This window comes from Rhizobium sp. WSM4643 (assembly GCF_025152745.1).
Lineage (GTDB): Bacteria > Pseudomonadota > Alphaproteobacteria > Rhizobiales > Rhizobiaceae > Rhizobium > Rhizobium leguminosarum_I.
Window position 1 is genome coordinate 4,708,224 of sequence record NZ_CP104040.1, and the last position, 55,226, is coordinate 4,763,449.

Consider the following 55,226-nt stretch of genomic DNA (forward strand, 5'->3'; position numbering starts at 1 on the left):
TTTGCGCCGACGCCGGAAAGCGGCGACCGCTTTCGGCGGAAGACGATGTGCATCAAGGACCATCGGTCCGATCGGCCACCAGAAAGCGCGGGTGACCGCCGCCGACTGAGCTGGTAAATGGGATGGACGACCATCGGCAAGCGCAGGCGCCCCGCGGCGCCCCTGATGTTCGTTCAATCCAAAAGAGAGGTTTCCGATGTCTTCTGCGGGCATTTTCATCAGCATCATGGCAGCCTTGGCCGTCGGCGCGATGAGCCCCGGCCCGAGCTTCGTCGTCGTCTCCAGGATCGCCATCTCGCGCTCGAGGCTGGATGGCCTTGCGGCCGCACTCGGCATGGGCGTCGGCGGTGTCGTTTTTGCCGTGCTGGCGCTTGCCGGGCTGACGGCGCTGCTGTCTCAGTTCGAATGGCTCTATGTCCTGCTGAAGGTCGCAGGCGGCGCCTATCTCGTCTATATCGCCGTCAATATCTGGAGGAACGCCGGTCAGCCGCTCGAGGTCTCCGACACCGTCGACGTCAATCCTGCGCCGAGGCTGAGCTTCATGACCGCGCTGCTGACCCAACTCAGCAACCCGAAGACCATCATCGTCTATGCCAGCATCTTTGCCGCACTTTTACCGAGGACGGTGCCGCTCAGTCTCATCGTCGCGCTGCCGCTCGGCGTCTTCGTCTTGGAGGCGGGGTGGTATTCGATCGTGGCCTTCGCTTTTTCGGCCCGCCACCCGCGGCGGCTCTATCTTGCAGCCAAGAGCTGGATCGACCGCAGCGCGGGTGTCGTCATGGCCGGCCTCGGGCTCCGGCTCATTCTCGCGGGCGTAAGTGATCGATAGGCTGTCGCATGTGACTTCGGACGCTCTCAAGCGCAGAAGAAGTCCGGTCAGTTGGTATTGCTGCCGTCCGCTGCGCCCGGCGTCTTGTCCTTGGCGGCGAGTTTCTGCCAGGAATTTGGCTGTGAGAGCATGCCTCTGAGATAGGCGACATTGGCATCGGCCTGTTGCGGCGAAAGTTCGCGCCGCGCGATCTGCTCGGCTTCCGGGAAACGTCCTTGCAGACCGACGACGAGGGCAAGGTTCTGCCTGATGCGGCTGTCGGCCGTCGGCTGGCTGGCGGCGGAGCGCAGATAGGTTTCGGCCGTGCGCAGATCGCCGGTCAGCACGTAGGACATGCCGAGGTTGGAAAGGATGGAGGGCTCGTTCGGCTGGATATCGAGCGCGTCGCGGTAGCGCTGCCGGGCCTCGCTTGCCCGGCCCATCTGGTCGAGGATCGCGCCTTGGGCCGAGACCAGCTTCCAGTCCGGACGATCCGGTGTCTGGGCGCGGCCGATCGTGTCGAGCGCCTGCTGGAACTGGCCGGCCGCCGCCTGCGCCTTGCCGTAGGCGGCGAGCACGTTGCGGTCGCCGGGATTGGCGATCGCCACCTGCTGCATGACGGCGAGCGCCTGCGTGTCACGGCCGTTCATGCGCAGCAGATTGGCATAATTGACGCCGGTGACGGGATCGCGCGGGTTCTTTTCATAGGCCTGGCCGAGCCGATCCGTCGCCGAGCGCAGCTCGGTCGCGTCCATCTCGTCAACCGGCTTGCTGAGTTTCGGCACCGAGCCCGTTGTCATCCGGTCCTTGGTCGTCGAGCAGCCGGCAAGCGCCAGGACGAGCAGCGAGGCCGCAGCGCCCTGCAGGATACGATTCGTGAATATGGTGGTGAGCGAGGCAGGCATGGCGCGTTCCTGGATTCCGAAATCGGCGCCTGACCTCGAAGCGGAACAGGGAAAGGTTTGACGCGTAATCTTCGCTCCAGCAATAGTCTGTTAACCCTAACAGACCGTTAAGGAACGATTCCTTACGACCGCCGAAGGACAATCATGGCCCCCTATCAGTTCATCGAGAGACCGACTCCTTTCAACACGAAGGGCGGTTCGACGCTGCCGATCTTTGCCGTCACGCCTGCCCATATCGAGACCGGTACGATCGATCCGATCGCCCTCGATTGGGCGCAGAGGGCAGGCTACAAGGCCGAAAGCGGGTCGCTGCTGCTGATCCCGACGGCTGAAGGCCATCTCGGCGGCGCGCTTTACGGCCTCGGCACCAATCCATCCGAGCAGCCTTACATCACCGGCAGGCTCGCCCGCGCGCTGCCGGCCGGCGACTGGCACATCGAGACCGCGCCGCTGACGGCAAATCGCCTGGCGCTCGGCTTCGGGCTCGGCAGCTACCGTTTCGACCGTTACAAATCCGAAAAATCGGCGGCGGCGACGCTGATGATCCCCCGCGATGCCGACGCCGCCGACATCAAGCGCCAGCTTGCCGGCGTCTTTCTTGCCCGTGACCTGATTAATACGCCGACGAATGACATGGGCCCGAACCAACTCGAGGCCGTTTTCCGTGGCCTGGCCGAACATTACAAGGCGGAGATATCGGTGATTACGGGCGACGACCTGCTCACACAAAACTTCCCGCTGGTCCATACCGTCGGCCGCGCCAGCGCCGATGCGCCGCGCCTTCTCGAACTGCGCTGGGGCAAGAAGGGCCATCGCAAGGTGACGCTCGTCGGCAAGGGCGTCTGCTTCGACACCGGCGGTCTCGACATCAAGCCTGCCGCCTCCATGTTGCTGATGAAGAAAGACATGGGCGGCGCGGCGAATGTCATGGGGCTTGCCCTGATGATCATGGACGCCAAGCTGAAGGTCGACCTACGTGTTATCGTGCCGGTCGTCGAAAACGCGATCTCGTCCAACGCTTTTCGGCCCGGCGACATCTACCGCAGCCGCAAAGGCCTGACCGTCCAGATCGACAATACCGACGCCGAAGGCCGTCTGATCCTTGCCGATGCGCTTGCCTACGCCGATGAGGAAGAGCCCGAGCTCTTGATCGACATGGCGACGCTGACCGGCGCCGCCCGCGTTGCTCTCGGTCCGGACCTCCCGCCCTTCTTCACCGATGACGCCAATCTGGCGCATGACCTGACCGAAGCGAGCCTGGAAACCGACGATCCGCTCTGGCGCCTGCCGCTCTATTCCGGCTACGAAAAGGACATCCGCACCAAGTTCGCCGACCTTACCAACGCACCCGCCGGCGGTATGGCCGGTGCGATCACTGCGGCCCTCTTCCTCAAGCGTTTCGTCAGCAAGGCGAAGAGCTGGGTGCATTTCGATATCTTCGGCTGGGCTCCGTCCGAACGGCCGCATTCGCCGGGCGGCGGCGAGGCACAAGCGATCCGCGCGCTCTTTCACCATATCCGCGAAAGCCTGCGCTGAGCCCATACGCAAAAAAGCGTTGAGGCGCGCCGCGTGTTCGCGCGTTGCGCCTCGCTGTCGATCGTTAAAATTTTATTCACCCTGCCGGGCGGCAATTCCCAGCGCCCCTTGCATGTGCATGGCAACTACCGGAAAATGAAACGTTAGCGTAACGATCTTCCGGAGGGGCCGTGCCGATCGAACTGACCGCCTCGCAGGCGCTGGGGCTCTGGCATGGCGCGGCGCTCGATCAGGTCCGCCACGATGACCGCGATTTGACGTTGCGCCAGATGGCGATCCTGCTGCATATTTATCTGGTGCCGCCGCCGCACACCGTGCGCGGGCTTGCCGCCACGCTTGAAGTCACCAAGCCGGTCATTACCCGCGCCTTGGATACGATGGGCGAGATGGGCCTGGTCGATCGTGTGCGTGACGATGCCGACCGGCGCAACGTGATCATCAAGCGTACCGTCGGCGGCGCGCTCTACCTGGAAAAGCTCGGCGATCTCATCCGAGATCAGGCCCGCCGACTGCCGATCTGAAAGGAATGCGAATGACGATGCTCGACCGCCGCCTGCATGCCTATAGACCAGATCTCGCGGAAGCGAGGCTTGAGGGCAAGGTCGAGGCGTTGCGCTTTGTGGAAGGCGCGCCGGCCCGTGTTGCCGTTCCCGTCGTGGGTTTGCGCCCTGAACCGAATCTTGCGCGCGGCATCGATACGGAGCTGCTTCTCGGCGAGGACGTGACGGTTTTCGATCGCGCCGACGGCTGGTGCTGGGTGAAAGCCGCCTCTGACGGCTATGTCGGTTATGTCGCGGCAGATGCGCTCTTGGAAGGCAAGCCGGCGCCGACCCATATCGTCACCGTGCAACGCAGCTTCGTCTATCCGGAACCGGAACTGCGCAAGCCCTACCAGGCCATCGTGTCGATGGGAAGCCGCGTTCATGTCGCCGGCGAGGCGGAAGCGCGGGGCAATCGCTATGTCGTGCTCGATGACGGAACGGCAATCTTCGCCAAGCACGTCCAGCCGATCGGTGCCCTCGATGGCGCCGATTACGTGGAGATCGCAGCCCGTTTCCTGGAAACGCCCTATCTCTGGGGCGGGCGTTCCGGCCTCGGCATCGATTGCTCCGGCCTCGTCCAGCTGGCGATGCTGATGACGGGCAGAGCTGCGCCGCGCGATGCCGACCTGCAGGCGGCAGGCCTCGGCCAGCCGATCGACCGATCCGAAATCCGCCGTGGCGACCTGGTATTCTGGAAGGGCCATGTCGCCGTCTTCGAGGATCCGGAAACCATCCTCCATGCCAACGGCCACAGCATGACGGTGGCGCGCGAGAATTTCGAGGCCGCGGTCGAGCGCATCGGCTGGCTCTACCAGCAACCGACCGGCTATCGTCGCCCGATCAGCTGATCGGAGGCCGCGGCCAAGACCTTACCCCGCCCGTCCAGTCCTCGAAGGCTTTCGATAGCCTCAGCACCTGCAGATCGTCGAAACGCGGCCCGACGATCTGCAGGCCGATCGGCATGCCCGATCGGGAGAAACCGCAATTGATCGAAGCAGCCGGCTGCTCAGACATGTTCCATGGCACCGTGAAACCGATGTGCTCGAACGGCAGGGCCGGATCGTTGGTCGGCGATGCCCATTCGGCCGGATAGGAGATGATCGGATTGGTCGGCGAAAGCACGGCGTCGACCTCGGTGAACAGCCGTCCGCAGCTCTTGCGCATCTCGATCGTCTGATTGAAGCCCTTGACCGCATCGACACCGCTGATATCGGCGCCGCCCATCGCCCAATCCCTGATATAAGGCAGGATGCTGTCGCGCCGTTCTTCGTCGAGGTCCGCGATATCGCCCCAGAACCGGGACCGCCAGAAATTGTCGAGGCCATCCAGCATCGCGCGCGTCAGCACCGGCTGCACTGATACAATGGTGGCGCCGGCCTTCTCGAAATGTTGCGCCGCCGCTTCGACCGCGACCCTGATCTCGTCGTCCACCGCAAGCCCGCAGCCGGCATCGAGCATCAGCCCGATCTTCAAGCCCGACACGTCGATGTCGAGATCCATCCAGTTGAAATCGTTCGGCGGCAGGCTGGTGCCGTCGCGCCAGTCCGGGCGCGACAGCGTCGCCATCGAAAAGGCCGCATCCTCGACCGTGCGCGCCATCGGCCCGACGCAGCGCCCGACATAATAGGGATCGGCTGGAATGCGCCCGTGGCTCGGCTTGAAACCGAAGATGCCGGTCCAACCGGCGGGAAGGCGCACCGAGCCGCCGATATCGGTGCCGATATGCAGCGGTCCGTAGCCGGCGGCCGCCGCTGCGGAAGCCCCGGCGCTCGATCCGCCGGGATTTTGCGTGGTGTTCCAGGGATTGCGGCTGAGAGGATGAAAGCTCGAAAGGCCGGAGGAAAGCATGCCGTAATCGGGGCAGGTGGTCTTGGCGAAGATCACCGCGCCGTCTTCCCGCAGTCGGGCCGCGGCCGGTGCGTCGGCCTCTGCCGGCTTCAGTTCCACTGCCCTCGTGCCGAGCGGAACCGGCTGGCCCTTCGTGGCGATCAGCTCTTTCAGCGTTACCGGGATGCCGTCCAGGGCGCCAAGCGTTTCTCCCTTCGCCCAGCGCTCCGTCGACGCTTTCGCCTGGGCGCGCGCCGATTCCGGATCGTAGAGGTAGAGTGCCGAAATCGAAGGCTCCCAGGCCGCGATATGGTCTTCGAGGGAAAGCCAGTATTCGAGGGGGGAGAGGCTTTTATCGGCGAAGTGCTGACTGAGTTCGCGAATGGTAAGGTCGGTTTCGGTCATGGCATGGTCTTTCGGGCTTTTCGTCTTGGGAGGACATCAGCGGCTCGCCTCGCGCGGATCGAGCAGATCGCGCAAACCGTCGCCGAGCATGTTGAAGCCGAAGACGGTGAGCGCGATGGCAAGACCGGGCAGGATCGCCAGCCAGGGGGCGAGCGCCAGATAGGTTTGCGCATCGGCAAGCATCCGGCCCCAGGTCGGCGCCGGCGGCGCTATGCCAAGCCCGAGGAAGCTGAGACCCGCTTCGGTGAGGATTGCCAGCCCCAGCTGGATCGCGCCATGCACGATGATCTGGCTCATGATATTCGGCAGCACATGGCGCAGCGAAATGGTCAGTCGCGTATTGCCGATCGCGCGCGCCGCCGTCACATAGTCGCGGCTCCAGGCCTGCAGCGAGGTCGCAAGCGTCACCCGGGCAAAGACCGGGATCATGAAGACGGCAATCGCGGTGATCGCGGTGAACCGCCCTGGCCCGAGAAAGGCGCCGAGCACCATGGCCGACAGGATCGGCGGAAGCGCGAAGATGACGTCGCAGATGCGCATCAGCAGCGCTTCGAAGGGACCGCGGATTGCCGCCGCCGAAATGCCGGCGATCGAGCCCAGCGTCCCGCCGATCATGACCGCGGTGATGGCGATCGACAGCGAATTCCAGCAGCCCGCCATCAGCATCGAAAGCACATCGCGGCCGAACTGGTCGGTACCGAGCAGGCCGAAGGCAAGCGGCGGCTGCAGCTTGTGGATGATCTGCATTTTCGCCGGCGGCAGTGGCGTCCAGACGAGTGACAGCAGCGCAACGGCGACCAGCAGCCCGATGATGACAGCCCCAGCAATCAAGTTCATTCGCCGGCTAAGTCTAAAGACTCGATGGCGGCCGGCGATCGCGGGGGATGCAATCGGTACCATGGTTCAGGCCGCCTTTCTCATCCTGGGATCGATCGCCAGATAGGAGAGATCGACAATGAAGTTCATCACGATGACCAGGCCTGCGAAGAACAGCACGACATCCTGCATGACGATGACGTCGCGCTGGGAGAGCGCCTGTAGCGCGAGCCGCCCGAGGCCGGGCAGGTTGAAGACGTTTTCAACCAGCACCGCGCCGGCGACGAGAAAGGTGAATTGCAGCCCGATCATTGTCAGGATCGGGATCAGTGCGTTCGGCACGATATGGCGCCACAGCACTGCACTGCGTGACAGCCCCTTGGCCACCGCGGTGCGGGCAAAATCCTCATGCATCGTGTCGAGCACCGCCGAGCGCGCCACCCGGGTCAACACGCCCGCCTGCGGCATCGCCAACGCGACAGCGGGCATAACCAGCGCCTGCAATGCCGGCAGCGGGCCGGCACTCCAGCCCGGGAAGCCGCCAGCCGGCATCAGCCCGAGCATCGTCGAAAACAGAATGATCAACAGCAGCGCCACCCAGAAGGCGGGCACCGCAATGCTGATCTGCGAAAACAGCGTTGCGATGAGGTCGAAGATGCCGCCGCGGCGCGAGGCGGCCAACACGCCGAGCGGCAAGGCAATCGCCACCGAGAGCATAATCGCCATCAGCGCCAGCGGCAGCGTCACCGTCAACCGCTCGACGATCAATCCTGCGACCGGTACGCCATAGGTGAGCGAATTGCCGAGATTGCCGGATAGCACGCCGGTCAACCATTGCCCGTAACGCAGCAGCAGCGGTTGATCGAGCCCGAGATCGTGGCGCAGCGCGGCAAGCGTTTCCGGTGTCGCCGAGGTGCCGAGCAGGATCGAGGCGGGATCGCCGGGCAGAAGGTTCATGACGGTGAAGATCAGAAGCGAGACGACGACGAGCGTGACCAGGAGACCGGTGAAGCGGCGGGCGAGGATTGGGATCATGCGCGCCACACTTTCGATGTGGAACGGCGGATCCCCCTCTCTCCCTCATTCCTGTGCTCGTCACAGGAATCCAGCCACGGCGCGTCTGCGCCGTGAATGACTCTCATCCAGGTACGGAAGTCTCCCGCGCCCAAGGACTTGGGCGCACTGGATTCCTGTGACATCGCTCGGGCGAAGCCCTGAGGGCACAGGAATGAGGGAGCGAGAGGTTCGCGTGAGTCGACCATATCCGACTGTCCTGCTTCCGGCACCAAGGCCATCACCTCATCGCATCCCGTCCGAACCCGCCACTCACTCGTCCCAGGAAACACCGGAGAGCACGTTGGAAGGGATCGGCTCGTTTTCCCACAGGCCCTTCAGCTTTTTGTCCCAGACGCCGAGTTTCGGCATGACGAAGAGGTAGAGCGCCGGCACGTCCTCGGCGAGAATCTTCTGCGCTTCGCCGTAGATCGTATTCTGCGCGACCGGATCGGTCGTCTCCTGGACCTTCTTCATCAGCGCGTTGAAAGCGGGGTTCTTGTAGTTGAAATAATAGGGATCGCGCCCATAGATGTCGATGTCGAGCGGTTCGGCATGGGCAACGATCGTCATGTCGAAGTTGCGGTCCTTCATGATGTCCTGGACCCACTTCGCCGGAAATTCGGTCGGCTCGATATTCATCGTCACGCCGATTTCGTCAAACATCGCCTGCATCACCTGGGCGCTGCGCGGCGCATAGGCCATTTGCGGCGATTTGATCGTAAAGGTGAAGCCGTTGGGGTAGCCGGCCTCAGTGAGCAGCGCCTTCGCCTTTTCGACGTCATAGGGCAGCACATTGGTCATGTCCTGATAGCCCGGATCGTTCGGCGTGTAGTGGCTGCCGATCGGTGTGCCGAGGCCGGACCAGGCGCCGTCGATCACCATCTTGCGGTCGATCGCCATCATCAACGCCTGGCGGACGCGCTTGTCGTCGAACGGCTTCTTGGCAGTGTTCATGCCGGCAACGACCTTGAGCTCGGTATTGCCGATCCTGGTGACGAGCCTCGCATCGCCGTCGAAGGAACTCATCAGCTCTGGCGCGGCAAATTCCGGAAAGGCATCGAGATCGCCGGATTTCAGCGCAGCCGCCTGCGCTTGCGGATCGGCAATGAAGCGGAAGGTCACCCTGTCGAGCTTGGCGGCCGCATCCTTGTTCCAATAGTCGGCATTCCTGGTGAGTTCGACCTTGTCGCCCTTCGCCCAGCTGGCGAATTTGAACGGACCGGTGCCCACTGGCGTCGTCTTGTCGTCGGCAGCGGTCGTCGGCGCGACCATCACCGAGGCCGGCCAGCCGAGCCAGTAGATCAGGCTGCCGGTCGGTGCCGAGAGATGCAGCACCAGCGTTTCAGTATCAGGCGTGTCGATCGAGGCGATCGAGGCGAAGAAGCGTTTCTGCGGATTGACCGAATCGGCGCCGCGGGCGCGGTCCAGCGAAAACTTGGCGCTCGCGGCATCGAAGGCCTCGCCGTCATGGAATTTGACGCCGGTCTGCAGCTTGAATGTATAGGTCAGGCCATCGGGCGAGATTTCCCAGCTTTTCGCCAACTGAGGCTGGATCTTGCCGGCCTGGTCGATCGTCACCAGCCCTTCGAACACGTTTTGCCAGGTCACTTGGCCGATCGCCACCGGTGCTGCGATCGTCGGGTCGAGACCGGCCGGCTCAACGCTCATGCCGAGATTAAGGGTAGTCTTTGCCGCCTCGGCCGGCGTCATCGCCGTCATCACCAGGCCGGCCGAAAGTGCGGCACCGAGCGAAAGCCGCCTGAAGAAACGGGCTGAAGGCGCAAACGAAAGCTTGATCATCATGTTCCCTTATCTGGCCGCGCGTCGATGACGAAGACCTTTTGCGAGGAGAGTGACACTATGCCGGTGCACACACAATGACGAATTTGTGTGCTCAGTGTAGCCGAAAAAGCTACACCGCAATTCCGCGGCCAATGCAAGCTCGAAGCCTCAGTCTCTCGTCTCGGCGCCATGGCTCGTGCGCGCGCGCATGAACCTCTCGATGAAGTCGAGGAGTTTCGTCGCCGCGAAGGACAGCTGCCGGTCCGGCGCCACGCAAAGATCGACATGGGTGCGGATGCCGGTCTTGCCAGCGAGCGGAATGGCAAGGAGCTGACGCGCTTCAATCTCACGGCGAACAGTCAGCGCCGGCAGCAGCGTGGCCGCAGCCCCGCTGAGCACGAGTTCCTTCAGCATTTCGAGCGAGCTGGTGACGAAGACAGGATCGAGGCTCAGCCCCTCCTTCTCGAACAGGGCGTCGAAGGCCTGGCGAAAGCCGAAGGATTGATCCGGCAGCGCCAAGGCGTAGTCGGCGAGCGTCCTCAGCGGGATCTCGGCATGCGCAGCGGCCGGATGCTGCGGCGTGGCGATGAGATCATAGGCGATCTCGGAGCGCAGCCGTACCTTGGTGCCGGACATAGGAGGCGCAAACAGCGTCACCGCAATATCCGCCTCGGCGCTGTTGACGGCGTCGACCGCCTGCCGCGCGCTGGTGATCGTCACGGCAAAGCGCAGCTTCGGATATTTCAGGCTGAATTCGGCGAGCGCCGGCGCCAGCAGATTGGCGACGGTCGCGCCATTGGCATAGATGCTGACGCGACCGCGCTGCAGGCCCTTCAGGTCTTCGATTAGCTGCTGTACGTGATCGAGCTCGCGCAGCGTGCGGCCGGCGCGGGCGGCAAGCAGTTCGCCGGCGGCCGTCAGCTTTACGCCGCGGGCGCTGCGTTCGACGAGCGGCGCACCGAAATGATATTCGAGGTTCTCGATCTGCCGGCTGATCGCCGTTGGCGCGACATTGAGATTCTCGGCCGCCTGGCGCATCGAATTGGTCCTGACCAACTCGTCGAAATACATCAGCGCCCGGATCTGCATTCACGTCTCTCCGCGATTCGGCATATTGGATCTGTAGAGAGTCTGACCCTATTCAATCAGCCGCTGCTCGCATAGCGGTCGCGCCAGGCCTTTTGCGCGCCTTCCACCGGCAGCGCGGTCGCAGCGTAGACCCCACGGGCGATCGCCCGCGCCATGATGATAGTCGCGAGATGGCAAAGCTCCATCAGGCTCGCCATGTCGTCTCTTCGATGCTTGGCCGTCGAAGCGGCAAAGACGGTGTCGCCGTCGAGCGGCAGGTGCGCCGGCAGCAGTGCCCGGGCGAGGCCGTCATGGCCGGCGAGCGAAAGCCGATGCGCTTCGGCCTTCGTCAGCTGCGCATCGGTCACGACAGCGCCGATCGTCGTCGCCGGGGTGTTCATGCCCTTGAGCCGCATCCGGTGGTCGGTCACATCAGGCATGCCGAGCCCGCCAAATTCCGCGTCTTTCTCGAAAGGCGCCGCCCAGAAATGTGGCCCGTCGCCGATCGTCGCCGAGCCGAGCGCATTGACGGCGACGATTGCCGCGACGCGGTGCCCGGCGCTGCTGACGGCGCTGGCTGAGCCAAGCCCGCCCTTGACGGTGGCCGTCGTCGCCCCTGTGCCGGCACCTGTCGTGCCCAGCGCGAATGTACCCTTAGTGGCCGCCTTCAACGCCGCATAGCCCATGTCGCGATAAGGCGAGTGAAGGCCCCAATCCTTGTCGCCGCCGTTCAGCAGGTCCATCAGGATTGCCTGCGGCACAATCGGAATACGCACCGACCCGACTGCAAAGCCGCGGCCGAGTTCGCGCAGGCCCGCCTGCACGCCGCCGGCGGCATCCAGCCCGAAGGCAGAGCCGCCGGAGAGCACGAAGGCATCCACGGCATTGACGGTCATCGACGGATCGAGCAGGGCCGTGTCGCGCCCGCCGGGCGCGCCGCCGAGCACGGTGCCGGATGCGACGGCCGGTTCGTCGAAGACGATGACCGTGACACCGGAACCGAACGCAAGGTCGGTCGCATGGCCGACGGAAACGCCTTCGATGTCGGTAATGAGGTTCAGAAGATCGGGCAAGGGCGGATCCTTATCACGGAAAGGCGGCCGGTAGGACTGTACTGCATAATTCCTTAAATCGGAATCGATTTAAGGATAAAATTATGCAGAAATTCAAAGCGTTACAACGTCCCTTGCGCGTCTGATAAAGACGCGCGGCGCTGTAATGCCCTCAAAAAACAAGACCGGCCCCATTTGGCGGGACCGGTCGGACATTACGAAAAGCCGTGAATGTTAATTGCGGCCTCATGCCCTCAGGCATGAAGCGGCTTCGGATGACGGCGGGTCATCAGGTCATGGATAGCCAGCCGCACCTCGTCCGGCGAGCCGAAGCGCTGCTCGTCGAGGTCGTGGACATGAAATTTCACGGCGATGAACTTCAGCCGATCTTCATCGGGAATGACGATCCCGACGGGAACGCCTGCGTATTCGATAACTTGCTTCTTCATAGATAGAACTCCTGCCGCGCAACATGCGCAGCCATGGCGAATTGACTTGTCTGGTACCGTTGAAAGGAGGACGAACGTCACATTCGACAGTTCGGGCGGGAGAGGGCGCCCGGACGGTCATTGCCAAGCACAGATCGCCCAAGGAGATCGGCGAGAATATCGATGTCTATCATGCTCGTTCCTTATGTTGGCGTTGCACTTGAGAGGTCCCGGGTAGAGCCCGGGATCGGCGAAGGCTGTCTTCGATAATCCACTAACTTGGTAGAGATTACCCGATAGCCTGTCAGAAACATATTCCGAAACGTGTCAAAATATCGACGATCCGAAAAAATTCATTCCGTCGCAGTCCGAACTTACAGAAAGAAACATATCAGTCTTTCGTTAAATTCACATGACAGAATCGGAAGTTCGATCGATCACCGCGGCAGACATAGGAAGCCTTGCCGTAACAGGCAATGGCCTATTTCATTAAAAATCGACATGCCGCGAAATGACCAATTTGGTTAATGCCGGAAGCCCTGTGTCACCAGCCCTCTTCGAGTACCTTCTCCAGCATGTCCGCGAAGAAATCCGCGCTGTCGATGCTGATGCAGAGCGGTGGTTTGATCTTCAGTACATTCTGATGATCGCCGGTCGGCTGCATGATGACGCCGAGTTCGAGAAGCCGGTCGCAGATGGCAGCCGTCTCTTCGGTCGCCGGCTCCAGCGTCTTTCTGTCGCGGACGAATTCGAGGCCGAGATAGAGGCCCATGCCGTGCACGGCGCCCGCAATCGGATGGCGGTCGATCAGCGCGGCGAGCCGCGCCTTCAGATGATCGCCGACCGTCCGGGCATTTTCCTGCAGCTTTTCCTCGGCCATGAGGTCGAGCACTGTCATGCCGGCGATGCAGCTGACCGGGCTGCCGCCGGTGGAGGAAAAGAAAGTGCCCTCCTTCTCCAGCGATTGCGCAATCTCCCGCGTGGTGATGACGGCGCCGAGCGGATGGCCGTTGCCCATGCCTTTGGCGACTGTGATGATATCAGGCACGACCCCTTGCTGCTCGAAGCCCCAGAAATAATGCCCGAGCCTGGCATAGCCGACCTGCACCTCATCGGCGATGCAGAGGCCGTCGCGAGCGCGGACCTGCGCATAGATTTCCCTGAGGTAACCGTCCGGCAGCGGGATGCCACCGGCATTGCCGTAGACCGATTCGCAGATGAAGCCCGCAAGGCCTTCGCCCGCAGCATCAATTGCCTCCAGCACCGGCGTCGCCATGCCGAGATAATCCGCCGTCGTATCGGGACCACGGAAGTCGCCGCGATAGGTGTTCGGCGAAACGACGGTATGCACCCAGTCCGGCCGGGTGGTCGGTGCCTGCGGATTGTCGGCGATCGAGGTGGAGACGGCGTCGCTTGCCGCCGACCAGCCATGATAGGCTTCGAGCAGGCAGAGCATGTTGCGCGCGCCGCTATGGGCTTGCGCCAGCCGAAGCGCCAGATCGTTCGCCTCCGAGCCGCTGTTGACCAGGAAGACCGCGTCGAGCCCGTCCGGCGAAAGGGCGGCGAGGCGTTCGGAAAATTCCGTGATCGCGGCATAGTGGAAGCGCGAATTCGTGTTGAGCCGCAGCCATTGGGCGTGGATTGCTGCCGCGAACCTGGGATGGCCATGGCCGAGAATGGTGACGTTGTTGACCATGTCGAGATAGGCGCGGCCTTCGACATCGAACAAATGCTCCTTCCAGCCGCGCTCGATCTGCGGCGCCGACGCGTAATAGTTCTTCTGCGGCCTTGCGAGATGCGCCCGCCGCCTGGCGAAGAGCGCGGCGGTATCAGGTTGCGGCGCATCCGCTTGCGGGCTGAGAAGCAGCGAGGGTGAAGGGCAGAGCACCGACCAGGCCGCCGCCGCGCGGGGTGTGGAAAAGAGCGGTGGTTCAAGACCCGCGACGTTGCAAAGCTGGACACGCAGCCCGCCGAGCGACGAAGCCTCTCCGGTAACCGTGCCAAGCGGATCGCCGGCGGCAATCTGGGCTCCATCCTCAACCGACAGGTCGAGCCCATCGAGATGCAGGGTCATGCCGCCGCTGGCGAGCGTCAGATGCTGGTCCTTCCAGCCGATACGGCCGGCAAAGGGCGCTGCAATCGCGCTGCCTGCGGCAAGGCATATGTCGACATGCAGGGCGCAGGTCGCCTGTCCCTTCGCGGTTCCCGCACGGGAAAGCCGATATTCGCCGTAGCGCGTCGCTGCCGTGCCGTTTTCGGTTGCCACACGGGCAAGCAGCCGCCAGTCCATGTCGGCATTTAGCCAGTTGCCGGCGGAAAAATGCGGGCTCCGCACCCCAAGATCGACATAGGCGATCCCGGCGGGATCGATGTCCGGCAGCAACGGCAGCCAACCCGATGCTTCCGGGGCGGCGACATTTGCGCCGGCCGCCCTGAGGATCGCGGCTTCCATGAGTTCGAAGGGAACGGACATCGCCGTATCGAAGATCGCCCGCTCGTGCTCGAGATTGCCGCGGACATAGTCATTATCTGGATCGACCGAAATCTGCTGCTCGCTGCTGGCAACCAGAATGACCGCGCGTGCGACGGTCAACGGCCAGAGCGCCTTCAGCTCCTCGCCGGTCAGCGGATAGATCGCCTGATAGGCGGTGACGGCTGGCAGGATATGAAAAGGGTCGCCATCCGCCTGATGCAGCAGCGAAGCGCATGTGACGGCGAGGTCGCCGACCAGCCAGCCGCGCATCATATCGCCGAAATCGATCACCCCGTCGGGAATGGTATGGCCACGGGCGTCGCGGTGGCCGACGACATTATCGCCGGTGACGTCATGATGCACGGCCTGCAGCCGAAGCGATGGGGCCAACGGCTGGATGCGGCGAATGGCCATAACCATGGTCTTGGCGATCCGGTCGCGCGCCGCACTATCGGTGATCGCGGACAGCAGCTGCACTGCGACCGGCCCGGCGCGCCTGAGATCCCATTGCAGGCTGCGGTCGAGACCGGGATGGTCGAAATCGGCAAGCGCCTGCGCCAGCCTGGCGCAGAGCGCGCCGAGGGCCGCAACGGAAGCCGGCGCCAGATAGGTCAGCTCCGTCAGCCCCTGGCCTTCCAGATATTCCAGCAGCCGGACCTGATAGCCCTGCCCACGCACGGTAAGGACGACGATCTCCCGCCCTTCATTGCTGCGGATCACCTGCGGAACGCGCGGCGCATCTTGCCTGCTTTTGAGGTGATGGATCGCCGCATTCTGCGCTTCGAGCTCGCGGACCTCGTAGGCTGCATGGCAGATCTTCAGGACGTAGCGGCCACGATCGCTATCGACGCGATAGTTTCGATCCTGCTGGCTGCCGAGTTCGGTAAGCGTGCCGGAGAGGCTGTAATGAGCAAGGAGGATCTCTTCCGCGTCGCTGGCGGTGACGTCGGGACGCGGCAGCGCCATGCGATCAACAAGCGCCTCGTCGGTCATGACACCCCTCCGCTGCATGATTCGATTACCTATTGAAGGAGATAATCGAGTACTTGCCGCTGGCAGGCAACGGAAGATTGTCGTTCGCCAGCAAAAGAGATGCAGGGTCTAGGCGACGCTCAACCCATGCGTTCGGAGGCGTAACCGCCGGGGCTTGCCGGGAAGACCACGGTACGGTTGCCGTTCAGGAAGGTGCGGTGATGGATATGGGCATGGATGGCGCGCGCCAGCACCTGGCTTTCGACGTCGCGGCCGATCGAGACATAGTCGTCGGGCGACTGCGCATGGGTGATGCGCGCCGTGTCCTGCTCGATGATCGGGCCTTCGTCGAGATCGGCGGTGACGTAATGCGCCGTCGCGCCGATCAGCTTCACGCCGCGTTGATAGGCCTGCTTGTAAGGGTTGGCGCCCTTGAAGCTCGGCAGGAAGGAATGATGGATATTGATGATCCGGCCAGACATCTTTTGGCACATCGCATCCGAAAGCACCTGCATATAGCGCGCCAGTACGATCAGCTCCGTGCCGGTCTGTTCGACGATATCCATGATCTGGCCTTCGGCCTGCAGCTTGTTCTCCTTCGTCACCTTGATGTGGTGGAAGGGGATGTCGTGGTTGACCACGACCTTCTGGTAATCGAAATGGTTGGAGACGACGCCGACGATGTCGATCGGCAGGGCGCCGATCTTCCAGCGATAGAGCAGGTCGTTGAGGCAATGGCCGAAGCGCGACACCATCAGCAGCACCTTCATGCGGGCGTTGCCGTCGTGGATCTCGGCATCCATGGCAAACCGCTTGCAGATCGGCTCGAAGCCTTCCTTGAGTTCGGCAAGCGGCACGCCTTCCTCGGAGATGAAGCTCACCCGTGTGAAAAACCTGCCGGTATCGAGATCGTCGAACTGCGAGCTGTCGACGATGTTGCAGCCCTTGTCGGCCAGATAGCTCGAAATCGCCGCCACGATGCCGCGCGTCGACTTGCAGGATACCGTCAATACGTAACTTGTCATGTCTTTCCCTCTTCCCTCTCCAAGGCCGCCGCTGTGCTTAGATCAAAGCCCGGGCCGCGAACAGGCCGGCGCACTTTCATTCATGCGACAAATTGCAAGAGAAACCATCACCTTTGCGCAAGTTCTCTCATTGCTCAGTCTGAAGCTTAGGAGAAGTTGCGCGAAAAACTGTACCGTCAGCGCCGCTTGGATGCGTAATCTCGCCTTCGAGCGTTTTAGGCCGGCGGCCGGCTCGCCACCGCAACCTTGCGGCGCGGCGTGGTGATCTCATGGATGATCGCGCCGCCGATCGACGAGAGCACCAGCGAGAGGATCACGAAGAGCACCGGCTGCTGCAGGATGCCGATTGGCAGGCGGTCGGCGGCGACCCTGAGAAAGGCCAGCGTGAAGGCGTGGGTGATATAGATGCTGTAGGAGCAGTCGCCGAGATAGTTCAGCCATCCGACAACCGGCAGCCTGGAAAAATCGATGGAGATCGCGCCGTAGACGATGAAGATCGCCGGGATTCCCCAGGCATAGAACCGGCTTTCCGGCGGCATCAGCGCCTCGTTGATGAAGAGAAAGGCAAAGCCCATGGCAAGGGCCGCCCAAGCCCAGCGGCTCGGCAGCAGGATCTTCTGCCCGTAGAGCCAGCCGAGCACGACACCGGCGAGGAATTCCAGCATGATCGGTTCGCCGTAGAACCGGGTCACAGTCGTTTCCGGCAGGAGCCGGCAGGCGATCAGGATGACGGCAAAGACGGCAAACATCGCCGGGATGCGCCGAACTTCCGAAAGCGGCAATAGCAGCGCAAAGACGAAGTAGAAGAACATTTCGTAATTCAGCGTCCAGCCCGGAACGACCACCGGCGTGATCGTGCTGGGATCGGCGGGATTGCTCCATGGCAGGAAGAACAGCGAGGCTGCGAGATGCGGCAGGTCGAACACCGTCGATTTCAGCAATGACGGGGCCACAAGCGCCACCGTCGCCGAAAACAGCGTCGCCAGCCAGTAAAGCGGCACGATCCTCCTGATGCGCCGGCGGGCGAAATCGACCGGGCTCATGGCGCGTCCGCTTGTCGTCAGCCACATCACGAAGCCGCTCAAGACGAAGAAGATGTCGACGCCGGTTTCGCCATAGACGAAGGCGGTGGCGTCAAGCGCGGGATTGACCTTGGCAAGCTGCAATATCGCGTGGAAATAGACGACCATCAGCGCCGCGATGGCGCGCAGATATTGAAGCTGGACAAGCATCGGGCGTTTTGCTCCCTCGGGCTCGCGCGAACAGGCGCCGCTGCGGTCAACTCAATACATCTGCCGGACGACCCTGCCGGATGCGCGGGCTGTCGTGGAAGCGCATATATCCGACGACGAACCACAGGAGGCCGGCGATCTTCATCGAGAAGACCGCAGTTCCCCCGATCATCATATTCAGAAAAATGAAAAGAGAAAGTGAATGGGCGCAGCGCCGCTGTGCTGCCGTGCGCCCGGCGGGAAAGAGGCAGACGAACAGCCATAAGGCGATGACGCCGAAGATCGTCGCCGCGTAGATCAGGTAGACATAGCCGCTGTCGGCGAATTCGGCCACCCGGTCGACCGAAAGCCCAAGGATGGCGAGCGGATCGAGCTCCATGATCTTCTTCATCGTCAGGTTGATGCGGCCGGTGAAATTGTCGCCGGTAGCATTGGGTTTCAGCACGTAGACGAGGAAGCCGGCGGCGACGATCAGCGGCATCAGCGCCAGATTGAAATTCTTCGGGATCTTCGGAAAGACGAAGTAGCCGACGATGCAGGCAAAGCAGAAGATCAGCATCGTGCGCGTGTCGTTCGTCACCAGGATCAGCACGGCCGTGCCGATCATCAGCAACCGGTCCCAGCGGCCGAGTCTGTCCCACATCGAAATCAGGTAGACCGCGATCACGCCGCAGAAATTGGCGAGCGACACCTGCTCGAGGAAGATCGAGGAGGAACGATGGTCGATGATGCCGAAGGAGAAGCGCTCGGGAAAGCCGAGCGCGTTCTGAAAGAGGCCCGTCGTGTTGTAGCTCAGCGGCAGCAGCCCGCGCGTATTGGCGAAATAATCGGACGGGTGGACGATGCTGACGTAGAACGGCACGCTGACGATCTCGAAGATCAGGAAGATCATGACGGCAAGGCTTGCCCAGCGAAAGGCGAGCTTCATCGTTTTCTCGTTGCTCCAGCCGCCGAGCCCGGTAAAGCAGAAGATGATCAGCACGTTGCGAAAGTGATCGATGAACAGCATGCGGTTGAGCACGCTGACATAGATAGTCACGATGAGCGTGAACAGCAGGAACAGGAAGGCCGGCAGGTCGGTCTCGTAGATCCCCTTGTGCAGGATATAGATGATGGCGCTCGCCATGATCAGGCCTTCGCTGGCGGCGACATGCGTCATAGACAGCGGCACGATGTTGTGGTTGATGAAGGCGAGAATGCCGTTGTAGAGCACGGAGAGCAGGCCGAGCCACAGCACCAGATGATCGGTGCGCGATGCCTCGCGGGCAGCACCGAGCCGGTTGCCGGCTACGGTGCCGGCTACAGTGAATGTCGCTGTCCTGTGATCGACGACCGCCATGTTTATTTCCCCGAAGGCTTGACGGCTGAGCAAGCGCCGGCATCGGCTTTTGTCGCCTCGGCAAGAAGCCGCATCTGCGGCCGCTCGGGGCCCTTGCGCGGCTGGACGTTGAACGGCTCGTCCGCCGGCCACCATTCGCCGGCCGCCCAATAGGACCAGCCGAGCCAGACGTCGCTATTTCCGGACATGGTGGCGTAGATTTCGGTCAATCCGCTCATACAGTCCTTGTCGGTGGAGGCGCCGAATTCGCCGAGAAAGCCGCGCTTGTGGTTCTGTTTCAGCCAGGCGGTAACGCCGGCGATCGCGTCGACCGCGGCGCCTGCACCTTCGCAGGTCGGATGCGTTCCGGAGGAATCGGCGTCGAGATACTGGTGGACCTCATAGGCGTAGAAGTCGAGCGGATCGCGCACGCCGAGCATCACCGTGCCGTTGGCGCCGCCGATCACATCCTTTTCCCAGCTGCCCGCTCCGCTCCATGCCGTACCCGGCACCAGGATGAGGTTGCGCGCGCCGACGGCGCGGATGCTGCGAATCGCGGCATTGGCGGCATCCAGCCAGTCGGTCGCCTTGATGTCGTGCGGTTCGTTCATCAGGCCGAAGAGAAGGCCGTCCTGATTGGCGAATTCGACGGCAAGCCTTGCCCAGAAATCCCCGAAGGCGGCATCCGTCGCCGGCGCCGTGCCGACCTGGGTCTTGTCGTAATAGCCGAAATTATGCGGGTCGAGCAGAACTGCCATGCCGTGCTTGCGGATCAGGCCAACGGTATCCTTGAGCCGCTTGAGCTCGTCCTCGTCGAGCCGCCCGCCGAGTGCGGGCTGCAGGCGTTCCCAGCGGAAGGGCAGCCGGATGATCGTCATGCCCTTTTCGGCGAAATAGCCGATCGTGTCTTCGCTCGGATAGGTGTAGTTGGTGCCGTAGATGCCGCCGCGCTCGCCATATTCGCCGCCGGACAAATTGACGCCGCGATAGCAAGGTGCATCAGTCGCAAAGGCCGGCGACGGGATCAGAGCGGCCGCAAGCAGCAGCGCTGTCAGATGTCGTATCGTCCTCATGGCCATCCTCGTTATCGCGGCAAATCGCAACATCGGCGTCGCTGACGTTATTTTAACGGTCCGTTAGCTAAGAATTTCTAAAGTATCAGCACCTCGGCTTCAGTCTTTCACGCTGGGCGGGACACGAGTGCGCGTATGAACCAGTATGACAGGAACAGGGTAAGCCGGCTCCCTGGCTGGCGCAGTTTTGAGCCGTCTCAGACTGCGCCGGAAGGCGTGCGCATGCGCAGTCCCGTCGTCCGTCCGGATGATTTCGTCCGGCCATCGCCCGAACCCGCGCCGCCACCCTTGCCGCTGCAGGCAACTATTGCGGAAACCCGCCAATATGAGCGTCCGGCGCCTCACCCTCAGCCTGCAAGACAGCCTGTCGTCGACGCGCCGTCGAATGCAGCGTCGGCACCTGCCGCCCCGCTTCTCGACCTCCGCTCCAGTATCGCCGCGATCTGGAGCCGGCGGTTGGTCGTGCTGGGGCTGGGCCTTCTCGGAGCTGTGGCTGGCGGGGCGGTGGCGCCGCGCATCGCCCAGAAATTCACCGCCGTCAGCAGCCTCTATTTCGATCCACGCCAGATCGGCCTTGCCGATGCCAGCGCGCAATCTTCGGGTCCCTCGCCGGAAATGATCTCGGCGCTGATCGACAGTCAGGTGCAGATCCTGACTTCGGGCAATGTGCTGCGCCGCGTTGCCGAAGCCATGAAGCTCGACCAGGATCCCGAATTCACCGGCGGCCGGACGGATGGCGCTGCCGTAATCGGCACTCTGCAGAAGGCGCTGGTGATCACCCGCGAGGCCAGCACCTATGTCGTCTCGCTTGCTGCCACGACCAACGATCCCGAAAAATCCGCAAGGCTTGCCAACCAGGTCGTCACCTCCTTCACCGAGGAGGAGGACAGCGCTTCGAACGGCATCTACGAAAACACCTCGTCGACACTTGACGGACGGCTCAACGACCTGCGCCAGAAGGTGCTGGAAGCCGAGCAGGCTGTCGAAACCTTCCGCGCCGACAACGACATGGCCGCGACCGAGGGGAACCTGATCTCCGACCAACGGCTCGTCTCGCTGAACACGATGCTGGTGACGGCACAGGAAAAGACCATCCAGGCGAAGGCGCGCGCCGATGCCGTCGCCAATCTCCGCGTCGAAGACATCGTCGCCGGCAACCAGGCGGAGGGCGGCGTCACCTCGCCGCTCGTCAGCCTGCGTCAGCAATATGCCACCCAGGCCGCCGCCGTCGGCAGCCTCGAAAGTCAGATGGGCACGCGCCATCCGCGCCTGCAGGCGGCCCGCTCCTCGCTGCAGAGCATATCAGTCGAAATCAAGGGCGAATTGCAGCGTCTCGCCACCTCGGCAAGGGGCGAATACGAGCAGGCCAAGTCCGCCGAGGACAGCATCGCCAAGGAGCTTGCCGTGCAGAAGGCGTTGCAGGCGAGTTCGTCGGACAAGCAGGTGGAATTGAACGAATTGCAGCGCAAGGCGACGGCGGCGCGCGATATCTACGAGACGGTGCTGAAACGCTCCAGCCAGACGAGCGAGGAGCAGAACTTCAATCAGAGTAACATTCGCGTCATTTCGCCGGCCGAGCCGCCGGTCAAGGGAGACGGTCCCGGAAAGACGATTCTATTGATTGCCGGCGTCATCGGCGGTTTTCTCGCCGGTTTCGTCGTCGGCGCCGGTTTTGCGATCCTCGCCGGCCTCTTCAGCCATCCCGTCATCAGAAGTTATTTTAGGAAGTCCCCCGCTGCAGCCGCTTGATGACGGTCGTCGGTTTTCCTACATCGGAAGGACGGGTTATTGCCGGCAGGAGAGTTCCCATGCGGCTGTTGATGATGCTTCTGATATCGCTCGTAGCCGTGTCGAGCCTCGCCCCGGCGTTCGCCTTTGCCGTCGACTGGACGAAATCCGTCGATTCGGGCGTTCAGCCTCTCTATCCCTACAAGGGTCTTCCCGGCGTCAAGGCGCAGCCGGACAAGAAAGAGGAGGAATCTTACAACTGCCGCACCGAAACCGTGCAGATCCGCCGCCGTTATGACGAAATCTTCCGTTCCGGCGGCATGCCGACGCTGATCTATGTCTGCGAACGCGACGGCTTGATTACCACGGGTGGCAAAGTTCCGCTCCGCGGCCACTATCAGCCGGTGCGGTAAACGCTTCGGGTCGACGCCGTCAGATGACGCCCGCTCAGGCCGACTGCTGCAACGCCGTGCTGTTGTGCTAGACTCCAGCGGCTGACGGCACAGACAACGGGCAAAGGCCCGGCGCGGCGGCGCGAAGAAAAAACCTCACTTCGGAATCCCGAAATACCTCCGCTTCGGGATTCCGACATTCGACGCCTTTCGCGGGCTGTCGTCATGGAGGAACATCCAATGATTTCAATCCCGCAACCAATTTGGGGATTCCGAAGTGCTGTATGGATTATGGTGGGAGTTCCCAGGCATACCTTGGCCGGATGGTTGCGGCTAAGCCTCCAGACTGAGCTGGAGTGGAGTGTCGTCTGCCTCGGCGACCTTAGGCTTACGTTTTGTTGCCGCACGGCGTAGTGGTTTGGTGGTCTTCGGCAGAGTATCGGAGCCGAGCTCGCCTGCCTCTGAGCTGGGCAGCAGCAGGCCGGCCGCAGGCGCCCCAGCGGCTAGCTCAATGACCGGCTTGGGGCGAGGCATTTCAATGGCCGGCTCGGTGGCCGACACCTCGCGTGCCTTTGACGGCTCGGGTTTGCTGGCTGCGGATGGGGCGAATCGGATCATTGCAAGACTCCATTGCGTTCTCTTTACGTTCGCATTTGGAGATGGGTGAGTCAATGCAGGCCAGCTATCAAGAGGGGCGGGAATAAGCGTCCAGAAATGAGGACTTCGGAGAGTTCTTGGGAGCTACCGAGCGAACAAGCCTTTGCGCGCATTATGACTGGCCCTTGCTACAAGGCACCTGCGCAACTTTCGTTGGAAAGGCTTAACTCCTTGATCTTGGTAGCGATCAAGAATGGAATGGTGCCCAGAAGAGGACTCGAACCTCCACACCCTTTCGGGTACCAGCACCTGAAGCTGGCGCGTCTACCAATTCCGCCATCTGGGCGACGGAGAGCGATGTAAGGGGGTGGCCCCTGACTGTCAACTGGGTTTTTGAAGTTTTTCTGACAGTTGGCGAAAAAGCAGCCGATCACATGCAAGGGAGCGCCGAAGGGTGGGCATAGCGCTCCCGTGGGCACGCCCTATATAGAGGAAATACCGAAAGGAATGCCTCATGCTTGCTCCCCGCACGCTTCTGCTCGCCGGTCTCTTGGCCGTTTTGTCACCCGCTATCGCCGGGGCCGATTCGCTGAAGCTGGGCAAGCCGGGCATCGGGCCGCTCAATACGGGATCGACGCTCTGCGATTTTCGCGGCTGCTTCGGTTTCGGGCCGCAGCAATGGCATCGCCCCGCCTATGTCCAGCCGAACTATCGTCCGCGCGGCGCGGGGCCGACCTATTACCGGCCGGGCGCTGCCGGGCCGCCGCAGCTGACCTATGATCCGCCGCCGGTGCAAAGGGTGCAGCCGAAGCCGCGCGACATGAACAGCCATGCCGCCTGGTGCAGCAACGAGTACCGCTCCTACAATCCGCGGACGGATCGTTTCCTCACCTATGAGGGCATCTACAAGACCTGCCGATCGCCCTACCGCTGAGCCGCGCGGTCAACTTTCGAGCGAGGCGCGGTCGACATGGCCGAGATCGCGACCGGGCTCGACGATGTCGCGGACCCGCTGTTTCAGCTCCCTCGGCCCGGGAAAACCGCCGTCGCGCTTGCGCTCCCAGATCAGATCGCCATTGACGCGGATCTCGAAATTGCCGCCGGTGGCGGGAATCAGCGCCACTTCGCCAAGACTGTCGGAAAAAGTATGCAGCAGCTCCTGCGCCATCCAGCTGGCGCGCAGCAGCCAGTTGCACTGGGTGCAGTAGAGGATCGTGACGCGGGCTTTCTCGGTCATGGCGATGTCCTTTCGTTTGCCGAGATTTAAGCCCTGTCGCGCGCCGGTGCAATCGCCTTACATAAGCGTCTTGCGCGCCGCTCTTCCGCATGGTCTCTTCCTGCGGTCGGTCATACCAGGAAGAGCCTATGCGCGTGGCAGTCATTGAAAATATGCGGAATACTGGCCTCGGCGCGCTTGCTGCAGCCCTTGACGAGGCGGGAGCGGAGATCGAGTGGTTCCGGGTCTGGCAGGACGGCATCCTGCCGAAAGATGTATCCGGCCATGACGCGCTGGTCGTTCTCGGCGGCGAGCAGAGCGCGCTGGATGACGAAATCCACTCCTACCTGCCGGAACTCGTCCGGCTCACGCGCCGCTTCGGCGATGCCGGCAAGGCGGTGCTCGGCATCTGCCTCGGCAGCCAGATCCTCGCCCGCGCCTATGGCGCCGACAATCTGTTGGGTGCTGCATGTGAATTCGGCTGGCACGGGATCGGCGTCACCGCCGAGGGCCGGGCCGATCCGCTGCTATTGGCGCTAGGCGGCGAATTCACCATCTTCGAATGGCATGCCGACACGTTTTCCCTGCCCGAGGGCGCAGTCCGTCTCGCCTCGAGCCCCGTCGCCGAAAACCAGGCCTTCCGCATCGGTCGCGCCGTCTATGGCACCCAGTTCCATTTCGAGGCCAATGCAGCGGTCGTCGCGCAGTGGAAGGCCGAATTCCCCGATACGATCGAGCGCATTGCGCCGGGCTGGCTGGAGAACCATGCCGAACTGGCGGCAAGACATGCCGGAGCTGCCGATGCTGCAGGCCTTGCCATCGCGCGTGCCTGGGTCAGCCTGATCGAGCAGCAAGAGGTCGAAATGCTGTCGCGGGCCTCGGCGTGAGAGGCGATCCGATGCCGGCCAGCGAACGCGAAAAGATGGCGGCCGGCGAATGGTATTGCTGCCTTGATGATGAGCTCGACCTCCTGCGCCGGCAGGCGCGCTCAGCCGTCCACGCGCACAATACGTTGCCGCCGGATGAGCGCGGTGCGGTCGCGCCAGCCCTGAGGGCGCTCTTTGCGCAGGCTGCGCCTGATATCTTCATCGAAGCACCGTTTCACTGCTCCTACGGCATCAATATTGTTCTCGGCGAACGCGTCTATTTCAATGCAGGCTGCACCATCCTCGATTCCGGCCGCGTGACGATCGGCGACCGCAGCATGTTCGGCCCCGGCGTGCAGATCTATTGCGCCGAGCATCACAAGGAGCCGGCACTTCGCAGCACCGGCATCGAGATTGCCCGGCCGGTCACGATCGGCGGCGATGTCTGGATCGGCGGCAGCGCCATCATCCTCGGCGGCATCACCATCGGCGACGGTGCGATCGTCGGGGCCGGTGCGGTGGTGACGAGGGATGTGCCGGCCGGCGCAACCGTGGTCGGCAATCCAGCCCGCATCCGCTAGAGCAATTCCAGCAAAAGTGCGTAGCGGTTTTGCGTCCGGAATTGCGTGAAAACAAAGAGATAGAATATTTCCGGGATTCGGAGAAAAACGGAAATGCTCTAACGCCGGCAAAGCCGCCGTTCCGCGATGATCTTGCCATCTCGACAGCAGCGATCATTCCGCTAGATGAGAGGGCAAAACGGGAGGGAATCATGAGCGAACTGAATTTACCGATGGAAGGCGGCTGCCGTTGCGGCCGGGTGCGATTGAAAATCAGCGCCCCGCCGCTACTCACCATGGCCTGCCATTGCACGGGGTGCCAGAAGATGACATCGAGCGCCTATTCGCTGAGTGCGGCCATCCCCAGCGAAGGCTTCGAGGTGACGCAAGGCGAGCCGGTGATCGGCGGCCTGCACGGCGCCACGAAGCATTATTTCTGCCCGCATTGCATGAGCTGGATGTTCACTCGGCCGGAAGGCATGGACTGGTTCGTCAATCTGCGCGCGACCATGCTCGACGACCCCAGCTGGTTCACGCCCTTCATCGAGACCTGGACGAGCGAGAAGCTGTCATTTGCCGAGACCGGGGCGGTGTATAGCTACGAGGCGCTGCCTGAGATGGATGCCTATGAGGGGCTGGTGAAGGAATATATGGGCAGGGGATGAGGCTTAGAAACCCTGGAAGAGAAAGTCGACGGCAGCGATAATGCGATCGCTGTCGGCGGTAAGATCCGCCACCACGCCTCCAATCTCCTTTACGGAAATTGCGCCGGTGAATTGGGTAGCCATTACATAGGGCAGGTCATTGATCACGAATTGTGGATTGAGCTGACGCATGATTTTGGGAAGAGCTTCCAATGGAAGCATCGGCGCCATGGTCCGCGTTGTCAATTCACCAAGCAAGTCGGACTGCAGATCGAGGGCGAGCGCGTCGGTATGCGTGAGATTATAAACATGAAACCGAGCCATCAGAACTGTCGATATTTCTGAAACGGCAGACCGTGCTTTTCGACATAGGCATTGGAAGCGGCAATAGCCTCAGCGTTCTCGATGCGCCAAAGCCGCTCTCGCTCCGCCTTTATGGCCTTTGCGATGCCGTCCTCCGCCGCACGGGATATATTGATCTGGAGCTCGCGCGCCTGAGAGACGAGGCCTTCGTCAAGAGACAGGTTCGCTGCTTTTCTCGTCTGCTGAGCCATAACGACCTCCTCAATTTATGCGCACATTATATGCGCATAAAATGCCATTGAAAAGCGTTATTCGTCGCCCATCTTCAACGCTGCGATGAAGGCTTCCTGGGGAATTTCCACCTTGCCGAACTGGCGCATGCGCTTCTTGCCGGCCTTCTGCTTGTCGAGCAGCTTGCGCTTCCGGGTGGCGTCGCCGCCGTAGCATTTCGCGGTCACGTCCTTGCGTAGCGCCGAAATCGTCTCGCGGGCTATGACGTTGCCGCCGATCGCCGCCTGGATCGGGATCTTGAACATGTGCTTCGGGATCAGCTCCTTGAGCTTCTCGCACATGTCGCGGCCGCGCTTTTCGGCAGCCGTCCGGTGCACCATCATCGACAGCGCGTCGACCGGCTCGCCGTTGACGAGGATCGACATCTTCACGAGGTTGCCCTCGCGATGGTCGGTCAGCGTGTAGTCGAAGGAGGCATAGCCCTTCGAGATCGACTTCAGCCGGTCGTAGAAATCGAAAACGACTTCGTTGAGCGGCAGGTCGTAGGTCAGCATTGCGCGCGTGCCGACATAGGTAAGTTCGATCTGGATGCCGCGCCGGTCCTGGCAGAGCTTCAGGATGCCGCCGAGATAGTCGTCGGGCGTCAGGATCGTCGCGCGGATCCACGGCTCGTGGATTTCCGAGATCTTGACGACATCGGGCATGTCGGCCGGGTTGTGCAGCTCGCGCTCCGTGCCGTCGGTCATGTACATCTTGTAGACGACCGAGGGCGCGGTAGCGATGAGGTCGAGGTCGAACTCGCGCTCCAGCCGTTCCTGGATGATTTCGAGATGCAGCAGCCCGAGGAAACCGCAGCGGAAACCGAAGCCGAGAGCGGCGGACGATTCCATTTCGAAGGAGAAGGAGGCGTCGTTGAGGCGAAGCTTGCCCATGGCGGCGCGCAGATCCTCGAAATCGGCGGCGTCGACCGGGAAGAGGCCGCAGAACACCACCGGCTGGGCCGGCTTGAAGCCCGGCAGCGCCTGGGCCGTCGGCCGCTTGTCTTCGGTGATTGTATCGCCGACGCGGGTATCGGCCACTTCCTTGATCGAGGCGGTGATGAAGCCGATCTCGCCGGGGCCGAGGCTGTCGATATTCACCATCTTCGGCGTCAGCACGCCGACGCGCTCCACCTGGTATTTCGCATCGGTGCCCATCATCCGCACCGTCTGGCCCTTGGTCAGCACGCCGTCGATGACGCGCACCAGAACCATGACGCCGAGATAGGCGTCGTACCAGCTGTCGACGAGCAGCGCCTTCAGCGGCGCCTTCTCGCCGCCGGGGCTCTTCGGCGCCGGCAGCTTGTGGACGATCGCCTCCAGCACGTCGGGAATGCCGAGGCCGGTCTTTGCCGAAATCAGCACCGCTTCCGATGCATCGATGCCGATCACTTCCTCGATCTGTTCCTTGATGCGGTCGGGTTCGGCCGCCGGCAGGTCGATCTTGTTGAGGACGGTGACGATCTCGTGGTTGTTGTCGATGGCCTGATAGACGTTGGCGAGCGTCTGCGCTTCGACGCCTTGGCTAGCGTCGACGACAAGCAGCGAACCCTCGCAGGCCGACAGCGACCGCGAGACTTCATAGGCGAAGTCGACGTGGCCGGGCGTGTCGATCAGGTTGAGAATGTATTTCTCGCCGTTATTGGCCTGGTAGTGCAGGCGCACGGTCTGCGCCTTGATGGTGATGCCGCGCTCGCGCTCGATATCCATGTTGTCGAGCACCTGCTCGGACATTTCGCGCTCGGCAAGGCCGCCCGTCGTCTGGATCAGCCGGTCGGCCAGCGTCGATTTGCCGTGGTCGATATGGGCCACGATCGAAAAGTTGCGGATATGGGACAGCGGAGTGGTGGAATTGGTGCTCATGCGCGCCATATAGCAGCGCCGCCCCCTGCCGCAAAGCGGTAATTATCCCGCTGTTTACGCTATGACGTCCTGTGCCGAGCCCTATCGGACCGGCCACGTCTCCTGCCGCCAGGCCGAATCCCAGAACATCCATTCATATTGCGAGGCGCGCACGAAGACATCGGTCATTTGAGCCCGCTCAACCGGCGATGCGGCGCGGGCGGCGATGTCGGTCAACGCGATCACTTCGCGGGCACCGGCGGCAAATTGCGGATCGCCATAGGTGTTGATCCAGGCCTGGAAGGCATTGCCCTCGATAACAGGCCGGTTCTTGATCGCTTCGCCGACATGCCAGTAGATCCAGAAGCAGGGAAGGATCGAGGACAGCGCCACCGCGTAGGAGCTGTGATAGGCGGTGGCGAGCAGGAAGTTCGTATAGGCAAAGCCGGCAGGCGAGGGTTCGGCTGATGTGACGTCCTCAGATGTGATGCCGAATTGGGTGAGGAAGCCTGCATGCAGGCCCTGCTCGACGGTGATTGCCTTCTGTGCCGAACCGAGGAAGCGCAGGACCTGTGCATTGTCGGGCGCCTTGGCCGCGACGATCGCAAGGCATCGCGCATAGTGCTTCAGGTAGAGCGCATCCTGCAGGATATAGTGCCGGAAAACCTCCGGCGGCAATGTGCCGTCCGAAAGGCGCTGCAGCAGCGGCAAGGCCTCGATCTCGGCCATGATCGGCGCGATCCTGTCCCAGGCGACAGCCGTGAAGCTTCCCGTCAGTTCCGTGCTCTGCGTGCTGGCGTCCATTGCTCTCTCCTCGGACTACGCCGCCATATATGGACGGCGCAGCGGCGAAAGCAAGGCGCGTTTGACCGCTTTTCATAGGCACTTGATTCCATCATCGGATAATGTATTTCTCTTATAGTGGAATCATGAGACCTGAAAATGGAACCGGAACTCGAACAGGCGATCGGCATCCGCATCCGCACGCTGCGGCAGGAAAAGGCTCTGACGCTCGATGATCTTGCTGCCGCCTCCGGCGTCAGCCGGGCGATGATCTCGCGCATCGAGCGGGCGGAGGCGAGCCCGACCGCCTCGCTGCTGGCAAGGATCTGCGCCGCGCTCGGCCTGTCGCTGTCGGCCTTCTTTGCGGAAGAGGGGCAGGCCTCGCCGCTCGCCCGGAGGCAGGAACAGCAGGTCTGGCGCGATCCGGAGACCGGTTATCTCAGGCGGTCTGTTTCACCCCCGGGCACGGCTTCCGATGTCGATATCGTCGAGGTCGAATTCCCGGCCGGTGCCCGCGTCAGCTTCCCCCCGCATGCGAGCGCCCATGGCATGACGCAGCATATCTGGCTGTTCGACGGCGAGCTGGAGATGACGGCGGGCGAGACCGTCTACCGGCTGCGCCCGGGCGATTGCCTCTTCATGCCGGTCGGCGAGGGTCACGTCTTCCACAATCCGGGCAACGCGCCGGCACGCTATTGCGTCGTCCTCGATCGCGGCGCCCGATAGAAGCATTTCATTTCAGGAGAACAGCATGCCTGCTATTCGTACCCTTTCCGCCGAGGAGGCCCGCGCCGCCATTCCGGCTCTTTCGGAAATACTTGTCGATTGCGTCGCTGGCGGCGCCTCCGTCGGTTTCATGCAGCCCTATGGGCCTGAAGATGCCGAGCCCTATTGGCGCGATGTCGCCGATGCCGTTGCCACCGGCGCCAATCTGCTGCTGGTCGCGGAACTCGGCGGCAGGATCGTCGGCACGGTGCAGGTGGGCGCCGCGCAGATGCCGAATCAGCCGCATCGCGGCGACCTGAAGAAGCTGCTGGTGCATCGCTCGGCCCGCGGCAAGGGGCTCGCCCGGCTGCTGATGGATGCCGCCGAGCGCGAGGCGGCAAGCCGCGGCAAGACCCTGCTTGTGCTCGATACGGCAACCGGCAGTGATGCCGAGGCGATCTATCCGCGGCTGGGCTGGCAGCGCGTCGGCGTCATTCCCGATTATGCGCTGTGGCCGGAAGGCGGCTTTTGCGCCACCACCCTGTTCTACAAGCGGCTCGCCTGATTGCGCCGGCCCCGCTCACGCCGGCCTGGCGAAGACAGGAAGCGTGCCACCAAGCGTCGCGCCCGCTGTCCATTGCGCGGCATTCCAGCCGAACTGTCGCGCCGCTTCGATATTTTCGGCCATATCGTCGATGAAGGCGATCTCGCCGGGCAGCACGCCGGCCCGCTCTGTCGCCAGCCGGAAGAAATCGGGCGAAGGTTTGCTGTGTCCGAGTGCTGCGGAATAGATGATGTCGTCGAAATGCGCGCTAAGGCCGATCTGCTCCATCAGGTAACGCGCCCGGCTATGTTCCTGGTTGGTCGCCAGCAAGAGGGTGATGCCGCTTTGCCTGAGAGCAGCGAGCTCTTCCAGCAGATTGAGATCGAGTCGGGAATCGTTTTCGAACCAGTAGTCGATCAGCGTTTCGGCGCTGAGATGGGGTGCGATTTTTGCGAGAACGCCGGCGAGCCTCGGCTCCAGCGCCGCGTGGCCGATGATGATATCGCGCCAGTGAGTCTGGAAGAATTCCTGCTGCAGCAGGTCGAGGCGCAGGCCGAGATCGCGCTCCAGATAGGTGAAGAGAGGCAGGCCATCGGTCGGGCGACCATGAATGAGCACGCCGTCGACATCGACCATCAGCACTTTCATGCGGAAATTTTCCTCGTTCTCAAAACACCGGCGAAAGTGGCGTCATTATTCCAGACGATCAAGAGCCCGCGCCGCTTTTTTGTCAGGGCCGAGCCGTGTAAATCTCCATTGTCAATCAAGGGCAGGATCTGAAATGCGCGTCATCTATTCCGAGGATCACAAGCTGCGCGATGCCAAGACGGAGCTGCACGCCGGCCAGCTGGTGACGCCCTTCGAGGCGCCGTTTCGCGCCGAATGGATCCTCGCGGCGGTCAAGCAGGCGGGCTTTACCGACGTGGTGGCGCCCGATGCGCACGGGCTGGAAACGGCTCGAAAAGTGCATGATCCCGACTATCTGGATTTTCTCGCCACCGTCTGGGACCGCTGGGTGGCGGCCGGTTTCACCGGCGAGGCGATCGCCAATTCCTTCGCCGTTCGCCGCACCAGCCAGCGCGTGCCCGACAATATCGTCGGTGCAATCGGCCATTACGCCAATGCCGCCGACACCTCGATCACCAAGGGCTCCTACGAGGCGGCGATCGCTTCCATGCGCTGTGCCGTCACCGGCGCCGACTGGCTGACGCGAGGCAATCGTTTCGCCTTTTCGCTCTGCCGCCCGCCCGGCCATCATGCAGGCATCGATCTCTTCGGCGGATATTGCTTCATCAACAATTCGGGCGTCGCGGCGCAGTGGCTGCTCGATCACGGTGCGAGGAAAGTCGCGGTGCTGGATGTCGATTTCCACCATGGCAACGGCACCCAGGATCTCTTCTATCACAGAGGCGACGTCTTCACCGCCTCGCTGCATGGCGATCCCATGCACGCCTTTCCCTATTTCCTCGGCCATGCCGATGAGGAAGGCGAGGGGGAGGGTACCGGCGCCAACCGCAACTATCCGATGCCGCCGGGCACGCCTTGGGATGTCTGGTCTTCGGCCCTTTCCGATGCGCTCACCCGCATCAAGGCCTTCGGCGCCGAGGCGATCGTCGTGGCGCTCGGCGTCGACACCTTCGAGCGCGACCCGATCTCTTTCTTCAGCCTCACCTCCGACGATTTCACCCGCATGGGCGCGATGATCGCTTCCGCCGGCCTGCCGGTGCTGGCCTGCATGGAGGGCGGCTACGGCGTGCCGGAGATCGGCCTCAACGTCGCCAATGTCCTCAAAGGTCTGGAAGCCTGATCACCGCCGATGACCGACGAGACTGTTCCATCCCTCCCGACATCACGCATGCTGAGCTGGGCGCGCAATTCCGCTATCTATCGCCTCGAGCGGCGGATGATGACGGAAAAGCAGCTCTTTGACGCCATCACCCGCAAGGCGAAGGAGACATTCGAAGATATCAGCGCGGCGCAACTTAAGGCCGTTGCCGATTTCGCGGTCAAATTTGCCTATGACAACAAGGTGCTCGACGACAGCGCCTATGCGGAGATCAGCACGCGCTCGGCCGTGCGCGGCGGCAAATCGAAGCGCGCGATCGCCCAGAAGCTTGCTGCCAAGGGCGTCTCCAGCGACAAGGTCGAAGTGGCACTTGAGGAGGCTGACGATCTCTATGCCGCCGCGATTTTTGCCCGCAAGCGCGCCTTCGGCCCCTTCCGCCGGGTCGAGCTCGACGAAAAGCGAAAGGCCAAAGAGCTTTCGGCTTTTGCCCGCAACGGCTTCAGCTTCGACATCGGCAGGAAGGTCTTCGAGATGAGCGTCGAAGATGCCGAAGAGGTCATCCTTGCTGGCCGTCGCTGATATTGCATCGCCGCGGCCGGGGAGATCGCCGATACCGGCCCCTCATCCGGCTGCCGCCACCTTCTCCCCGCTCGCGGGGCGAAGGGGATATGCCGCGACCTCTCCGTCCCACTTCGCTCTTGCAGGGCAGGTCCCCTCGCCCCGTTTACGGGGAGAGGGTTAGGGTGAGGGGCACTTATCGGCGATCTCCTGGGCCAAGGCGCGGGATCGATCCCGCACCGCCGGCCGATCTTCGGCGCTTCGGCATCAGCGCTCTTGATCCCGGCATGAAAAGTTTGAATTTGGTTCTCCCCCGTCTTCGGCTTAGAACCGCGCCAGGATCGGGGGCCACATGGACATCAAGAATATCGAGACCGGGACGGATGGCGCAGGTTTGATGGCGCAGCCGGGCGTATCGACGGTTTCGGGCGGCTTGGCGGCCGGGGTCGCGATGTGCCTGATGTCGATGTCTTCGATCCAGTTCGGCGCGGCATTCTCGTCGTCAGCCATTGCGACCTATGGCGTTGCCGGTGCCACCTGGCTGCGGCTCGCTTTTGCGGCGATTATTCTTGCCGTCGTCGTCAGGCCTTCGGTGCTGCGTTATAGCGGCGCCCAATGGCGGGCGACATTGCTGCTCGGCACGACGACGGCCGCCATGACGCTCTGCTTCTTCGCGGCGATCCAGCGGCTGCCGCTCGGCCTGGCAATCGCCATCGATTTCCTCGGGCCGCTCTCGGTCGCGGTCTTCGGCTATGGCCTGACCTGGCGGCTCGCCTGGCCGTTGATCGCTGCGGCCGGCATCCTCTTTCTCGCCCATGACGGCGAAGGCTGGGTCGGCAATCCCTCAGGCGTCCTCTTCGCCCTCGGCTCGGCGGTGGGATGGGCGGTCTATATCCTGCTGACGAAGAAGGTCGGCGCTGCCTTCAAGGGACTGGAAGGCCTCTCCATGTCGCTGATCGTCGCAGGCCTTGTCGCGACACCCTTCGGTTTGGTGGAGACGGCGGGTGCCTTCACGCTGAAGGGACTGGCCGAGGTTCTCGGCCTTGCCATCCTCGTGCCGCTGCTGCCCTATGCGCTGGAGATGGTGGCGCTGCGGCGCATGCCGGCGGCATCCTTCGGTATCCTGATGAGCCTCGAACCGGCGATCGGCGCCCTTGCCGGTTTTCTGATCCTCGCCCAGCCGATGACCGTGCTGCAGATGCTGGGAACGGCGCTCGTCGTGGCGGCCAGTGCCGGCGCCACCGCCTCGGCGGCGAAGACCTAGAAATGTATCAGCGTTTTTCCGTTGAGGTCGTCTCTATACGATAGATCAGGCGGGTTTGCGCGTGGGATCGTTGAGTGCCGGATTGTAGAACAGCGACAGAGTCAGGCTCTTGGCGATCCGTTCCGCCGTCGCCATGAACCAGGCCTTGGCCTCCGGCGATGGGGCGATATCGTCGAGCGTTGCGGCAAACAGCGACAGCCACTTCGGAAAGAGATCGGGTGTGAGGTTCGCAACACCGGTATGCGCTTGCACCGGCTTGCCGCCATAGGCGCCGCTGCGGAAGGCAACGGCCGACCAGAAGCTCTTCATCTTTTCCATATGCTGTGGCCAGCGGCCGGACAGCCTGGCGTCGAACACCGGGCCGAGATCGGGATGTGTTAACACGCGCCCGTAAAAGGTCTCGACCAGCCTGTCGATGAAAGCCTCGTCGACGCCCATGTCCCGCATTTCGGCCTCCGCCCTTTCGCGGATCGCCGCGACATGAGCAGGGCGGCCCTGAATATCATTGTCCATTCCAAAACCCCGGCGCCGCGTGATGCGGCGCCTCTCATATAGGTGTTTATGGCAGCGCGCCAAAGTCGCCCGCGCCACTTGCGGCAATCTGTCAGCTGGCCTGCTCCATGCCCTTGACCGTCACCACCTCCTTCTTTAGATTTAGAATTATTCTAAAAATTGGAGAGAGTCATGCTGGCGCGGTTTTTCAGATCCCCGAAACGATCTTTCGAGTCGCTCTCCGAGCAGGAGATTCTCGCCCTTGGGATCGCTTCCGAGGAAGACGATGCCCGCATCTATCTCGCTTATGCTGACAGGCTTCGCCGCGAATTTCCGGCCTCGGCCAAGGTTTTCGAGGACATGGCCGAGGTCGAGGATACCCATCGCAAGTCATTGATCGACATCCATCGCCAGCGTTTCGGTGAGCGCATTCCGTTGATCCGGCGCGAGCATGTGGAGGGATTCTACGAACGCAAGCCGGACTGGCTCAGGGCAAACCTTTCGCTGGATGCGATGCGCAGGGAAACGGAGGCGATGGAGGAGCAGGCCTATCGCTTCTATGTCGAGGCGGCAAAGCGGACCTCGGACGCTTCGACGCGCCAGCTTCTCGGTGATCTCGCGCTTGCTGAACAAGGGCATGAAGATATCGCCCGTATGCTCGGAGACAAACATACGCCCGAAGACGTCAAGCATGACGAGGACGAGACGGTGCGCCGGCAATTCGTGCTGACCTATGTGCAGCCGGGCCTTGCCGGGCTGATGGACGGCTCGGTCTCGACGCTGGCGCCCATCTTCGCCGCCGCCTTCGCCACGCAGGATACTTGGCAGACCTTCCTCGTCGGCCTTTCAGCCTCCGTCGGCGCCGGCATTTCGATGGGCTTCACCGAGGCCGCCCATGACGACGGCAAGATCTCCGGCAGAGGCTCGCCGGTCAAACGCGGCCTTGCCTGCGGCATCATGACCGCGCTCGGCGGCCTCGGTCATGCCTTGCCCTATCTGATCCCGCATTTCTGGACGGCGACCATCACCGCCGCCATCGTCGTCTTCTTCGAACTCTGGGCCATCGCCTTCATCCAGAACCGCTACATGGAAACCCCCTTCCTGCGCGCCGCCTTCCAGGTGGTGCTCGGCGGCAGCCTGGTGCTCGGCGCTGGTATCCTGATCGGCAATGGGTGAGTTGCGGTCGGGCATAGCCCGAGCAATCGATCCAGTGAATCGATTGCAGCGACGAACGCCCTGAGCTCAAGCGAAGGGCCGGGAGACGGTAAATTATTTGGTCCCGGTCGCGTTTGCGAAGGCTCAAGAGGCGGCACGACTGCATTTTTGCCCTTCGCTTGCGCTCAGAGCATTCGCGGCTTCGCCGCTCACCCCCTTGCATGCCGGCATCTTCTCCCCGCTGGGGAGAAGGGGACTCGTGGCGGCGCCTCGTTCCCCTTGCGACATTGGTTTGGGAATGACACCGGTGCGTCTTGCTCCCCCTTCTCCCCAGCGGGGAGAAGATGCCCGTAGGGCAGATGAGGGGGGTGAGGAGCGGAAGCGACGAACGCCTTGAGCGCAAGCGAAAGGCAGCCCCTGTATAAAGAACCACCCACAAAAACAAAAAGGCCGGCAAACCGCCGGCCTTTCCACATTCTCTATTGCGACCCTTACCGCAGCGCGCCGACCAGGACGTCGCGGTCGTTTTCGATGGTGACCCAGCGGCCGGCATTGTAGCTCGACTGGCGCTTGACGAAGGAATAGGGCGTACCAAACCACGGCTTGACGTCGGAGGCGAGGTTGTCGAGCACAAAATCGCCCTCGGCGGTGCGCAGCGTCAGCACGGCATGGCCTTCGCCATCCGGCTTGCGCACGACCGTCATCAGCAGATCGGCAGCCGAAAAGCCGCGCTGGATCAGCATGCGGCGCTTCAGCAGCGCGAAATCTTCGCAGTCGCCGGCAGTGGTCGGGTAGGCCCAGACCTCATCCTTGCCGTAGATTTCCTTGTCGGTCATCGGCGTGATCGTGCGGTTGACCGTGGCGTTGACCGAACGCACCAGCGACCACTTCCCCGGGTTCATGGCAACCGGGCCTGCGTTGCGGTTTGCGCCGCATTCGCTGCGGTGGATCTGACAGAAATCGTAGTGCCCGATCGGCTGTGAGGTGGCATTGCCTGTCACCATGGAAGCATTTCTGCTGGGGGCTGGTATGGCGGCCGTCGCCATCGCAAACATGGCCATCATGGCCACAAAGATACCCTTGATCCGCACGCCCGCTCTTTCCTTGCATCGCCCTTATTTATTAACAAAGTGTTAATGGAGAGGGCCGGAAAGAGTCAATCGTTACTTCTTGGGAGGACCTTGCGACTCGCCGGTATGGTTAAAATGCAACGGCTTGGGGAGCCTGCATCAGGCGAATTTATCCGCCTCTGCCGTCCAAGCGGGCATCTGCCTATTTGTTGATGAACGGATGATGCCTTTGACGGCACTCAAAAGAAGCGCGATATCGCCGGGGCGGGAAAGGCGGTGATCGCCGTCGCGGACGAAGGTCAGCACCACGTCGTCGGCGGGAAGATGTTCGACCAGTTTCATCGCATGCGCATGCGGCACGTCGGGATCTTTCATGCCTTGGAGGATATGCACCGGGCAGCCGGTTTCGATGATGCCGTCGAGCACCCGGTTCCTTCGGCCGTCCTCGATCAGCGCCCGTGTATAGATGTTCGGTTCCGGGCTATATTGCGAGCGCTCTTCGAAATAGCCGCGCTCGGCAAGTGACTTGCGCTCCTTGGCCTTCAGGTTCGGCTCGATCAGCTCCGAGGTGAAATCGGGTGCCGGCGCGATCAGCACCATCCCTGCGAGCTTTGGCCCTGCGAGCTTTGGCCCTGCGAGCTTTGGGCCTGCGAGCTTTGGGCCTTCGAGCGTTCCGCCGCCCTGTCGCGCAAGTTCCTGCGCCAGCCTGAGCGCGATCCAGCCGCCCATCGACGAGCCGACGAGGATCACCCGGTCGGGCGCGACATGACGGATGACGGCAAGCGCTTCCTCCAGCCAGCGCGAGATCGTGCCGTCGCCGAAGCTGCCGCCGGAAAGTCCGTGGCCGGAATAATCGAGGCGGATGCAGGCGAGCCCAAGCTCCGCCGCCAGCCCGTCGAGTTCCACCGCCTTGGTGCCGCTCATGTCGGAGCGGTAGCCGGACAGCCAGACGAGCGCCGGTGCGCCGTTGCCCGCCTGCGCCGGGCGGACGAGCATGGCGATGTCACGCGCCGCCTCGCCCTCGCCGACCGTCAGGAACTGCGGCTGGGCATTGGACATCTGATCGGACATCGGCGAAACTCCTGTTGTTTTGGCCTATAAAACAGATTCTTGGCAGGCTGACAGCGGGTGATTTTTCCGCTAAAGGATGATATTGACTCCGTTGCAGCGATGACGCGACACGTTTGTGCACCCCTGATTGGGAGCGCGATGCTGCAACGTTCCGAAACAACGCGAGGAGAATACGACCATTCGCAGACCTTTTAAAACCGACGCGCCCGTGAAGGACGGACCGCGCTCGAACCGTGAAATCCGCATTCCCAAAGTTCAGCTGATCGGGGCTGACGGAGAGAATATGGGCGTCGTGCCTACCGACCAGGCCTTGAGAATGGCGGAAGAAGCCGGACTCGATCTCGTCGAAATTTCCCCCAATGTCGAACCGCCTGTGTGCAAGATCCTCGATCTGGGCAAGCTGAAATATGCCAACCAGAAGAAGGCTGCCGAGGCGCGCAAGAAGCAGAAGATCGTCGAAGTCAAAGAAATCAAGATGCGCCCGAACATCGACACCCATGATTACGAGGTGAAGATGAAGGCGATGGGTCGCTTCTTCGACGAAGGCGACAAGGTCAAGGTGACGCTGAAGTTCCGCGGCCGTGAAATGGCCCACCAGGAACTCGGCATGAAGCTTCTGCAGCAGGTCAAGGCCGATACGATCGAGTTCGCCAAGGTCGAAGCCGAACCGAAGCTCGAAGGCCGCCAGATGATGATGGTGCTGGCGCCGAAGTAAGCGCCAGGCAGTTTTTCGCCCAAGGCCGTCCGCAAGGGCGGCTTTTGTGCTTTCTGCCACTGTATTTTGGGAGCAGCGAAGATTCCTCCGCCGCCCCGTTGCACTTTCATGACGCTGCGGTTATAAGCGCGCGTCCGAACTGACCGGCAGGGCATGCCGTGGCAGTTTCGAATGCTTGCGGAACGGTTCGTCGCCGATGCCGTAGATCAACAACAAACGCTCCCGCACCTTGTTGCGACGGCCGGAGAACCGGACTTCGCGAGAAGGGCTTTTTTGATAAAGCGCGCAGGGAGGACAGAAGGAGTAGCAAAATGCCCAAGATGAAGACGAAGTCCTCTGCCAAGAAGCGGTTCAAGATCACCGCAACCGGCAAGGTCAAGGCTGCCGCTGCTGGCAAGCGCCATGGCATGATCAAGCGTACCAACAAGTTCATTCGCGATGCACGTGGCACCATGGTTCTCGCAGAACCGGATGGCCGCAAGGTTATCAAGAATTACCTGCCGAACGGTCTCTGAGACTCGTCCGCGAACGCTAGATTTAAGGAGATCATGATATGGCACGTGTAAAAAGAGGCGTCACCTCTCATGCCAAGCACAAGAAGGTTCTGAAGGCAGCAAAGGGCTTTTATGGCCGCCGCAAGAACACCATCCGTACCGCCAAGGCTGCTGTCGATCGTTCGAAGCAGTACGCCTACCGCGACCGCAAGGTCAATAAGCGCAACTTCCGTGCGCTTTGGATCCAGCGCATCAACGCCGCCGTGCGTGAATTCGGCCTGACCTACGGCCGCTTCATCGACGGCCTGAACAAGGCTGGCATCGAAGTCGACCGCAAGGTTCTCTCCGACATGGCGATCCACGAGCCGGAAGCATTCGGCGCGCTGGTCAGCGCTGCCAAGAAGGCTCTTGAATACCTCAAGGAAGCCGGCACGGCGAACGAGTTTGAAGGCGCGATCAAGTAACTAGCGCTTCCCAAGCTTTTGAATTTATGATTTTGGGAAACCCGCGCTGGTTTGGGCTAGCGCGGGTTTTTCTTTCTTTATATTCCTGGCGCCGGCCGGCGCCGCCTGCCTCCCGATCGCCCGCCTGATACTGGACGGAAAGAAGTGACAATGTCAGATATCGACCAGCTCAACACATCGCTGCTCGCCGAAATCGCCGCCGCCGATGACGAAACGGCGCTGGAAGCCGTGCGCGTGTCCGCCCTCGGCAAGAAGGGCTCCGTCTCCGAACTGTTGAAGACGCTCGGCGCCATGACGCCGGAGGAGCGCCAGAGCAAGGGCGCGGCGATCAACGTTCTGAAGAATGCGGTGACCGAGGCGCTCACTGCCCGCAAGACGACGCTCCGGCAAGCGGCGATCGATGCTCGGCTGAAGGCCGAAACGGTCGATGTCAGCCTGCCGGTGCGCTCTTCGCCGGCCGAGCGAGGCCGTATCCATCCGATCAGCCAGATCGTCGATGAGATCACCGCGATCTTCGCCGACATGGGCTTCTCGATCGCCGAAGGTCCCGACATCGAGACCGATTATTACAACTTCACCGCGCTGAATTTCCCCGAAGGCCATCCGGCCCGCGAGATGCACGACACTTTCTTCTTCAACCCGGATGAAAATGGCGAGCGCAAGGTCCTGCGCACCCATACCTCGCCGGTGCAGGTGCGCACCATGGAGGCGCAGACGCCGCCGATCCGCATCATCATTCCCGGCAAGACCTACCGCCAGGACTCGGACGCCACGCATTCGCCGATGTTCCATCAGGTCGAAGGCCTGGTGGTCGACAAGAAGGCCAATGTCGCCAACCTCCGCTGGGTGCTGGAAGAATTCTGCAAGACCTTCTTCGAGGTCGATAGCGTGACGATGCGTTTTCGCCCGTCCTTCTTCCCCTTCACCGAGCCCTCCTTCGAGGTCGATATCCAGTGCGACCGCTCCGGCCCGATCGTCAAGTTCGGCGAAGGCACCGACTGGATGGAAATCCTCGGCTGCGGCATGGTCCACCCGAACGTGCTGCGCTACGGCGGGCTCGATCCGGACGAATATCAGGGTTTCGCCTGGGGCATGGGCCTCGACCGCATCGCCATGCTGAAATACGGCATGCCCGACCTGCGCGACTTCTTCAACGCCGACGTCCGCTGGATGACGCATTACGGCTTCCGCCCGCTCGACATGCCGACGCTGTTCGGCGGCCTCAGCGCTTGAACGGAGAATTGGGACGATGAAATTCACGCTCTCCTGGCTGAAAGAGCATCTGGAAACGGATGCCGGCCTCGATGAAATCTGCACGCGCCTCACCGAGATCGGGCTGGAGGTCGAGGATGTCGACGACAAGGCGGCCTTCAAGCCCTTCGTCATCGCCAGGGTCGTCTCGGCCGAAAAACACCCGCAGGCCGATCGGCTGAAGGTGCTGATGGTCGATACCGGTTCCGGCGCGCCGGTCCAGGTCGTCTGCGGTGCCCCGAATGCGCGTATCGGTCTCGTCGGCGCCTTCGCAGCGCCCGGAACCTATGTTCCCGGTATCGATGTGACGCTTGCCGTCGGCAATATCCGCGGCGTCGAAAGCCATGGCATGATGTGCTCCGAAAAGGAGCTGCAGATCTCCGACAGTCACGACGGCATTATCGACCTGCCGGACGACGCGCCTGTCGGCACGAGCTATGCCGCCTACGCTCATCTCGATGATCCGGTTATCGAGATCAACCTGACGCCTAACCGGCCGGACTGCACCTCGATCCACGGCATCGCCCGCGATCTCGCCGCCTCCGGTCTCGGCACGCTGAAGACGCGGCCCGCCCCGTCCTTCGCCGTCGAAGGCGAGACGCCGGTGAAGCTGACGCTCGATCTCGACGATCCGAAGCTCTGCCCGGGCTTTGCGCTGCGCCTCGTACGCGGCGTCCGGAACGGCCCGAGCCCGCGCTGGATTCAGCAGCGGCTGATCGCCATCGGCCTGCGCCCCATCAATGCGCTTGTCGATGTCACCAATTACATGACCTTCGATCAGGGACGGCCGATCCATGTCTTCGATGCCGCCAAGATCAATGGCAACCTGACTGTCCGCCGCGCCGCCGAAGGCCAGACGGTGCTGGCGCTCGACCAGCGCGAATACAAACTGTCGCCGAACAACGTCGTCATATCAGATGAAAACGGTATCGAATCGATCGGCGGCATCATGGGCGGCGAACATTCCGGCTGCGACGAAAACACCGTCGACGTGCTGATCGAATCTGCCCTCTGGGACCCGATGAACATCGCCAAATCAGGCCGCAGCCTGGGCATTATCACTGACGCCCGCTACCGCTTCGAACGCGGCGTCGATCCGAACTATATGGTCCCCGGTCTCGAACGCACGACGGAACTGGTGCTGGAACTTTGCGGCGGCAAGGCCGCCAAGGCCGAGATCGTCGGCTACAAAGGTTACGAACCGAAGATCGTCGATTTCCCCTATTCTGAGGTCAAGCGCCTGACGGGCCTCGACGTCTCGAATGAGGAGAGCGACACGATTCTGACGCGTCTTGGCTTCAAGGTCTCGGGTTCCGGCGAGCGCGTCTCCGTCGCTGTCCCCTCCTGGCGCCCCGATGTCGACGGCAAGGCCGATCTCGTCGAGGAGGTCATGCGCATCCACGGCGTCGACAATATCAAGCCGGCGCCGCTCGAAAGCCATGCGGCCGTCAACGGCAAGATCCTGACGACGCTGCAGATCCGCACCCGCCTCGCCAAGCGGGCGCTGGCCGCGCGCGGCATGCTCGAAGCCGTCACCTGGTCCTTCATTCCGGAAGACCAGGCAAAACTCTTCGGCGGCGGTTCGCCGGCCCTCAAGCTTGCCAACCCGATCGCCGCCGAAATGTCGGATATGCGCCCGTCGCTTCTGCCGGGCCTGCTGACCGCAGCCCAGCGCAATGCCGACAGGGGTTACGGCGATGTCGCGCTCTTCGAGGTCTCCGGCACTTATGAGAATGACAGGCCTGAGGGTCAGCGACGCGTGGCCGGCGGCATTCGCCGCGGCACGGCCTCGCTTGCCGGCGCCGGTCGCGCCTGGTCGAACCCCGCCAAGGGCGGCGGCAAGCCGGTCGACGTCTTCGACGCCAAGTCCGATGCGCTCGCCGTCATCGAAGCCTGCGGCCTGCCGATGGGCAATATCCAGATCGAGCAGGGCGGACCGGAATGGTATCATCCCGGCCGCTCCGGCACGATCAAGATGGGACCGAAGGTCGTGCTCGGTTATTTCGGCGAATTCCATCCGCTGACGCTGGAAGCGCTCGATGTCTCCGGCGCGCTCTGCGGCTTCGAGGTCTATGTCGACGCCATGCCGGAGTCCAAGCGCAAGGCGACGCGGACCAAGCCGGCGCTCGAACTGTCGCCCTTCCAGGTGGTGCGGCGCGACTTTGCCTTCGTCGTCGACAAAACGGTGGAAGCAGGCGCCATCGTCAAGGCCGCCACCGGCGCCGACCGCAAGCTGGTGACCGGCGTCAATGTCTTCGACATCTTCGAGGGAGCATCGGTTGGCGACGGCAAGAAATCGGTGGCGATCGAGGTTCAGATCCAGCCGGTCGAGCGCACGCTGACGGATGAGGATTTCGAAGCGCTGACGCAGAAGATCGTCGCCAGCGTTGCGAAATTCACCGGCGGTGTCCTCAGAAGCTGAGCTTCACCCAACGTAGCCAGATAATGGACCGGTCGCAAATAACGGCCGGTCTTTTCACAGATGCAGATGGTAGAGCTTACTGACGATCGTCCAGCGGCCGTCGATCTTCAGCAGCGAGAGATAATCGGTAAAGCGCATGCCGGCGAAATCGTCGGTGACCTTGACGCTCGCCGCATCGCCTTCGACATCGACGCTCTGGATGTCCATGTAGGGCTGCGTGCCGGGCGGCGCCGGCTCCTCCTGCAGGATCGCGGCGATGAATTCGTCCCGCGTCAGCCATTCGACCGCATTTTCGTAATGGCCGATGATCGAGCTTTTCGGATGAAAGGCCTTTTTCAAGGCTGCCTCATTTGCGAAGGCCATGCCTTCGACATAGAGATGAACCGTCTGTTCGACTGCCTGCCTGTCCGACATATTTTCATCCCGTTCTCAGAGATGGCGTTAAATAGTTTCGCCAGCCCCGAAGGCAAGCCCGGCTGGTTGCGCCGACCGGGCTTTTTCGGGTTCAGATGTTCGTCATCGCAAGCGAGGCATCGGAGTAACGTTGGCCGGCCACCTGTCCGGCCGGGATGACCTCTTCAAGCGTCGCGAGTTCCGCCGGGCTCAGCACGATATCGGCGGCAGCGGCGTTCTGTTCGAGATGATGAAGCTTGCGGGCGCCCGGTATCGGCACGATGTCGTCGCCCTGGTTCAACACCCAGGCGAGCGCCAGCTGTGCTGCCGTCACGCCCTTCTCGGCGGCCAGCCGCTCGAGCGTTGCGACGAGGGCGGCATTGGCGTCGAAATTTTCCGCCTGGAAACGCGGCACCTGCCGGCGGAAATCGTCGGCAGCGAGATCGTCCACTTTGCGGATCGCTCCTGTCAGGAAGCCGCGGCCGAGCGGGCTGTAAGGCACGAAGCCGATGCCGAGTTCGCGGCAGGTGGCAAGCACCTCTTCTTCGGGGTCGCGCGTCCAGAGCGAATATTCACTCTGCAGGGCTGCGATCGGATGGACCGCATGGGCGCGACGAATGGTGGCGCTGCCGGCTTCCGAAAGCCCGAGGGCGCGGACTTTCCCCTCCTTCACCAGCTCCGCCATGACGCCGACCGTCTCTTCGATCGGCACGTTGGGATCGACCCGGTGCTGGTAGAGGAGGTCGATGGTCTCGATGCCGAGGCGTTTCAGCGAGGCTTCGGCCACCGCGCGCACATGCTCGGGGCGGCTGTCGACGCCGGTGATGGCGGCAGTACCCGGCTTGCTGGCATCGATGTTGAAGCCGAATTTGGTGGCGATCACCACGCGGTCGCGGAACGGCTTCAGCGCTTTGCCGAGAAGAACTTCATTGGTAAAGGGACCATAGACTTCGGCGGTGTCGAAGAAGGTCACGCCGAGATCGATGGCGCGATGCATTGTCTTGATCGATTCCGCATCGTCGCTGGCGCCATAGGCAAAGCTCATGCCCATGCAGCCAAGGCCGACGGCCGAGACGGTCAGATCGTTTCCGAGTTTCCGGATTTTCATGATGTGCTCCTTTGAGCTGATTTTGAGCCGCCAGACCATGATGCCGAAAAGTGTGAGCGGTTTTCGGACGACATCATGCTCTAACTATTTAATTCAGAACAGGATTCAGATTTTAGGCCGCCCGGCCTGAAATCATTCTGTTCTGACTGGTTGCGGTACGGGCAGACCATATCGCTGCCGCATCAATCAGAAAATACATGCAGTTTCTAACAGGTTGTTCTATCATTTCGATCAATGAACAGAACACAGCTCTCGCAACTCGCCGTTCTCGCCGCCGTTTCGGAGCATCGCAGCTTCCGGGCCGCGGCGAAGGAACTCCTCGTCGCGCCCTCGGCGATCAGCCATGCGATATCGAGCCTCGAGGAAAGCCTGGGGGTGCGGCTTCTGGCGCGCACCACCCGCAGCGTCGCGCCTACGGAAGAGGGCCGGCTGCTGCTTGAAAGACTTCGTCCCGCGCTCGATGAGATCGACATTGCCTTGGAGGCCGTCCGAGATACGCGCGCCAAACCGGCTGGAAATCTGCGTATCACCGCGCCGCGCTTCGCCTCCGATCTGCTGCTCGCTCCGCGGCTCGGCGACTTTCTCAACCTCTATCCCGATATCACCCTGGAGATTGCCAATGAGGATGGCTTCACCGATATCGTCAAGGAGGGCTTCGATGCCGGCATCCGGCTGGAGGAGAGCCTGGAGGCTGATATGATCGCGGTCAGGGTCTCGCCCGATCTGACGACGGTGATCGCCGCTTCGCCCGAATATTTCGAGCACCATCCGAAGCCGGAGCATCCGCGCGAGCTCGTCCGTCATCGCTGCATCAAGCGGCGCTTCACCAACGGCTCGATCTATCGCTGGGAATTCGAAAAGGATGGGCAGGAACTCGTCGTTTCGGTCGATGGGCCGCTTGTTGTCAGCGAGGATCGGCTGGCCCTGCTTGCGGCGCTGAACGGCGCCGGCCTCGCCTATCTCTTCGACATGCGGGTCAATGCCGAACTGGCGAGCGGCAAGCTTGTGCGGGTGCTGGAGGATTGGTGCGCGCCCTATGCCGGGCCTTTTCTCTATTATCCCACCCGGCGGCAGATGCGCCCGGCGCTGCGCGCCTTCATCGATTTCTTCAGATACAGTGGGCAGGATACGGGCGGCCGGTAAGGATTACAGCGCCGCGCGTCCTTTCAGACGCGCAAAGGACGCTGTAGCACTTTAAATCTGCGCATCGTGCTTTCCGAAAATCGATACCGACTTTTCGGGCCGATGCGCTGGAACCGGGCCGCCCGTTCTTATTAGGGCGCCGTTTCCATCAGGCAGCCTTTGCCTTCTGGTTTGCCGCCGTGGTGGCGAGCTGGGAGAGGGTCTTGTCGGTGGCCGTTTCCTGTTGCAGCGTCTGGTCGAGCAGGCCGACGACCTCCTTGAGACCGAGCGTCGCGGCCCAGGTCTTCAGGGTGCCGTAACGGGCGATTTCGTAATGCTCGACGGCCTGGGCAGCCGAAATCAGGCCGGCATCGAGGGCCGCCGTGCCCTTGAATTCCTCCATGATGTCCTCGCCCTCGGCGATGATGCCCTGGATCGCCTCGCAGGTCTTGCCCTGGGCGCGTTTATCGATCAGTTCGAAAACCTGCTGCAGGCGCTCGACCTGGCCTTCGGTTTCCTCACGGTGTTTTTCGAAGCCCTTCTTCAGTTCGGAGGATTGGGCGGCCCGCGCCATCTTCGGCAGGGCGCGCAATATCTGCCGTTCGGCAAAGTAGATGTCCTTCAGCGTGTCATAGAAGAGATCTTCCAGCGTCTTTTCCTTGGCCATTTTCTCGATCCTTGTTCTGGGGAAAACCGCGAACGCGGCGACACATTAAGAAGAGAAGATCGCGTTAATTGTTCCCGATCGATTTCGGGTGGACTGGAAATCGGTGCCGGGCGATGATTCCTGCCGTCGATGAGGGAGGGTAAAGTCATGCGAAAGCCGAATTCGATGAAGGGTCTGGAGGATCTTGGCCGTGTGCGGCTGTCGCAAAACTTCTTCCTCCGCGATTTCCTGCATTCCGAAATCGCCGATTTCTACCGCATTCCCAATATCCCCGAAGATCCCGATCTGGCGATCGAGGCGGGCAAGAGGCTCTGCGAGGAATTGCTGGAGCCGCTGGAGGCAACGTTCGGGCGCCTGCATATCCGATCCGGCTATCGTTCGCCCGCGGTCAACAGGTTCGGCAACGAGAACAATCTGAACTGTTCGACCAATGCGTCTACATCAGCGCATCACATCTGGGATATGAGGGACTTCGACGGCTGCATGGGTGCTGCCGTCTGCATTGCCGTGCCGTGGATGGTCGACCATTACCACGATGAAAGCGACTGGCAGCGGCTCGCCTGGTGGATTCACGACCACCTGCCTTATGCCTCGCTCTGCTTCTTTCCCAAGCTCTGGGCCTTCAATATCCAGTGGCACGAACGGCCGAAGCGGGTGATCCAGAGTTATGTCAGCCCGCGCGGCATCCTGACTAAACCCGGCATGGCCAATTGGGCAGGCGATCATTCCGAGTGGTATGCTGGTTTTCCATTGTTTTCAGCGCCGCGCGTCTTCTCAGACGCGCAAAGGACGCTGTAACACTTTAAATGCTGCATAATTTAATCCTTAAATCGATTTCCGATTTAAGAAATTATGCAGTGAACCTGATGCGATAGCGGATATGGCCGTCGCTCTCGACATAGCTGTCGTAGAGCGCACGCGCGGTTCTGTTCTGCTCGCTGGTATGCCAGTAGAGCCGCGACCAGCCCTTGGCTTTGCAGGTCGAAACGAGATCGTCCATCAGTGCCCGCCCGACGCCCTTGCCGCGCGCATCGGCATCGACGAACAGGTCTTCGAGATAGCAATCCCTGCCACGGATCCACGTGCCCTCATGCGTGAGATAGAGTGCAAAACCCATGATCCTGCCATCGACCTCGGCGACGCACATCGCAATCGCCGACGCCGGATCGAAGACACGGCGCCATGTCTGATCGGTGATATCGGCATCGACCGTGACTTCGTAAAAGGCGAGGTAGGCGGCCCAAAGCTCGCGCCAGCGGGCTTCATCCTCGGGGCGGGCATCGCGTATCGTCACGGTCATGGCATCTCTTTCTTCAGGCGCCGGCTTCGTCGAGTAGCGCCATCGCGTCATCGGAAAGCGCAAGTGTCGCCGATTTCGCCAGGCTTTCAAGCTGCGAAAGGCTGGTTGCACTGGCAATCGGCGCCGTCACGCCCTTCTTGCGCAGCAGCCAGGCGAGTGAAATTTCCGCGGGCGCTGCACCGGTCTCGGCCGAAACCTTGTCGAGGGCGGCCAGAATGCGCAGGCCTTTATCATCGAGATATTTCGAAACCCGGCCCTCGCGTGCGCGGCCTTCCGTGTCGGCCTTGCTGCGGTATTTGCCGGTGAGGAAGCCGGCGGCAAGGCTGAAATAGGTGATGACGCCGATGTCTTCTTCGACGCAGAGATCGGCAAGCGGCCCCTCGAAGCTCGAGCGCTCGTAGAGATTATATTCCGGCTGCAGCACATCGTAACGCGGCAGGCCGGCCCTCTCGGCAGCGTCGAAGGAAGCCTGAAGCAGTGTCTCATCATAGTTCGAGCAGCCGATGGCGCGGATCTTTCCCTGCTGCTTCAGCTTGGCAAAGGCCCCGAGCGTTTCCTCATGCGGCGTATCTTCATCCGGCCAGTGCGAGAGATAGAGGTCGATATAATCCGTCTGCAGCCGGCGCAGCGAATCCTCGACCGCCTTCAGGATATAGGCCTCCTTCAGCGTCTTTCCCTGTCCCATGTCGGAGCCGACTTTGGTGACGATAACGGCCTTGTCGCGGGAGATCTTTGCCTGGCTTAGCCAGCGCCCGATGATCTCTTCGGAATCGCCGCCCTTGTTGCCCGGGACCCAGGAGGAATAGACATCGGCCGTATCGATCGTGTTCAGGCCCGCGTCGAAGAAGGCGTCGAGAATGGCGAAGGATGTTTTCTCGTCGGCCGTCCAGCCGAAGACATTGCCGCCGATGACGATCGGCGCGACCGAAAGACCTGTTTTTCCAAGCCGACGCATTTCCATGACGCTCTCCAGAAGTGTGAAGGAATTGAAATCGCGGATACGGCAGAACGCCGCCCTGACCAACTTAGTGCGATCCGCGCATCCGGGAAACCAAACTTCTGTGATTTCAGGTCGCGCCATTGCGCCGCAGCTAGGGCCTGAATATGGTTCGCGGAAATCAGTTTGGGAGGCTTGGATCATGTTGCGTTTCGGTATCATTTCAACGGCGAAGATCGGCCGCGACAATGTCGTTCCGGCGATCCAGGACGCGGAAAATTGCGTCGTCACGGCGATTGCCAGCCGCGATCTCAAGCGTGCGAAGGAGATGGCCGACCGATTCTCGGTACCGCATGCCTTCGGCTCCTATGAGGAGATGCTGGCCTCCGACCTCATCGATGCCGTCTACATTCCGCTGCCGACCTCGCAGCATATCGAATGGTCGATCAAGGCGGCAGATGCCGGCAAGCACGTGCTCTGCGAAAAGCCGTTGGCGCTGAAGGCAGACGATATCGACGATCTGATCGCCGCCCGCGACCGCAACCGGGTGGTGGTCAGCGAAGCCTATATGATCACCTATTCCCCGGTCTGGCAGAAGGTGCGCTCGCTGATCGACGAGGGCGCCATCGGTTCGCTCCGGCATGTGCAGGGCGCCTTCACCTATTTCAACCGCGACCCCGCCAACATGCGCAACGTCCCCGAGCTTGGCGGCGGCGGCCTTCCCGATATCGGCGTCTATCCCGTCATGGGCACGCGTTTTTCCACCGGCAAGGAGCCGCTCTGGATCCAGGCGATCACCGAGCGCGACGCGGATTTCGGCACGGATATCTATTCGAGCGTCAAGGCCGATTTCGGCGATTTCGAGCTGAGTTTCTATATCTCGACGCAGATGGCCAACCGCCAGGTCATGGTTTTTCACGGCACCGAAGGTTACATCGAGGTCAAGTCGCCGTTCAACGCCAATCGCTGGGGACCTGAGGAGATCGAGCTTGCCGACCGCAGCCACACTCAATCGCGCATCTTCCGCTTCCAGGACAGCCGCCAGTACAAGCGGCAGGTCGAGGCTTTTGCCCGAGCGGTGAAGAACGGCAAGGAAGAGATCGTCACGCTAGAAAATTCGAAGCTGAACCAAAAGGTGATCGATGCGATCTACCGGGCCAGCGAGAAGGACGGCTGGGAAGCAGTCTAGCGCATAACCCCGAAAATCGGAATCGATTTTCGGGGTTATGCGCCACTTCAGAGGATTAGAGCGTCCTTAGCGCGTCCTATTGGACGCGCGGCGCTCTACTCACTCGGCGCGGAAGACGAAGCGCGAATAGCCGAAGAAGCTGAAGATCATCGAGGCGACGCTGGCGATCACCATGGCCGCCAGCGGCTGAAGCGCCGGCAGCGACAGCAGAAGCGCGGAATAGAGCCCGTAATTGACGAGCGCCGCCGTCACTCCGACCGAGCCGTAGCGGAAACCTTCGGCGGCAAGCGAACGGCCGGTACGATCGAAGGTGAAGCTCCGATTGAAAGCCCAGGTCGCCGCCATGGCGAAGGCGATTGCGATGAGCCGCGCCAGAAACGGCCCGAGCGGCGTCAGATGGAGCAGCGCCGACAGGATGCCGGCGTCGACGAGGAAGCCGATGCCGCCGGCAATGGCGAAGCGGATGAGCTTTCTCATGCCGCATCCGCCTTGCCGGGACGCGCGCGCGATACCGGGCCTGCGTCGCTGAGCGGTGCCTTCAACGCGCTCGGCCTTTCCAGGCCCATATAATGGATACGGAGTTGTTCGGCGCGGGCGCGTGCGACGGAGTCCAGGATGACGCCGGCGGTGAACAGCATGAAGGAGATCATCATCAGCGCCGTCGACAGCACCCAGGTCGGCATGCGGCTGACGAGTCCCGTTTCGAAATATTCCGCCAGCACCGGCGCCATGAAGCCGAGGCTCGCCAGCATGAAGGTGGCGCTGATCGCGCTGAAGAAGGCGAAAGGCCGGGTTTCCTTCATCAGCATCGCGAACATCCAGAGGATCTTGGCGCCGTCGCGGAATGTCGAAAGCTTGGAATGCGATCCTTCCGGTCGGCGGCCGTAGTCGAGCTCCAGCTCGCTGACCGGCAGCTTCAGCCGCGAGGCATGCACAGACATCTCGGTTTCGATCTCGAAGCCGCCCGATACCGCCGGGAAGCTCTTGACGAAGCGGCGCGAAAACGCGCGGTAGCCGGAAAAGATATCGGTGAAATCGGGGCCGAAGATCATCCGGTAAAGCAGGTTGAAAAGCCGGTTGCCGAGCGCATGGCCCTGACGGCCGGCATCGGCGTGCACACCGCGCCTGGTGCCAACCACCATGTCGGCGCGCTCGGTCAGCAGCGTGCGCACCAGTTCCTCGGCATCACCAGGCGCGTAGGTGCCGTCGCCGTCGGCGATGATGTAGATGTCGGCGTCGATATCGGCGAACATCCGGCGCACGACATGGCCCTTGCCCTGACGCCGCTCGCGCACGACATGCGCGCCGGCAAGCATTGCCTGCAGCGCGGTGCCGTCGGTGGAATTATTGTCGTAGACATGGATCGCAGCATCGGGCAGCGTCGCCCGAAAACCCTGAACGACAGCGCCGATCGTCGCCGCTTCATTATAGCAGGGAAGCAGAACGGCAATATTCCAATTGTCGGTGCGCGATCGGGCCATGACTCTACTCGTTACACTTGAAAGCCGCGCTCAGCCTAAATCATGCGCCGTTAATAAGACCCTATGACGCAGGCAAAATCAGCGGCTGCCACAAACGGCTTTACACTTTCTTGATCGGCGGCGGCTAAGCTTCGCCATCCGGAAACGAACCGCTAACCACGATGAACGCTGTGCAGCCGATCTCCCAAGCATCATCCGCAATCGACGCCTCTCGGGTCGGGCTACGCGACCTGCTGACGCGTCTCTGGCCTGTTGTCATCGCCTATAGCGTCATCCTTGCCGCCGCCATCCTCATCACCAAGCTTTGCGGTGCCACCGATTACGTCGGCCCCGACAATGACGACGGAATGCGTCTCGTCGAAGTTCGCGATTTTCTGACCGGGCAGGGCTGGTTCGACCTGATGCAATACCGTCTCGGCCTCGACGGCGGCACGCTGATGCACTGGTCACGGCTGATCGATCTGCCGATTGCCTCGCTAATCTGGTTCTTCAGCCTGTTTGTACCGCATGAGACGGCAGAGGCGCTGGCGCTCGGCGTCTGGCCGGTATCGCTCATCCTGCCCGCCATGCTCGCCATGGCGGTTGCCGGTCGGCGCATCGGCGGCGTTGCCGCCATGCACATCAGTCTCGGCTTGACCGGTCTTGCGATCTACACCGGAAACCGTTTCGCGCCGGGCGCCATCGATCATCACAACGCGCAGCTGGCGTTGGTCGCGACGATGATCGCGATGCTGCTGGATCCCGAGCGTCGCGCCTGGAGCTATGTGGTCGCCGGCATCGCGGCAGCCATCGCCATCGCCATCGGCGCCGAGACGACCCCCTTCGTCGCCGCCGTCTGCCTGACCATCGCCCTGCTCTGGGCATGGGAGGGCGAAGATTTTGCTGCCGCCGCCAAGGCCTTCGGGCTGGCGCTGGCGATTGCGATCAGCATTCTCTTCTTCGCAACGGTGCCGCCTCGGCTTTATTCGGTGGTCACCTGCGACAATCTCTCGCTCGGCTACTACAGCCTGGCGGCGATCGGCGGCGGGTTGCTGTTGTTTTCGGCGGTTTTCGCGAGCCGCCTGCGCCGGCCCTTGCGCTTTGCCGCACTCGCCGTCGTCGGCGCCGGTGTTCTCGGTTCGGCGATCGTGATCGCACCGCAGTGCCTGAGCGATCCGCTGGCCGGTCTCGATCCGATGTTGGTCGAACTCTGGCTGAGGAATGTTTCGGAAGCGCAGTCGGTTTTCGTTCTCGGGCGCACTGATCCCTTCTCGATCGGTGGCTTCTATGCGGCCGGCTTGTTCGGCATCGCCGTCTGCATCTTCCGCGTCATCAAGCGTGACCGCGTGCAGATTCACCTGATCCTGCTCTTCCTGCTGATGACGAGCTGGGCAATCGCGCTGGTCCAGGTGCGCGGTTCCACCTTCTCGAATCTGATCTCCATCCTGCCGCTTGCCCTGTTGATTATAGATGTGCGCCGCATTTCCAACGGCGACAGCGAGAATGTCGCAGCCGCCTTCGTCTACATCGTGACCGTGCTCGCAAGCGTTCCGGCTGCCTGGGCCGTCGGTGGCGGGCTTATCTCGTTGCAGATCGAGAATGCTGCGCAGAAGAAGGCGGCGAAGCCGGCAAAGGAAATTTCCTGCACATCGCAAGCGGCGCTGGCGCCGCTCGCCGGGCTGCCGGCCGGACTGATCTCCGCTCCGTCGGAAATGGGCGTGTCGATCCTGCGCTTCACGCAGAACCGGGTTCTCTCCGCGCCCTATCATCGCAATCAGGGCGGCATGCTGACGGAACTGCATATCGGCATGGCGGAGCCGCAGGAGGCGGAAGCCTTCCTGAAGGGGACCGGGGTGACGGTGCTGGCCTTCTGCCCCGGCGACCTGCAGACGCGTGAGATCGCCAAGCTGAAGCCGGACGGGCTCTATGCTGAGCTCGGCAAGGGGAATATTCCGCCCTATCTGAAACCGCTTCCGAAGGCGGCGGACGTGGGCGTGCAGTTCTTTCGCTATCGGCCGGCGACGAACTGACGCCGGCAAATTTCAAGACGGAATAAAGCATGTCGCGCAAAACTATGCAGCGGTTGGGCGATAAAGGCATGCGTTGGAGATGAGGACCTAAAGCGCGAGGAGCGATCAGAAAGATCGCGACGCGCTTTCAGTGTGTGGCACGCGTGGCGCGGCGAAGGCGCTGATTGGCGTAGAGCCCGAGCACGAAGAGCATGAGGCCGCCATTATAGCCGAGCACGGCATAGACGAATGCGACAATAGACACCGGCCCGGGCGAGGTTATCGCCGCCAGCGCGAATGTCATTCCGATCAGCGCCGCGACCAACGCTATCACGCCTGCCGAACGCATCTGCCCGGCGCTGACGCCCAATGCTGCTGCTGTGAGAATAATCATTTCAGCACCTTCCCAGTGATAACGAGGGGAAGCATAGGAAGGGCCAACTAACAAAGATTTACCGGCGGTCCTCGCCGAAAAGCCTTTGTATTGCGGTGGTTAGCAATCCCTTTCTGGTAAAACGCATATTCTAACTATCCGTTCCGCAACAAAACATATTTACTCGATCTTGTTGTTATTCGCCCGGCTGCAACGAGTGCATGTGCAGGATCCCAGGAGATGAGCATGCTTGATGCAATGACGACGAACCCCTCGCGCGACCGATCGCAATGGCCGGGAAAACCGATCCCAATGCCAGTGCCGATCTTTCCGTTTGCCGCCGTTGGACATAGAAAGAGGGGATGAGCAACGTCTTCGACGGCGATTCGCCGACCAACCTTGCCGAATATTCGGTTTCGGAGCTTTCCGGCTCGATCAAGCGCACCGTCGAAACCGCTTTCGACCAGGTTCGCGTGCGCGGCGAAATATCAGGCTATCGCGGGCCGCACTCCTCGGGCCACGCCTATTTCGCGCTGAAGGACGATCGCGCCCGCATCGACGCCGTCATCTGGAAGGGCACCTTCTCGCGGCTGAAGTTCCGTCCGGAAGAGGGCATGGAAGTCATCGCCACCGGAAAGGTCACCACCTTTCCGGGCTCTTCGAAATATCAGATCGTCATCGAGACGCTGGAGCCGGCCGGCGCCGGCGCGCTGATGGCGCTGATCGAGGAGCGCAAACGCAAGCTCGGCGCCGAGGGCTTGTTCGATCCCGCTCGTAAGAAGCGGCTGCCCTTCATGCCTGGCGTGATCGGCGTCGTCACCTCGCCGACCGGCGCCGTGATCCGCGATATTCTTCACCGCATCTCCGATCGTTTTCCCGTGCATGTCCTCGTCTGGCCGGTGAAGGTGCAGGGCGAGGGGTCCGGTGAGGAGGTGGCAAACGCCATCCGCGGCTTTAATGCGCTGGAACCTTCAGGCGCCATCCCGCGCCCGGATGTGTTGATCGTCGCGCGCGGCGGTGGCAGTCTGGAAGATCTCTGGAGCTTCAACGACGAGATCGTCGTGCGTGCTGCGGCCGAAAGCGAAATACCGCTGATCTCGGCCGTCGGGCACGAAACCGACTGGACGCTGATCGACTATGCCGCCGATGTCCGTGCTCC

At 61.9% G+C, this 55,226-nt stretch carries 56 protein-coding genes, 1 tRNA gene and 1 pseudogene (1 of these 58 only partly in view); 26 read left to right on the forward strand and 32 right to left on the reverse strand.

Annotated elements, in window-relative coordinates; translation table 11 throughout:
* Positions 1 to 196: 196 nt before the first annotated feature.
* Complete coding sequence (locus tag N1937_RS23115; protein WP_260057062.1) at positions 197 to 829, forward strand: LysE family translocator; 633 nt, start codon at positions 197 to 199, stop codon at positions 827 to 829.
* Between the two features lie 47 nt (positions 830 to 876).
* Here N1937_RS23115 and N1937_RS23120 read toward each other — a convergent pair whose 3' ends face one another.
* Positions 877 to 1,713 (reverse strand): tetratricopeptide repeat protein, encoded by an 837-nt coding sequence (locus N1937_RS23120; RefSeq protein ID WP_260057063.1) that lies wholly within the window; start codon positions 1,711 to 1,713, stop codon positions 877 to 879.
* A gap of 144 nt (positions 1,714 to 1,857) precedes the next feature.
* Here N1937_RS23120 and N1937_RS23125 point away from each other — a divergent pair, with 144 nt between their 5' ends.
* From N1937_RS23125 to N1937_RS23135, 3 genes are all read left to right on the forward strand, one after another.
* On the forward strand, positions 1,858 to 3,249 hold the full coding sequence (locus N1937_RS23125) for a leucyl aminopeptidase family protein (protein WP_260057064.1): 1,392 nt from the start codon (positions 1,858 to 1,860) through the stop codon (positions 3,247 to 3,249).
* A 170-nt stretch (positions 3,250 to 3,419) separates the two neighbouring features.
* Positions 3,420 to 3,770, forward strand: coding sequence for a MarR family transcriptional regulator (locus N1937_RS23130; protein WP_064247479.1), 351 nt, complete (start codon positions 3,420 to 3,422; stop codon positions 3,768 to 3,770).
* Between the two features lie 11 nt (positions 3,771 to 3,781).
* Complete coding sequence (locus tag N1937_RS23135; protein ID WP_260057065.1) at positions 3,782 to 4,639, forward strand: C40 family peptidase; 858 nt, start codon at positions 3,782 to 3,784, stop codon at positions 4,637 to 4,639.
* Here N1937_RS23135 and N1937_RS23140 read toward each other — a convergent pair.
* From N1937_RS23140 to N1937_RS23195, 12 genes are all read right to left on the reverse strand, one after another.
* A complete protein-coding gene (locus N1937_RS23140; RefSeq protein WP_260057066.1) occupies positions 4,632 to 6,023 on the reverse strand; it encodes an amidase in 1,392 nt (463 codons plus the stop codon). The genes N1937_RS23135 and N1937_RS23140 overlap by 8 nt on opposite strands.
* 36 nt (positions 6,024 to 6,059) lie before the next feature.
* Positions 6,060 to 6,923: an ABC transporter permease gene (locus tag N1937_RS23145; protein ID WP_260057067.1), complete on the reverse strand. Its 864-nt coding sequence runs from the start codon at positions 6,921 to 6,923 to the stop codon at positions 6,060 to 6,062.
* Positions 6,924 to 6,926: 3 nt separating this feature from the next.
* Positions 6,927 to 7,874, reverse strand: a complete 948-nt coding sequence (locus N1937_RS23150; protein ID WP_260057068.1) for an ABC transporter permease — start codon at positions 7,872 to 7,874, stop codon at positions 6,927 to 6,929.
* Between the two features lie 291 nt (positions 7,875 to 8,165).
* The gene (locus N1937_RS23155) at positions 8,166 to 9,695 is read right to left on the reverse strand and encodes an ABC transporter substrate-binding protein (protein ID WP_260057069.1); all 1,530 of its coding nucleotides are present in this window, start codon (positions 9,693 to 9,695) and stop codon (positions 8,166 to 8,168) included.
* Between the two features lie 150 nt (positions 9,696 to 9,845).
* Positions 9,846 to 10,766 carry a LysR substrate-binding domain-containing protein gene (locus tag N1937_RS23160; protein ID WP_260057070.1) on the reverse strand — a complete coding sequence of 307 codons (921 nt, stop codon included), beginning with the start codon at positions 10,764 to 10,766 and terminating at the stop codon, positions 9,846 to 9,848.
* Positions 10,767 to 10,822: 56 nt separating this feature from the next.
* Positions 10,823 to 11,818 carry a P1 family peptidase gene (locus tag N1937_RS23165; protein WP_260057071.1) on the reverse strand — a complete coding sequence of 332 codons (996 nt, stop codon included), beginning with the start codon at positions 11,816 to 11,818 and terminating at the stop codon, positions 10,823 to 10,825.
* A gap of 233 nt (positions 11,819 to 12,051) precedes the next feature.
* Complete coding sequence (locus tag N1937_RS23170; RefSeq protein WP_003544544.1) at positions 12,052 to 12,246, reverse strand: hypothetical protein; 195 nt, start codon at positions 12,244 to 12,246, stop codon at positions 12,052 to 12,054.
* Positions 12,247 to 12,769: 523 nt separating this feature from the next.
* On the reverse strand, positions 12,770 to 15,691 hold the full coding sequence (locus tag N1937_RS23175; protein ID WP_260057072.1) for an aminotransferase: 2,922 nt from the start codon (positions 15,689 to 15,691) through the stop codon (positions 12,770 to 12,772).
* 119 nt (positions 15,692 to 15,810) lie between these two features.
* A complete protein-coding gene (gene purU / locus N1937_RS23180; RefSeq protein ID WP_018070299.1) occupies positions 15,811 to 16,695 on the reverse strand; it encodes a formyltetrahydrofolate deformylase in 885 nt (294 codons plus the stop codon).
* A 215-nt stretch (positions 16,696 to 16,910) separates the two neighbouring features.
* On the reverse strand, positions 16,911 to 17,927 hold the full coding sequence (locus tag N1937_RS23185; protein WP_260057073.1) for an acyltransferase family protein: 1,017 nt from the start codon (positions 17,925 to 17,927) through the stop codon (positions 16,911 to 16,913).
* Between the two features lie 46 nt (positions 17,928 to 17,973).
* Positions 17,974 to 19,266: a hypothetical protein gene (locus N1937_RS23190; RefSeq protein WP_170257510.1), complete on the reverse strand. Its 1,293-nt coding sequence runs from the start codon at positions 19,264 to 19,266 to the stop codon at positions 17,974 to 17,976.
* 2 nt (positions 19,267 to 19,268) lie between these two features.
* A complete protein-coding gene (locus N1937_RS23195; RefSeq protein WP_170257511.1) occupies positions 19,269 to 20,318 on the reverse strand; it encodes a glycoside hydrolase family 5 protein in 1,050 nt (349 codons plus the stop codon).
* Between the two features lie 135 nt (positions 20,319 to 20,453).
* On the opposite strand from N1937_RS23195, the gene N1937_RS23200 reads away from it, so the two are divergent.
* Positions 20,454 to 22,067 carry a GumC family protein gene (locus N1937_RS23200; RefSeq protein ID WP_260057074.1) on the forward strand — a complete coding sequence of 538 codons (1,614 nt, stop codon included), beginning with the start codon at positions 20,454 to 20,456 and terminating at the stop codon, positions 22,065 to 22,067.
* Between the two features lie 59 nt (positions 22,068 to 22,126).
* Positions 22,127 to 22,459: a hypothetical protein gene (locus N1937_RS23205; RefSeq protein ID WP_170277248.1), complete on the forward strand. Its 333-nt coding sequence runs from the start codon at positions 22,127 to 22,129 to the stop codon at positions 22,457 to 22,459.
* Positions 22,460 to 22,771: 312 nt separating this feature from the next.
* Here the strand turns inward: N1937_RS23205 and N1937_RS31440 are convergent, their stop codons facing one another.
* Both N1937_RS31440 and N1937_RS23210 read right to left on the reverse strand, forming a co-directional pair.
* A complete protein-coding gene (locus N1937_RS31440; protein ID WP_311202826.1) occupies positions 22,772 to 23,056 on the reverse strand; it encodes a poly(hydroxyalkanoate) granule-associated protein in 285 nt (94 codons plus the stop codon).
* 238 nt (positions 23,057 to 23,294) lie between these two features.
* A tRNA-Leu gene (locus N1937_RS23210) sits at positions 23,295 to 23,381 on the reverse strand.
* A 168-nt stretch (positions 23,382 to 23,549) separates the two neighbouring features.
* On the opposite strand from N1937_RS23210, the gene N1937_RS23215 reads away from it, so the two are divergent.
* Entirely contained in the window at positions 23,550 to 23,969 is a 420-nt protein-coding gene (locus N1937_RS23215) for a BA14K family protein (protein WP_170262511.1), read from the forward strand.
* A gap of 9 nt (positions 23,970 to 23,978) precedes the next feature.
* Here the strand turns inward: N1937_RS23215 and N1937_RS23220 are convergent, their stop codons facing one another.
* Positions 23,979 to 24,272: a SelT/SelW/SelH family protein gene (locus tag N1937_RS23220; protein ID WP_017966569.1), complete on the reverse strand. Its 294-nt coding sequence runs from the start codon at positions 24,270 to 24,272 to the stop codon at positions 23,979 to 23,981.
* 89 nt (positions 24,273 to 24,361) lie between these two features.
* Between N1937_RS23220 and N1937_RS23225 the strand changes: the two genes are divergently transcribed.
* The 3 genes from N1937_RS23225 (at position 24,362) to N1937_RS23235 (ending at position 26,342) form a co-directional block, all read left to right on the forward strand.
* A complete protein-coding gene (locus N1937_RS23225) occupies positions 24,362 to 25,138 on the forward strand; it encodes a type 1 glutamine amidotransferase (protein ID WP_170277249.1) in 777 nt (258 codons plus the stop codon).
* 11 nt (positions 25,139 to 25,149) lie between these two features.
* A complete protein-coding gene (locus N1937_RS23230; protein ID WP_017966571.1) occupies positions 25,150 to 25,698 on the forward strand; it encodes a sugar O-acetyltransferase in 549 nt (182 codons plus the stop codon).
* A 191-nt stretch (positions 25,699 to 25,889) separates the two neighbouring features.
* The gene (locus tag N1937_RS23235) at positions 25,890 to 26,342 is read left to right on the forward strand and encodes a GFA family protein (protein WP_222280107.1); all 453 of its coding nucleotides are present in this window, start codon (positions 25,890 to 25,892) and stop codon (positions 26,340 to 26,342) included.
* A gap of 3 nt (positions 26,343 to 26,345) precedes the next feature.
* Here the strand turns inward: N1937_RS23235 and N1937_RS23240 are convergent, their stop codons facing one another.
* The 4 genes from N1937_RS23240 to tenA all read right to left on the reverse strand — a co-directional run bounded on the left by N1937_RS23240 (position 26,346) and on the right by tenA (position 29,539).
* Positions 26,346 to 26,645, reverse strand: coding sequence for a CcdB family protein (locus N1937_RS23240; protein WP_170262514.1), 300 nt, complete (start codon positions 26,643 to 26,645; stop codon positions 26,346 to 26,348).
* Entirely contained in the window at positions 26,645 to 26,875 is a 231-nt protein-coding gene (locus N1937_RS23245) for a type II toxin-antitoxin system CcdA family antitoxin (protein WP_017966574.1), read from the reverse strand. The genes N1937_RS23240 and N1937_RS23245 overlap by 1 nt, the downstream gene beginning before the upstream one ends.
* A gap of 57 nt (positions 26,876 to 26,932) precedes the next feature.
* On the reverse strand, positions 26,933 to 28,765 hold the full coding sequence (lepA, locus tag N1937_RS23250; protein ID WP_017966575.1) for a translation elongation factor 4: 1,833 nt from the start codon (positions 28,763 to 28,765) through the stop codon (positions 26,933 to 26,935).
* Positions 28,766 to 28,837: 72 nt separating this feature from the next.
* On the reverse strand, positions 28,838 to 29,539 hold the full coding sequence (gene tenA / locus N1937_RS23255) for a thiaminase II (protein WP_260057075.1): 702 nt from the start codon (positions 29,537 to 29,539) through the stop codon (positions 28,838 to 28,840).
* 138 nt (positions 29,540 to 29,677) lie between these two features.
* Between tenA and N1937_RS23260 the strand changes: the two genes are divergently transcribed.
* Positions 29,678 to 30,244 carry a helix-turn-helix domain-containing protein gene (locus N1937_RS23260; RefSeq protein WP_170257524.1) on the forward strand — a complete coding sequence of 189 codons (567 nt, stop codon included), beginning with the start codon at positions 29,678 to 29,680 and terminating at the stop codon, positions 30,242 to 30,244.
* Positions 30,245 to 30,269: 25 nt separating this feature from the next.
* Positions 30,270 to 30,788, forward strand: coding sequence for a GNAT family N-acetyltransferase (locus tag N1937_RS23265; protein ID WP_170257525.1), 519 nt, complete (start codon positions 30,270 to 30,272; stop codon positions 30,786 to 30,788).
* A 15-nt stretch (positions 30,789 to 30,803) separates the two neighbouring features.
* On the opposite strand, the gene N1937_RS23270 is transcribed toward N1937_RS23265, so the two are convergent.
* Complete coding sequence (locus N1937_RS23270) at positions 30,804 to 31,415, reverse strand: HAD-IA family hydrolase (RefSeq protein WP_260057076.1); 612 nt, start codon at positions 31,413 to 31,415, stop codon at positions 30,804 to 30,806.
* Positions 31,416 to 31,548: 133 nt separating this feature from the next.
* On the opposite strand from N1937_RS23270, the gene N1937_RS23275 reads away from it, so the two are divergent.
* The 3 genes from N1937_RS23275 to N1937_RS23285 all read left to right on the forward strand — a co-directional run bounded on the left by N1937_RS23275 (position 31,549) and on the right by N1937_RS23285 (position 34,375).
* Positions 31,549 to 32,574 carry a histone deacetylase family protein gene (locus N1937_RS23275; protein ID WP_260057077.1) on the forward strand — a complete coding sequence of 342 codons (1,026 nt, stop codon included), beginning with the start codon at positions 31,549 to 31,551 and terminating at the stop codon, positions 32,572 to 32,574.
* Between the two features lie 9 nt (positions 32,575 to 32,583).
* Positions 32,584 to 33,132, forward strand: coding sequence for a recombination regulator RecX (gene recX / locus N1937_RS23280; RefSeq protein ID WP_260057078.1), 549 nt, complete (start codon positions 32,584 to 32,586; stop codon positions 33,130 to 33,132).
* Between the two features lie 331 nt (positions 33,133 to 33,463).
* Complete coding sequence (locus tag N1937_RS23285; RefSeq protein WP_260057079.1) at positions 33,464 to 34,375, forward strand: EamA family transporter; 912 nt, start codon at positions 33,464 to 33,466, stop codon at positions 34,373 to 34,375.
* A gap of 45 nt (positions 34,376 to 34,420) precedes the next feature.
* On the opposite strand, the gene N1937_RS23290 is transcribed toward N1937_RS23285, so the two are convergent.
* Positions 34,421 to 34,888, reverse strand: a complete 468-nt coding sequence (locus N1937_RS23290) for a group III truncated hemoglobin (protein ID WP_260057080.1) — start codon at positions 34,886 to 34,888, stop codon at positions 34,421 to 34,423.
* 171 nt (positions 34,889 to 35,059) lie between these two features.
* On the opposite strand from N1937_RS23290, the gene mbfA reads away from it, so the two are divergent.
* Positions 35,060 to 36,043, forward strand: a complete 984-nt coding sequence (gene mbfA, locus N1937_RS23295; RefSeq protein WP_017966584.1) for an iron exporter MbfA — start codon at positions 35,060 to 35,062, stop codon at positions 36,041 to 36,043.
* A 470-nt stretch (positions 36,044 to 36,513) separates the two neighbouring features.
* On the opposite strand, the gene N1937_RS23300 is transcribed toward mbfA, so the two are convergent.
* Positions 36,514 to 37,113: a transglutaminase-like cysteine peptidase gene (locus tag N1937_RS23300; protein WP_017966585.1), complete on the reverse strand. Its 600-nt coding sequence runs from the start codon at positions 37,111 to 37,113 to the stop codon at positions 36,514 to 36,516.
* Positions 37,114 to 37,251: 138 nt separating this feature from the next.
* Positions 37,252 to 38,163, reverse strand: coding sequence for an alpha/beta hydrolase (locus N1937_RS23305; protein ID WP_260057081.1), 912 nt, complete (start codon positions 38,161 to 38,163; stop codon positions 37,252 to 37,254).
* 178 nt (positions 38,164 to 38,341) lie between these two features.
* Here N1937_RS23305 and infC point away from each other — a divergent pair, with 178 nt between their 5' ends.
* The 5 genes from infC (at position 38,342) to pheT (ending at position 43,509) form a co-directional block, all read left to right on the forward strand.
* Positions 38,342 to 38,878 (forward strand): translation initiation factor IF-3, encoded by a 537-nt coding sequence (gene infC / locus N1937_RS23310; RefSeq protein ID WP_075225634.1) that lies wholly within the window; start codon positions 38,342 to 38,344, stop codon positions 38,876 to 38,878.
* A gap of 311 nt (positions 38,879 to 39,189) precedes the next feature.
* Positions 39,190 to 39,393, forward strand: coding sequence for a 50S ribosomal protein L35 (rpmI, locus tag N1937_RS23315; RefSeq protein WP_003570998.1), 204 nt, complete (start codon positions 39,190 to 39,192; stop codon positions 39,391 to 39,393).
* A 38-nt stretch (positions 39,394 to 39,431) separates the two neighbouring features.
* Entirely contained in the window at positions 39,432 to 39,836 is a 405-nt protein-coding gene (gene rplT, locus N1937_RS23320; protein ID WP_017966587.1) for a 50S ribosomal protein L20, read from the forward strand.
* A gap of 150 nt (positions 39,837 to 39,986) precedes the next feature.
* Positions 39,987 to 41,069 carry a phenylalanine--tRNA ligase subunit alpha gene (pheS, locus tag N1937_RS23325; protein WP_024322278.1) on the forward strand — a complete coding sequence of 361 codons (1,083 nt, stop codon included), beginning with the start codon at positions 39,987 to 39,989 and terminating at the stop codon, positions 41,067 to 41,069.
* A gap of 16 nt (positions 41,070 to 41,085) precedes the next feature.
* Positions 41,086 to 43,509, forward strand: coding sequence for a phenylalanine--tRNA ligase subunit beta (gene pheT / locus N1937_RS23330; protein ID WP_260057082.1), 2,424 nt, complete (start codon positions 41,086 to 41,088; stop codon positions 43,507 to 43,509).
* 54 nt (positions 43,510 to 43,563) lie between these two features.
* Here pheT and N1937_RS23335 read toward each other — a convergent pair whose 3' ends face one another.
* Complete coding sequence (locus N1937_RS23335; RefSeq protein ID WP_017966590.1) at positions 43,564 to 43,923, reverse strand: nuclear transport factor 2 family protein; 360 nt, start codon at positions 43,921 to 43,923, stop codon at positions 43,564 to 43,566.
* Positions 43,924 to 44,014: 91 nt separating this feature from the next.
* A complete protein-coding gene (locus N1937_RS23340) occupies positions 44,015 to 45,010 on the reverse strand; it encodes an aldo/keto reductase (RefSeq protein ID WP_260057083.1) in 996 nt (331 codons plus the stop codon).
* A gap of 234 nt (positions 45,011 to 45,244) precedes the next feature.
* Here N1937_RS23340 and N1937_RS23345 point away from each other — a divergent pair, with 234 nt between their 5' ends.
* Positions 45,245 to 46,153: a LysR family transcriptional regulator gene (locus N1937_RS23345; protein ID WP_260057084.1), complete on the forward strand. Its 909-nt coding sequence runs from the start codon at positions 45,245 to 45,247 to the stop codon at positions 46,151 to 46,153.
* A 148-nt stretch (positions 46,154 to 46,301) separates the two neighbouring features.
* Here the strand turns inward: N1937_RS23345 and N1937_RS23350 are convergent, their stop codons facing one another.
* A complete protein-coding gene (locus N1937_RS23350) occupies positions 46,302 to 46,799 on the reverse strand; it encodes a YciE/YciF ferroxidase family protein (protein ID WP_017966593.1) in 498 nt (165 codons plus the stop codon).
* 113 nt (positions 46,800 to 46,912) lie between these two features.
* On the opposite strand from N1937_RS23350, the pseudogene N1937_RS23355 reads away from it, so the two are divergent.
* A pseudogene (locus N1937_RS23355) lies at positions 46,913 to 47,605 on the forward strand (hypothetical protein).
* A gap of 44 nt (positions 47,606 to 47,649) precedes the next feature.
* On the opposite strand, the gene N1937_RS23360 reads toward N1937_RS23355, so the two are convergent.
* Complete coding sequence (locus N1937_RS23360) at positions 47,650 to 48,099, reverse strand: GNAT family N-acetyltransferase (protein WP_260057086.1); 450 nt, start codon at positions 48,097 to 48,099, stop codon at positions 47,650 to 47,652.
* Between the two features lie 13 nt (positions 48,100 to 48,112).
* Positions 48,113 to 49,060 carry an aldo/keto reductase gene (locus N1937_RS23365; protein WP_260057087.1) on the reverse strand — a complete coding sequence of 316 codons (948 nt, stop codon included), beginning with the start codon at positions 49,058 to 49,060 and terminating at the stop codon, positions 48,113 to 48,115.
* Positions 49,061 to 49,238: 178 nt separating this feature from the next.
* Here N1937_RS23365 and N1937_RS23370 point away from each other — a divergent pair, with 178 nt between their 5' ends.
* The gene (locus tag N1937_RS23370; RefSeq protein ID WP_260057088.1) at positions 49,239 to 50,225 is read left to right on the forward strand and encodes a Gfo/Idh/MocA family protein; all 987 of its coding nucleotides are present in this window, start codon (positions 49,239 to 49,241) and stop codon (positions 50,223 to 50,225) included.
* A gap of 99 nt (positions 50,226 to 50,324) precedes the next feature.
* Here the strand turns inward: N1937_RS23370 and N1937_RS23375 are convergent, their stop codons facing one another.
* Both N1937_RS23375 and N1937_RS23380 read right to left on the reverse strand, forming a co-directional pair.
* Positions 50,325 to 50,702, reverse strand: coding sequence for a GtrA family protein (locus N1937_RS23375; RefSeq protein WP_017966598.1), 378 nt, complete (start codon positions 50,700 to 50,702; stop codon positions 50,325 to 50,327).
* The gene (locus tag N1937_RS23380; protein ID WP_260057089.1) at positions 50,699 to 51,706 is read right to left on the reverse strand and encodes a glycosyltransferase; all 1,008 of its coding nucleotides are present in this window, start codon (positions 51,704 to 51,706) and stop codon (positions 50,699 to 50,701) included. Before N1937_RS23380 ends, N1937_RS23375 begins: the two co-directional genes overlap by 4 nt.
* 161 nt (positions 51,707 to 51,867) lie before the next feature.
* Here N1937_RS23380 and N1937_RS23385 point away from each other — a divergent pair, with 161 nt between their 5' ends.
* Complete coding sequence (locus tag N1937_RS23385; RefSeq protein WP_260057090.1) at positions 51,868 to 53,715, forward strand: hypothetical protein; 1,848 nt, start codon at positions 51,868 to 51,870, stop codon at positions 53,713 to 53,715.
* A gap of 127 nt (positions 53,716 to 53,842) precedes the next feature.
* Here N1937_RS23385 and N1937_RS23390 read toward each other — a convergent pair whose 3' ends face one another.
* Positions 53,843 to 54,088 carry a hypothetical protein gene (locus N1937_RS23390; RefSeq protein ID WP_017966601.1) on the reverse strand — a complete coding sequence of 82 codons (246 nt, stop codon included), beginning with the start codon at positions 54,086 to 54,088 and terminating at the stop codon, positions 53,843 to 53,845.
* 341 nt (positions 54,089 to 54,429) lie between these two features.
* On the opposite strand from N1937_RS23390, the gene xseA reads away from it, so the two are divergent.
* A protein-coding gene (gene xseA, locus N1937_RS23395; RefSeq protein WP_170260319.1) for an exodeoxyribonuclease VII large subunit crosses the window boundary here: on the forward strand, positions 54,430 to 55,226 show its 5' portion. 784 nt of this gene lie beyond the right edge of the window; 797 of the gene's 1,581 nt are visible here — the first part of the coding sequence; it begins with the start codon at positions 54,430 to 54,432; its stop codon lies off the right edge, out of view.

Bases quoted from the DNA above. Each gene is read 5' to 3' on its own strand.
- N1937_RS23115 (WP_260057062.1), top strand. From the start codon at position 197: ATGTCTTCTGCGGGCATTTTCATCAGCATCATGGCAGCCTTGGCCGTC.
- N1937_RS23120 (WP_260057063.1), bottom strand. From the start codon at position 1,713: ATGCCTGCCTCGCTCACCACCATATTCACGAATCGTATCCTGCAGGGC.
- N1937_RS23125 (WP_260057064.1), top strand. From the start codon at position 1,858: ATGGCCCCCTATCAGTTCATCGAGAGACCGACTCCTTTCAACACGAAG.
- N1937_RS23135 (WP_260057065.1), top strand. From the start codon at position 3,782: ATGACGATGCTCGACCGCCGCCTGCATGCCTATAGACCAGATCTCGCG.
- N1937_RS23140 (WP_260057066.1), bottom strand. From the start codon at position 6,023: ATGACCGAAACCGACCTTACCATTCGCGAACTCAGTCAGCACTTCGCC.
- N1937_RS23145 (WP_260057067.1), bottom strand. From the start codon at position 6,923: ATGGTACCGATTGCATCCCCCGCGATCGCCGGCCGCCATCGAGTCTTT.
- N1937_RS23150 (WP_260057068.1), bottom strand. From the start codon at position 7,874: ATGATCCCAATCCTCGCCCGCCGCTTCACCGGTCTCCTGGTCACGCTC.
- N1937_RS23155 (WP_260057069.1), bottom strand. From the start codon at position 9,695: ATGATCAAGCTTTCGTTTGCGCCTTCAGCCCGTTTCTTCAGGCGGCTT.
- N1937_RS23160 (WP_260057070.1), bottom strand. From the start codon at position 10,766: ATGCAGATCCGGGCGCTGATGTATTTCGACGAGTTGGTCAGGACCAAT.
- N1937_RS23170 (WP_003544544.1), bottom strand. From the start codon at position 12,246: ATGAAGAAGCAAGTTATCGAATACGCAGGCGTTCCCGTCGGGATCGTC.
- N1937_RS23175 (WP_260057072.1), bottom strand. From the start codon at position 15,691: ATGACCGACGAGGCGCTTGTTGATCGCATGGCGCTGCCGCGTCCCGAC.
- purU (WP_018070299.1), bottom strand. From the start codon at position 16,695: ATGACAAGTTACGTATTGACGGTATCCTGCAAGTCGACGCGCGGCATC.
- N1937_RS23185 (WP_260057073.1), bottom strand. From the start codon at position 17,927: ATGCTTGTCCAGCTTCAATATCTGCGCGCCATCGCGGCGCTGATGGTC.
- N1937_RS23190 (WP_170257510.1), bottom strand. From the start codon at position 19,266: ATGGCGGTCGTCGATCACAGGACAGCGACATTCACTGTAGCCGGCACC.
- N1937_RS23195 (WP_170257511.1), bottom strand. From the start codon at position 20,318: ATGAGGACGATACGACATCTGACAGCGCTGCTGCTTGCGGCCGCTCTG.
- N1937_RS23200 (WP_260057074.1), top strand. From the start codon at position 20,454: ATGAACCAGTATGACAGGAACAGGGTAAGCCGGCTCCCTGGCTGGCGC.
- N1937_RS23205 (WP_170277248.1), top strand. From the start codon at position 22,127: ATGCGGCTGTTGATGATGCTTCTGATATCGCTCGTAGCCGTGTCGAGC.
- N1937_RS31440 (WP_311202826.1), bottom strand. From the start codon at position 23,056: ATGATCCGATTCGCCCCATCCGCAGCCAGCAAACCCGAGCCGTCAAAG.
- N1937_RS23215 (WP_170262511.1), top strand. From the start codon at position 23,550: ATGCTTGCTCCCCGCACGCTTCTGCTCGCCGGTCTCTTGGCCGTTTTG.
- N1937_RS23220 (WP_017966569.1), bottom strand. From the start codon at position 24,272: ATGACCGAGAAAGCCCGCGTCACGATCCTCTACTGCACCCAGTGCAAC.
- N1937_RS23225 (WP_170277249.1), top strand. From the start codon at position 24,362: ATGGTCTCTTCCTGCGGTCGGTCATACCAGGAAGAGCCTATGCGCGTG.
- N1937_RS23230 (WP_017966571.1), top strand. From the start codon at position 25,150: ATGCCGGCCAGCGAACGCGAAAAGATGGCGGCCGGCGAATGGTATTGC.
- N1937_RS23235 (WP_222280107.1), top strand. From the start codon at position 25,890: ATGAGCGAACTGAATTTACCGATGGAAGGCGGCTGCCGTTGCGGCCGG.
- N1937_RS23240 (WP_170262514.1), bottom strand. From the start codon at position 26,645: ATGGCTCGGTTTCATGTTTATAATCTCACGCATACCGACGCGCTCGCC.
- N1937_RS23245 (WP_017966574.1), bottom strand. From the start codon at position 26,875: ATGGCTCAGCAGACGAGAAAAGCAGCGAACCTGTCTCTTGACGAAGGC.
- lepA (WP_017966575.1), bottom strand. From the start codon at position 28,765: ATGGCGCGCATGAGCACCAATTCCACCACTCCGCTGTCCCATATCCGC.
- tenA (WP_260057075.1), bottom strand. From the start codon at position 29,539: ATGGACGCCAGCACGCAGAGCACGGAACTGACGGGAAGCTTCACGGCT.
- N1937_RS23260 (WP_170257524.1), top strand. From the start codon at position 29,678: ATGGAACCGGAACTCGAACAGGCGATCGGCATCCGCATCCGCACGCTG.
- N1937_RS23265 (WP_170257525.1), top strand. From the start codon at position 30,270: ATGCCTGCTATTCGTACCCTTTCCGCCGAGGAGGCCCGCGCCGCCATT.
- N1937_RS23270 (WP_260057076.1), bottom strand. From the start codon at position 31,415: ATGAAAGTGCTGATGGTCGATGTCGACGGCGTGCTCATTCATGGTCGC.
- N1937_RS23275 (WP_260057077.1), top strand. From the start codon at position 31,549: ATGCGCGTCATCTATTCCGAGGATCACAAGCTGCGCGATGCCAAGACG.
- recX (WP_260057078.1), top strand. From the start codon at position 32,584: ATGACCGACGAGACTGTTCCATCCCTCCCGACATCACGCATGCTGAGC.
- N1937_RS23285 (WP_260057079.1), top strand. From the start codon at position 33,464: ATGGACATCAAGAATATCGAGACCGGGACGGATGGCGCAGGTTTGATG.
- N1937_RS23290 (WP_260057080.1), bottom strand. From the start codon at position 34,888: ATGGACAATGATATTCAGGGCCGCCCTGCTCATGTCGCGGCGATCCGC.
- mbfA (WP_017966584.1), top strand. From the start codon at position 35,060: ATGCTGGCGCGGTTTTTCAGATCCCCGAAACGATCTTTCGAGTCGCTC.
- N1937_RS23305 (WP_260057081.1), bottom strand. From the start codon at position 38,163: ATGTCCGATCAGATGTCCAATGCCCAGCCGCAGTTCCTGACGGTCGGC.
- rpmI (WP_003570998.1), top strand. From the start codon at position 39,190: ATGCCCAAGATGAAGACGAAGTCCTCTGCCAAGAAGCGGTTCAAGATC.
- rplT (WP_017966587.1), top strand. From the start codon at position 39,432: ATGGCACGTGTAAAAAGAGGCGTCACCTCTCATGCCAAGCACAAGAAG.
- pheS (WP_024322278.1), top strand. From the start codon at position 39,987: ATGTCAGATATCGACCAGCTCAACACATCGCTGCTCGCCGAAATCGCC.
- pheT (WP_260057082.1), top strand. From the start codon at position 41,086: ATGAAATTCACGCTCTCCTGGCTGAAAGAGCATCTGGAAACGGATGCC.
- N1937_RS23335 (WP_017966590.1), bottom strand. From the start codon at position 43,923: ATGTCGGACAGGCAGGCAGTCGAACAGACGGTTCATCTCTATGTCGAA.
- N1937_RS23340 (WP_260057083.1), bottom strand. From the start codon at position 45,010: ATGAAAATCCGGAAACTCGGAAACGATCTGACCGTCTCGGCCGTCGGC.
- N1937_RS23345 (WP_260057084.1), top strand. From the start codon at position 45,245: ATGAACAGAACACAGCTCTCGCAACTCGCCGTTCTCGCCGCCGTTTCG.
- N1937_RS23350 (WP_017966593.1), bottom strand. From the start codon at position 46,799: ATGGCCAAGGAAAAGACGCTGGAAGATCTCTTCTATGACACGCTGAAG.
- N1937_RS23360 (WP_260057086.1), bottom strand. From the start codon at position 48,099: ATGACCGTGACGATACGCGATGCCCGCCCCGAGGATGAAGCCCGCTGG.
- N1937_RS23365 (WP_260057087.1), bottom strand. From the start codon at position 49,060: ATGGAAATGCGTCGGCTTGGAAAAACAGGTCTTTCGGTCGCGCCGATC.
- N1937_RS23370 (WP_260057088.1), top strand. From the start codon at position 49,239: ATGTTGCGTTTCGGTATCATTTCAACGGCGAAGATCGGCCGCGACAAT.
- N1937_RS23375 (WP_017966598.1), bottom strand. From the start codon at position 50,702: ATGAGAAAGCTCATCCGCTTCGCCATTGCCGGCGGCATCGGCTTCCTC.
- N1937_RS23380 (WP_260057089.1), bottom strand. From the start codon at position 51,706: ATGGCCCGATCGCGCACCGACAATTGGAATATTGCCGTTCTGCTTCCC.
- N1937_RS23385 (WP_260057090.1), top strand. From the start codon at position 51,868: ATGAACGCTGTGCAGCCGATCTCCCAAGCATCATCCGCAATCGACGCC.
- N1937_RS23390 (WP_017966601.1), bottom strand. From the start codon at position 54,088: ATGATTATTCTCACAGCAGCAGCATTGGGCGTCAGCGCCGGGCAGATG.